The sequence below is a fragment of the Streptomyces sp. NPDC048436 genome (assembly GCF_043200355.1).
Classification (GTDB): Bacteria; Actinomycetota; Actinomycetes; order Streptomycetales; family Streptomycetaceae; genus Streptomyces.
Genome location: NZ_JBICXP010000003.1, coordinates 260,814 through 317,018 on the forward strand (window position 1 = coordinate 260,814; position 56,205 = coordinate 317,018).

Genomic DNA, 56,205 nt, shown 5'->3' on the forward strand with positions numbered 1-56,205 from the left:
CTTCGACTCCTTCACCTTCGCGTTCGTGGAGACCGCGCACGGCTGGATCTGGTGCTACGGCTACCGCTTCGGCGACGAACACAGCACCTGCGTCATCGAGTGCTCCCCGGAGACCTGGACGGGCCTCGGCCTGCACGAGGCGAGCGAGGCCGACGGACTCGCCCTCCTGGAGCGGCTCTTCGAGGGCCCGCTGGACGGTCACCGTCTGATCGGCCGCGCACCGGCCGACGGCAGCGCGCAGTGGCTCAACTTCCGCACCCTGACCAACCGGACCTGGCACCACGGCAACGTGGTCCTGCTCGGCGACGCCGCCCACACCACGCACTACTCGATCGGCGCGGGCACGACGCTCGCCCTGGAGGACGCGATCGCCCTGGCGGACGCGCTGCGGGGAAGCCCGGAGCTCGGCCCCGCCCTCACCGCGTACGAGCGCGAACGCAAGTCCGCGCTCCTCTCCGTCCAGAGCGCGGCCCGCTACAGCGCCCAGTGGTACGAGAACCTGCCGCGCTACATCCACCTCGACCCGCACCAGATGTTCGCGCTCCTGGGCCAGCGCCACTCACCGCTGCTTCCGCACATCCCGCCGCAGCTGTACTACCGGATCGACCGCGCGGCAGAGCAGCTGGAGCCGCTGCGCAGGATGAAACGGTGGCTGGGACCACGGGTCGCGCGGACACTGCACGGGCGGGCGCGGGCTTCGCGGGACTGAGACGCGACGTTACGAGAAGGGGCGGGGCGGCGGCCCCGAGAGCAGCCCGTCCACCGCACGCCCGAACATCCACCGTGCCGCGATCGTCAGGAGCCCGTCGAAGCGGCGCGGCAGCCACCGCACGCGCAGATCCTCCCGCCACGCGATCCTGGCACCCAGGCCTCCCGTCCCCGGAGCGACCTCGATCTCAGCCCACCCCGTCACGAACGACCCCCGCTTCTCCAGCCGGCACAGGCCCCCGCCCTCAGCGGCCTGCCGCCACGTCACGACCTCCATCACGTCGTCGAACCCGATGCGCCCCACTCCGCTACGCGCCACGAACACCGTCCCTTCCCCACTGGGCGGCGGCGTCCGGACGAAGACCCGTGTCAGCGGGACGACATCGGCATGCCGCTCCCACGCGGTGAGCCTGCGCCAGACCTCGTCGGCGGGCAGGGACGATTCCCGGTCGATACGGAAGAGAGCCACACGCGGATCCTGCCAGGCCGCGGTGGCCGGGCGGCCGAGCACGCGTGTCAGGGGCGGTAGATCTTCCCCGGCTCCGCCTTGCCCGGCGCGAGCAGCTGCGGCACCGTCACGAAGACGTATCCGCGCTTCTTCAGCTCGTCGATGATGCCCGGCACCGCGGGCACCGTCCCCTTGTAGATGTCGTGCAGCAGGATGATGCCGTCCCGCTGCGTCTGATCGACGACGCGCTTCTGGATCAGGGCGGAGTCGTCGGTCGTGTAGTCCTTGGCGGTGACGCTCCACAGGACCTCCGAGAGGCCCTCCTCGCGCGAGATCTTGTTGACGTCGGGGTTGGTGCGCCCCTGCGGCGGACGCATCAGCGTCGGCTTGTGGCCGATGAGCTTCTCTATCGCCTCGTTGGGCCTGCGCAGCTCCTCGCGCGCCTCGTCCGGCGTGATGTCGGTGAGGATCTTGTGCGACCAGGTGTGGCTCGCGACCTCGTGGCCCTCGTCGTTCATGCGCTTCACGAGCTCGGGGTGCTTGGCTATGTGGTTCTTGCCGAGCAGGAAGAAGGTGGCGGGCACCTTCTCCTCCTTGAGGATGTCGAGCAGGCGCGGTGAGTTCTCGCTGGGGCCCGCGTCGAAGGTCAGGGCCACGCACTTGGCCTTGCGGCAGTCGACCGTACCGAGCTTCGTCTGGTTCTCGGCGCTCACGGACGCCGCGGAGTTGCGCACGGAGCTGGGCGCCGTGGTGTCCACCTTGGTGCATCCCGTCAGGGCGACGGCCATGGCGGCGGTGGCCATGGCCGTCAAAGACGCGGCGCGACGGAACCCTTTGGCGGATCTCTTCATCTTGCTTTTCGCAGCGGGCATGCGAGCACTATACACAGCATGTATACACGCAGTGCATAGAGGAGCGGCCCGAGCGTCCCCCAGGGCTACCGGCCGCTCACCCAGGCCTCGATGGCGGCGGCGCGTCGCGGCAGGGCCGCCGAGAGGTTCTCGTTGCCGTCGGCCGTCACGAGGATGTCGTCCTCGATGCGGACCCCGATACCGCGGTACTCCCCGGGCACGGTGAGGTCGTCCGGCTGGAAGTACAGGCCGGGTTCGACGGTGAGCACCATGCCCGCTTCGAGTACGCCGTCGACGTACTCCTCGGTGCGCGCCTGGGCGCAGTCGTGGACGTCGAGGCCCAGCATGTGGCCGGTGCCCGCCATGGTGAAGCGGCGCTGCAGGGCGAGCTCGAAGGCCCGCTCCGGATCGCCGTCCAGCAGGCCCCACTCGACGAGCTTGTGCGCGAGGTGGCGCTGCGCCGCGTCATGGAAGTCGCGGTACGCGGCGCCCGGCTTCACCGCGGCGATGCCCGCCTCCTGCGCCTCGTACACCGCGTCGTAGATCTTTCGCTGGAGCGGGGTGAACGTGCCGTCGATGGGGAGGGTGCGGGTGACGTCGGCGGTGTAGAGGGTGTGGGTCTCCACGCCCGCATCCAGGAGCAGGAGTTCGCCGGGCCGCACGGGTCCGTCGTTCTGCTCCCAGTGCATGATCGTGGCGTGCTCGCCCGCCGCGCAGATCGAGCCGTATCCGATGTGGTTGCCCTCAAGGCGGGCACGGCGGAAGAAGGTCCCCTCGATCCAGCGCTCCGAGGTGGCGACAGCGGAGGCCAACTCCCGTACGACATCGGTGAATCCGCGGACGGTGGAGTCCACCGCCTTGCGCAGCTCGCCGATCTCCCAGTCGTCCTTGACCAGGCGCAGGCCCGAGAGCGCCTCCTCCAGTTCGGCGTCGCGCTCCTCGTCGCTCGTCACGGCCGCTTCGAGCGCCGGGTCGTGGCCGCGCACGATGCGGGTCGGTACGTCGATGGCGGCGAGCTCCGCCGGAGCGTCCCGGACGTCGCGGCAGGGCAGGCCGAGGAGCAGCTCGGACTCGGCGAGACTGCGGCGGCGGCCCATCCACAGCTCGGCCGTCATACCGGTCCAGAACTCGTTGCTGTCCCGGCTGTCGCGGGGGAGTTGGTAGAGGTGCGCGTCGTGGCCGACGCCGTCGGCGCGCGGTTCGAGCACGAGGGCGCAGTCCCTCGCCTGGTCGCCGGTCATGTGGACGTAGGCGGAGTACGGGCGGAAGGGGTAATGGCTGTCGTTCGAGCGGACCTTGAGCTTCCCGGAGGGGACGATCAGGCGCTCGCCCGGGAACAGCGCGGACAGGGCGGCGCGGCGGCGGGCGGCGTGCGGGGCCTGTTCGGCCGGGTGCAGGTCGCGCTGCTCGGTGTCGGCCCAGCCGGTTCTCATCAGGGCGGAGAGCTCATCGGATATCTCGGGGTACAGGCCGTTCTTGCGGACCTTGGACTTGGCCATGTGGTTCACCTTTTCTTCCCTGTTCGGCGGCGTCAGTCAGCGTAGAGACCCTTGGCCGGTAAGGGAACATGTGACATAGTACTGACGTGGCAAAGCGGCTGACCTGCGATGTTGTAGTGATTGGCGCCGGGATGGTGGGCGCCGCATGCGCCTTGTACGCCGCACGGGCCGGTCTGTCCGTCGCCTTGGTGGACCGCGGCCCGGTGTCCGGCGGCACGACGGGTTCCGGCGAGGGCAACCTGCTGGTGTCCGACAAGGAACCGGGCCCGGAGCTGGAACTGGCCCTTCTCTCCGGCCGGTTGTGGAGCGAGCTCGCCGCGGAGCCGGGGGTGGGCGCGAGCTTCGAGTTCGAGGCCAAGGGTGGCGTGGTCGTGGCGTCATCGGATGAGGGCCTCGCGACGCTGGGGGAGCTGGCCGCCGGTCAGCGGGCGGCCGGGGTCGACGCGCGGTCGGTCGCGCCCGGCGAACTGCGTGAACTGGAACCGGAGTTGGCGCGGGGCGCTGCGGGCGGTGTCTTCTATCCGCAGGACGCGCAGGTGATGCCGTCGCTGGCAGCGGCTCAACTGGTGTGCCTGGCAGGGGATTTGGGCGCGGACCTGCATACGGGCCGGACGGTGACATCCGTGCTGCGGACCGCGGCGGGCGCGGTGCGCGGGGTCCGCACCGACCAGGGGGAGATCCACGCCCCGTACGTCGTGAACGCGGCGGGCACCTGGGGCGGTGAGGTGGCCGCGCTCGCCGGAGTCGGCCTGCCCGTGCTGCCCCGGCGGGGCTTCGTCCTGGTCACCGAGCCACTGCCGCGCCTGGTCAGGCACAAGGTGTACGCCGCCGATTACGTGGCCGACGTGGCCAGCGGTTCCGCCGCGCTCCAGACATCACCGGTGGTCGAGGGCACGGCAGCGGGCCCGGTCCTGATCGGCGCGAGCCGCGAACGGGTCGGCTTCGACCGGAGCTTCTCGCTGCCGGTCATGCGGGCTCTCGCGGCGGGTGCGACGCGGCTCTTCCCGTTCCTGGAGGGCGTCCACGCCATGCGCGCGTACGTGGGCTTCCGCCCCTACATGCCGGATCACCTGCCCGCCATCGGGCCGGACGCGCGGGTGCCGGGGCTCTTCCACGCCTGCGGACACGAGGGCGCGGGCATCGGACTCGCCACGGGGACAGGGCACTTGATCGCCCAAGCCCTGAGCGGGGCGAGCCCCGAGCTGCCGATCGAACCGTTCCGCCCCGACCGCTTCGGCAACTGCCCCACTGAGGAGGCGACATGAGGAAACGCACCCCCCTCGACCTGACCCGGGCCCGGCCGGGCCCACCGCACACGGTCACCTTCGACGGCCGCGAGATCCCCGCCCTGCCGGGCCAGACGGTGGCCGCCGCGCTGTGGACGGCGGGCGTCACGTCCTGGCGCACGACGCGACGGGGCGGTGAGCCGAGGGGAGTGTTCTGCGGGATCGGGGTGTGCTTCGACTGCCTGGTACGGGTCAACGGGCGCCCCAATCAACGGGCTTGCCTGGTACCGGCAGGGCCGGGGGACGAGATTCGGACGCAGGAGGGCAGTGGGCATGAGAGTGCGTGAGGGCGGCGGGGAGGTCGCTGCGGCCCCCAGGTCCGCCCCCAGGCCCGCCCCCACTCTCGCCGTCATCGGCGCCGGCCCCGCCGGGCTTGCGGCAGCGCTTGCCGCGGCCTTGCGTGGCGCGCGGGTGATCGTGGTCGATGCGGGGGCGGAGGCGGGCGGGCAGTTCTACCGGCAGCCCCCCGCGGCGTTCCGCGCTCTCCGGCCGCAGGCGCTGCACCACCAGTGGCGGACCTGGGAGCGGCTGCGGGACGGGCTCGCCGAGCAGATCGCGGCGGGGCGCGTCACCCATCTGCGGGATCATCACGTCTGGTTCGTCGAGCGCCTGGCCCGCAGCCACTCGCCCACCGCTCCCGCCCCCCACCGCTTCACCGTGCACGCGCTGCGCGGGGCCCGGCAGGAGGAGCCTGCCGAGGTGTGCGTCGATGCTGTGCTGCTCGCTACCGGTGGCTATGAGAAGGTCCTGCCGTTCCCCGGCTGGACGCTGCCCGGAGTGGTTACCGCGGGGGGTGCGCAGGCCATGCTCAAGGGGGGCCTGGTGCTTTTGGGGCGTACCGCCGTGGTCGCCGGGACCGGGCCGCTGCTCATGCCCGTCGCCGCCGGGCTCGCCGCTGCCGGGGCCGAAGTGGCCGCCCTCGTCGAGTCCGCCCGTCCGAAGGCCTTCGCTCGGCACGCGGCCACCCTCGCCGGGCACCCGGGCAAGCTTGTGGAAGGGGCTCGATACGCCGGTCAACTGGTGCGACACCGGGTCCAGTTCGTGCCGCGGCACACCGTCGTCGCGGCTCACGGCGACGGCGCCCTTGAGGCCGTGACCGTCGCCGCACTCGACTCGGCCGGCCGCGTCAGGCCAGGCACCGCCCGCCGCATTCCCTGCGACACGCTCGCCGTCGGCCACGGCATGCTGCCGCACACCGATCTCGCCGAAGGGCTCGGCTGCCGCGTCGACGGCGTCGATGTCGCCGTCGACGCCGAGCAGCGCACCGACGTTCCCGGCGTCTGGGCCGCCGGTGAGGCAACCGGTATCGGCGGCGCCGCCCTCTCCCTCGCCGAAGGGCACATCGCGGGATGCTCCGCCGCCGCCCGGCTCCGGGGAGCGGAGCCCGACCCCGACGCATGGTCGGCCGCCGCCAAGTCACGTACAAAGGCACGAGAGTTCGCCGCTGTCCTCCGTGCCGTCTACGCACCGCCCGCGCACTGGGCCGAGCAACTCCACGACGACACCCTCATCTGCCGCTGCGAGGAGGTACCGGCCGCCGCGGTCCGCGAAGCCGTCCAGGAACTCGGGGCCACCGACGCGCGGACCGTGAAGCTGCTGACCCGGGCCGGCATGGGCTGGTGCCAGGGCCGGATGTGCTCGGCGGCCGTCGCCGGGCTCGCGGGATGCGAAGAGCGGTCCGCCCGGCGGCCGTTCGCCCGGCCCGTGCCGCTCGGAGTGCTCGCACGGGCCGCAGACGACGACGAGCAGGCCTGATCCTGACCAGCGCCTTGCCCCCATCGAAAGGAACACGCCCATGACCACACCCGACCGACCCCGCCCCTGGCACGGCGTCCTCGTCGCCACCGCCCTCCCCCTCAACGACGATCTCTCCGTCGACTACGGCAAGTTCGCCGACCACTGCGCCTGGCTCGTCGAGAACGGCTGCGACGGCGTCGCGCCCAACGGATCGCTCGGCGAGTACCAAGTACTCACCCCCGAAGAGCGCGCCAAGGTCGTCGAGACCGCCGTCGCGGCGGTCGGCGGGCAGCGCGTGATGCCCGGCGTGGCCGCCTACGGCTCCGCGGAGGCCCGCCGCTGGGCCGAGCAGGCCAAGGACGCGGGCTGCGCGTCCGTGATGCTGCTGCCGCCCAACGCCTACCGCGCCGACGAGCGTTCCGTCCTCGCCCACTACGAAGAGGTCGCCAAGGCGGGCCTGCCCGTCGTCGCGTACAACAACCCCATCGACACCAAGGTCGACCTGGTGCCGGAACTCCTCGCCGAACTGCACGGCGAGGGGTACGTCCAGGGCGTCAAGGAGTTCTCCGGAGACGTACGCCGTGCCTACCGCATAGCCGAACTCGCCCCGGAACTCGACCTGTTGATCGGCGCCGATGACGTCCTGCTCGAACTCGCCCTCGCCGGGGCCAAGGGCTGGGTCGCGGGCTACCCGAACATGCTGCCGGCCGCCTCAGTCGAGCTGTACCACGCCGCCGTGGCCGGAGACCTCGGCACGGCGGGCAAGCTCTACCGGCAGCTGCACCCCCTCCTCCGCTGGGACTCCAAGCCCGAATTCGTCCAGGCCATCAAGCTCTCCATGGACATCGCAGGACGGCACGGCGGCCCCTGCCGTCCGCCGCGCGTGCCGCTGCTTCCCGAGCAGGAGAAGGCGGTGCGCACCGCCACCGAGCGAGCCATCGCCGCAGGGCTGGCCTGAGCCCGTACACCCGCACATAGCGAAAGGCGCCGGACATGCGCAGCAAACTCGTCCTGCACGCCGTCGACTCGCACACCGAAGGCATGCCCACGCGGGTGATCACCGGTGGCGTCGGCACCGTACCGGGCGCGACGATGAACGAACGCAGGCTGCACTTCCGTGAGCACCGCGACGACATCAAGCAGCTCCTGATGAACGAGCCGCGCGGGCACGCGGCCATGAGCGGCGCGATCCTCCAGCCGCCCACCCGCCCCGACTGCGACTACGGCGTGATCTACATCGAGGTCTCGGGCTATCTGCCGATGTGCGGGCACGGCACCATCGGCGTCGCCACCGTCCTCGTCGAGACCGGCATGGTCGAGGTCGTCGAGCCGGTCACCACGATCCGCCTCGACACCCCGGCGGGCCTTGTCGTCGCCGAGGTCGCGGTCGAGAACGGCGCCGCGAAGGCCGTCACGCTGAAGAACGTGCCGTCCTTCTCCGTCGGCCTCGACCGAAAGATCACCCTGCCCGACGGTCGCACCGTCACATACGACCTGGCCTACGGCGGCAACTTCTACGCCATCCTCCCTCTCGACCAGTTCGGCCTCCCCTTCGAACGCGGACGCAAGGACGAGATCCTCGCGGCGGGCCTCTCGCTCATGGAGGCCATCAACGCCGAGGACGAACCCGTGCACCCCGAAGACCCGTCCATCCGCGGCTGCCACCACGTCCACCTGCATGCCCCCGGCGCCACCGCCCGCTACTCCCGGCACGCGATGGCGATCCACCCCGGCTGGTTCGACCGCTCGCCGTGCGGCACGGGGACGAGCGCGCGCATGGCCCAACTGCACGCGCGCGGCGAACTGCCCCTGGACACCGAGTTCGTCAACGAGTCCTTCATCGGTACGCGGTTCAGCGGGCGGCTGCTCGGAACGACCGAGGTGGCGGGCGTCCCCGCCGTACTGCCCAGCTTCACCGGGCGCGCGTGGGTGACCGGCACCGCGCAGTACCTACTGGACCCCGATGACCCCTTCCCGGCGGGGTTCGTCCTCTAGAGGCCTGGGATACTCGTGGCACTGGCACGTGACATTGCACCAAGGACCTTGCATCCCGGTGCACGGTTCCAAGGAGGACCCGCACCCCATGGCCGCCGCCCAGCGCAACCGCGCCCCGTCCGCCGCCCCCGCCGCCCTGCCGAGCCTCGGCGGGACGCGCAGCAGCTACCGCGAGCGGGTCGCGGACGCGCTCCGCGCCGCGCTCATCGCCGGTGAGCTGCGCGCGGGCGAGGTCTACTCGGCGCCCACCCTCGCCGTGCGCTTCGGCGTCTCCGCCACACCGGTGCGCGAGGCCATGCTCGACCTCGCCAAGGAGGGGCTCGTCGACACGGTGCCGAACAAGGGCTTCCGGGTCACCGCGGTCTCCGAGAAGCAGCTCGACGAGTACAAGCACATCCGCGCGCTGATCGAGATTCCGACCACGGCGGAGCTCGCCACATCGGCCGACCCCGTGGCGCTCGAAGCGCTGCGGCCCGTCGCGCGGGAGATCGTCACCGCGGCTTCGGCCGGCGACCTCATCGCGTACGTCGAGGCCGACATCCGCTTCCACCTCGGGCTGCTCGCGCTCAGCGGCAACGACCACCTGGTCGAGGTGGTCGGCGACCTGCGCAAGCGCTCGCGCCTGTACGGACTCCAGGCGCTCGTCGACGCCGGGCGCCTGGAGGCGTCGGCGGAGGAGCACCTGGAGCTTCTCGACGCGCTGCTCGCCCGCGACGAGTCCGCCGTACGCGCGGTGATGACCCGCCACCTCGGTCACGTGCGCGGCCTGTGGGCGGCAGATTAGCGCCCGAAGCCCCGCGGCGGGCGCCCGCCGCGGGGTCAGGGACAGTCGTTCCGTCACACGTGCCGTCAGACCCCGAGGATGCGGATCGAGGGGTGGATGGCCGTGTTCAGGTACAACTTCTCCTTCTTGCGGTCCTGCTCCAGCTCCATCACGAGCCGGTACCTGTGCACGCCCGGCTTGGCGTTGCTCAGGACCGTGCCGGCCCAGTAGTAGTAGACCGGCGTGTACGGGGACCGCATGCGGTCCGGCATCCCGTAGATCTTCAGCTCGGTGAAGATCTTCCGCTCCGCCACGTCCTCCTCGTCACCAAGTTCGGTGTCGAGGAAGGTGATGTTGTTGATCTTCGGCATGGGCGGCCAGGTGCCGTCCGGGCGCTTCTCCATGTCGAGCGGGCGCACGATCCAGTTCAGGACCTGCCCCTGCTTGCAGACCGTCTCCAGGGACGAAGTGCCTTGCCCCTTGCCGCCGATGCTGTTGTCCATCATGTAGATCGAGTCGCTCAGGGAGCCCGTCTCGGTCGCCCGCTCCATGTTGATGAGCGTCACGATGTTCAGCTGGACCGAGTTCAGCTGCCCGGGGTTCTGCTTCTGCTGCACGCTGCTGGTCAACACTCCTCCTTCGCGTACGCCGTCATGTCGGGCCCTAGCCGACGAGGGACGACGACAGGGTGGTGGCGATCGTTTCGTCCCTCGTGCCCAGCTTGAACTTGATCTGGTACGTGAGGTTGTCCGCGTCCTTCTTCAGCGTCCCGATCCAGTAGGCGACGTCGGTGCCCGGATAGACCTTGCGCACCGGTTCGCAGACGTCGTGGTCGATCACGATGTCGGCGATCGCGACGTACGCCTCGCACTCCAACGCCAGTGCATTCCAAAGGAGTTGGTCACCGCGCCTCGCGTGCGTCCGCAGTTCCTCGGTCCCGAACCCCGCGGATCCGGCGGCCTTGTTCGTGTCGTACATGTACAGGTGGCCCTGCATGTTGCCGGCCGCCAGCGCGCCGACACAGTCCACTACGGCGGTGATGGAGATGGGCCGCTTCGCGACGCCGCTCTCCCGCGGCCTCGGCTTGGTGGTCATCCGTTCCTCCTTCTTGCTGCGAGTCCTTGGCGGGTCAGGGGGTGCCGTGGTGCTTGCCCGCGTCCGGCGGGATGGGCAGCAGGCCCATGCCCGCCTTGGTGAAGGCGTTGCGCCGGGGCTCCGAGGTGATCTTCAGGGTCGAGGGGCAGCTCAAGTTGACCGCCTCCCAGCGCAGTTCACCGTTCAGGCCCACCAGCTTGTGGAGCTGGATGCGCATCACGTACGAGTACGTTCCGGGCCGTGAGGTGTCGACCGACGCGGACCAGTACCAGCCGTCGGTGACCAGGTCCGGGGAGCCGTACTCCGCCGGATACATGATCTTCGAGTCGACCGCCTCGCCGTAGATGTCGGTGATCACCGGCGCGGGGTAGGTGTACGCCGCCGTGCTGTCCTCGGTGACGACCTTGCCGGTGACGTCGAGGATCTTCTGCCCGGACATGCGGCCGCTCGTGCGCCGCGTGGTCTTGACGCGCGTGCCGGCCGTCCTGCGGATCTGGCTCAGCTGCTCGGCCTGGTCGGTGCCGGCGACCGAGGACTTCGTCGCGAGGTCCTGGAGCTCGGCCAGGGCCTGCTCGTCGCTCTGCCGCGCCCGGTCGAACTCGTAGCCGCGGGGCACGGTCGGCGGGATGGAACCCAGGCTGTACGGGAGCCAGTTGAGCACCTGCTCGCTGGCCTGCGATCCGTCCCTCCAGTAGGAGCCGTTGATCGCGGTCACGAGCTCGCCGGTGCCCTGGTTCGTGGAGCCCTGGAGCTTCATGTTGTCGAACAGGTAGGTGTTGCCCTCGAGAGACTCGGACACCAGCGCGTTGCCGACGTCCACGAGCACGATGATCGCCAATTGTTGGGGCATTATTCCGCCTTTGTCGCCGCTGCTTCGGTTCCCGGCCCTTGCCGTCGTGCTTCGGCCGCTACTGACACATCAGCGCGGGTGTGTCGATGTGCATGACGCTGTTGTCGCCCTCGTACATCTGGAGTTCCAGGCGGTAGCGGTAGGCGACCCCCGGCGTCAGCCAGCTGGGCACGATGCCCGTCCAGACGTCGAGGTCGAGCTTGTCGCCCTCGTCGCCCGCCTGCTGGTGGGTCTGTTGCTGCCCCACCTGCTGCTGCCCCGCCCGCTGATCCCCGGGCTCGTCGTCCTCGGGGACGAACGAGATGTTCTTGATCTCGACCGGCGTCTGCAGGTCCACGGCCAGCGCGGACCACGAGACGACCTGGCCGGGCTTGACGACCGTGCACAGGTCCGGCGTCCCTTGATGGGCGCTGCTGTGGCCGCCGTCGTCCATCATGCAGAGATTGCCTTCGAGCAGCGTGCTGCCCGAGAGTGCTCCCATGACGTCGACGACCGCGATGATGTTGACTTGCGGCTTCATCCTCACTCCTCCTGTAGGCGCTAGCCCCGGTCCCGCACCAGCGGGACCTTGCCGACGGCCGTCCGCTCGATCTCGGCCGTGAGGCGGGGCACGAACTTGAGCTGGAAGCTGTATCCGGTCTTCTCGATCGACGCGGGGTTCGCCTCCCCGTGGTTGAACAGCGAGAGGGACCGCGGCAGGGCGTTCACGAACACCTGCTGCGCGCCGTAGGGGCCGAGCACCGTGTCCGTCCGGTACGTCACGCCGAGCACGTCGTCGACCGAGGCGAACAGCGTGATGGTCTTGGCCTCCCGGTGGTTCACGAACTGGACCTCGTGCGCCACGGCGTCCAGGTCCACTGCCTCGGCCGCCCGCAGCTCGTCGCGCAGCGCTTCGTAGGCGCGGGCGGCGGAGTACTGGCTGTCGTTGATGTGCAGTACGTCGCCGGTGCGGCCCGCGAACTCGAACCGCTGGGTCTTCAGACCCGGGCCATCGGTCCTCGGCCTGCGGATCATCCGGTCGCCCAGCTTGAGCCTCAGCAGCGGCGCCTCATGGGCGTGCAGACGCGTGACGACGAGCTCGCCCTCCTGACCCTCGGGGACCCAGCGCCCGTCCTCGTCGACGATCTCGATGAAGTGCAGCCCGGGAACGGCCGAGAGGTGCGGCGACGCGGGATCGAGCTGCAGGCCGATGGTCTCCGCCTGGGTCGCGGCGAAGTAGCTGAGAATGGCCAGGTTCGGGTAGAGCGCCTGAAGCTCCACCCGCTTGCGCTGCGAGAGCACCCCGCTTCCGTACAGGGCGACACGGAAACTCTCCCTCGACTCCTGGCGCATGCCCGCGCCGAGATCGCTGAGGATCCCGATGCCCGCCGAGATGCCCATCAGGGCCTTGGGACCCTTGTAGGAGAACATGTGCTCGAGGACGGGCGCCGTGACGGGCCCTGCGCCGACGTAGTTGACGCCGGGCACATGCTGCAGGACTCCGCCCACCATCGTGCCGCTGCTCCACATCTGGTAGTCGGCCAGTGTGGTGAAGAGCCACTTGGGGTCGTTGCCCGCGAGGTACTTGGCGAGCTGGTACGCCCCCATGAAGCGGCCCGCGATGTCGTACGTGTCGCGCAACTCCCGCAGGGAGTAGACGACTTCGAGCGGACGTCCGCCACTGGTGCCGCCGCTGGCCACGATCTCGAACTCGCCGTGGGTGAGGGGCACCACAAGGCCCGGCCGTGACTCCATGAAGAAGTCGCGCTGGATGTCCTTGTCCGACAGCGGGATCCGCTGCCACTCCTCGTACGTCTCGGGGGCGCGCACGGTCCCCGCGTTGCGCAGGCGGTCGCGCCAGAGCGGGTTGAGCATCGTCGTGTTCACCATCTGCTGGAGACGGCGCAGGACGACCGCCTCCTGAACCTCGTGCGAAACCTCGCTGTACGGTGTCTGGCAGACCCGTTCGCATTCCAGTAGCTTGCTGGCGAACGAGGGGAGCGCGGTCACGGATTCAACCGACTTCGGGTGCAACTCCCATTCGGGAATGAGCCAGTTGGCCAGTTCACGGGCGCCACCGGGCGCCGGCGTGATCGGCGGAACGTGCATGGCCGGTGGAACATGCGATGTACTCAACATCCGTCCCCTCTAAGCTTTTTCCTTTTCGCTGCCGAGTAGGTCCTGCCCGGTCTTCCTGATTTCGGAGATCAGCATCCGGAAGTGCTCGCCGGTGATCTGGTGATTCATCATGACCACGCGCAGTGCTGCCACTCCATCGATGTTCACCTTGGAGATGAAGAAGTTTCCCCGGAGCTTCACGCTGTTGCGTATGGCGATCTGGAGGCGGTGCACGTCCTCTTTCCGGACCCCCGCCGGGTGATACCGGAAGCACAGGATGTTCGCTTCCGGGCGGTGCAACGCCTCGAAGTCGGGGTCGGTCCTTACGACGCTGTAGGCTTCCTCCGTCAATTGGCAGAGATACTCGATCTTCTCCGCGAACAAGGCCCGTCCGTACATGGCCCAGACCGACCACAGGGTCATGATCATCGGGCGTTTCGTGCACTCGAAGTTCTTGCCACCGCTGTCGTACGCGGTGTATATGTCCGGCTCCTCGTCGAACACGTAACTGGCCTTCTGCCGGAACGCGGTGAGGCCTGCCTCCTTGTCCCGGTAGAAAAGCATCGTGCACGGCGCCGGCACGAACATCAATTTGTGGGCGTCCCACGTCAGGGAATCCGCCCTGTCGATTCCGCGCAGTTTTCCGCGGAGCGTGTCCGAGACCAGAAGACTCGCTCCGTGGGCTCCGTCGACATGCAGCCAGAGGTCCTTCTCCCGGGCCAGGTCCGCGAGTTCGTCGATCGGGTCGAAGGCGCCAACCGATGTGCTGCCGGCCGAGGCGACGAGGCAGAACACCTTCAGGTTCTGCCGCTCCGCGGCCTCCAGGGCGGGCCGGGCGTCCGCCACCGAGATCTGCCCCCGGCTGTTCAGCGGCAGCCGCACGAGCTGAGCCTCGCCGATGCCCATCACGCCGGCGGCCCGCGCCACGCTGTAGTGCACGTCCGCGCCCACCGCGATGGCCGGCCGCGGCTGGCCCCGCAGGGAGGAACCCCCTTCCGACCAGTAGCCGGGCAGCTTCTGGTTGCGGGCCGCGAGGAGCGCGGTGAGGTTGGCCAGTGACCCTCCCGACGTGGTCACCATGGTGAAACGCGCCGGGTCCCAGCCGATGAACCTGTTCAGCTCATCGGCCATGATCCGCTCGACCGCGTTGGGCAGCTGGGCCGCCTCGTAGAAGGAGGCGGGCTGGTTGACCACCGAGCTGACGAAGTCGATGACACCGGCGAGCGGTACGACGCCCGAGAACTGGCGGCCCATGTACCCGGGGGAGTGCACCTGGATGCCGGTCCTGACGTACAGGTCGATGATGGCTGCCAGTCTCTCCTCGTCGTACGCCGCCACGCGTTCGCGTTCCGTCGTCATCAGCGACGTCGCCGCCTCCGACAGCGTTACGGGATCGATCAGTTCGAGGCCCCTGATAGAGAGATCGGATAGGTGTTTCTCCAGTTTCGCAAGGGCGGTTTCGGAACTTTCCCGGAAGAGCTGAGCATCAAACGCCTCAAGTAGTAGCCCACTTCCCGAGGAAGCAGGATTGTTCGGCCGAGATTCCGTCACGGGGGTCTCCTTCGGAAAGTCCCTGTGTTGCCCGACATGGATGCGGGGCGGACGCAACCAGCGCAGAGTCCAGCGTTTTTGAGCATGCCGATGAGCATAGGGACTTGGTCACGATGGAGCGGCCCGGCTGGTCAAGCCCGACAGCACCATCCACTCCGGCGGCGCGCGTTCAGCGAAGGCCGTACGGAACCCCTGTAAAGAACCCTCGTGTTTCCCCCCACATGAAGCAACCGTAGAGCCTTATGTTTCAAAGAGGTGACTCTCTCAATGGTCTGTCCAAAAACAGTGCGACTGCCCTGACGGGCCGTCATTCACTTCTGGTCGCACCTTTAGGCACAGGCGCCCCATGCGTCGGACGGCGGACTCTCTTTCCGGACAGGGGGCAAGATGGCCATGGCGGCCGGATTTCAAGGCGCGCAAGGGGTGGATGAGGGATGCGCGGACGGGAACGATTCGTGTGCGAATATTTCTTGCCATTGTCATGTGACCGACGAGTTAGTCACGTTGTGGTGAGGCGCGGACAGTTTCCGGCGAGGAGGAGGGACTCATTCTGGGTGGTTGAAATTCCGGCCACGGGAGCCCTCACGACTTTGTTCGGTATTTCAACTTGAAAAGCAAGGAGAGGGTGGTGCGTACGGGGCGGGAAGGCAGAAGAGGGCGGCGGCCCCAGGGGCCGCCGCCCTCGTTGTGTCAGTCGTGTCAGTCGTGTCAGGAGTGTCAGTCGTATCAGTCGGTTCAGTCGCCGACGGCGTGGAGCACGTCGCCCAGGTCCACGAACTTGAAGCCGGTGGAGGGCCGTTCGGCATCCTCGGGTGTGTCGTAGCCGTCCTGCACGACCAGCAGCCCGTGCGGGTACCTGGATCCGAGCGGTTCGTTCAGGGCCGCGGCGCCGTCGCACTCCTCGGAGCCGTCGAGCTCGGGGGAGGCGGGAGTGACGCGGAAGCCGCCCTCGTACTCGTTGTGGTCCGAAAGCTCGCGGTCGTAGGCGGCGAAGGTGTTGTCACCCTGGCTGGAAGCGAGCAGATAGCCGTCGCCCTCGTCCTTGTCCTCGTCCTTGTCCTCATCCTCGTTCAGCAGTGTCAGCCCTTCGACGTCGGCCGTCAGACGCTTTCCGCCGTAGCCGGGGTCGTCACCCGCGACGCACTCCTCGGTCGACTCGTCGTACGTACCGGGGACGCCGTACTCCTTGACCTTCTCGATCAGCTGGGGCTTGCCCGTCAGGTCGGCCCGCATCCGCCAGATGCCGACGTCCTCCTGGCCCGCGTACAACATGCCGTTGGCCGGGTCCACGACCATGCCCTCCACCTGCGGCCGTTCGCCCGGCTCGCCGCAGGGCGACCACGAAGTGCCGTTCGGGAGGCGGAAGTCGGAGGGCAGGTCGAGCGTGCGGACCTTGCGGTAGCCGACCGTGCCGTCACTCCTCGGGGTCAGCTCAAGGAGCGCGACGCGGGTCCGCTCCCGCCTGCTGACCAAGGCGTAGGACTTGCCGTTCGCCGCGTTGGTCCACGTCGCGAGGCCGTACGCGGTGCGCTGCTCGTTGATCTCCCCCTGCGAGGACGAGAAAACCGGCGGCGCTGACGGATCGGTGACGTCGGTGAGAGGGCCGCCGGTGCGGTCGCTGCCGCCGTCGACGCGGTAGAAGCGGAGCCGGTCGTTGCCGCGGTCGCTGGTCACGGCCAGATCCGTGCGGCCGGACGGCAGGCGCAGACCGTGCACCAGGTCGACGTTGTTGAAGCGGCCGGGCGCGTCGTCCGGCCCTGGCGCGGGGGGCGCGGGAACGGACTGCACCTCGTGCGCGTCGAGGTCGTACACGCGAAGCCCGCCCTGCTTGGCGGTGGCGACGACGAGGCTGCGGTCCGGGTCGGCGGGGTTGCGCCAGATCGCCGGGTCGTCGGCGTCGGCGTTGCCACCCTCGTCGTCGTCGTGCAGGGCGGGCGTCTCGGCGTGCGGTACGACGGCGGGCAGCGCCGTGGCCGCGACGGCACCGGAGTTCAGGGGCGCGGTGGCGGCGACCGCCGCGAGGGCCGCGACGAGGGCGACGCGGCTGAACGCGGGGCGGGTGAAGGGGAGATGAGTGAAGGGGAGGTGGGTGAGGGCGAGGCGGGGTCTGCGGGGCCTGGTCATGAAGGGGATCCCTTTCTGTCATGGGTACTGCATGACGAATCCACTCTGTGATCTTGCCGTGACGAGTTGCCGTCAGGTGGTGCGACGGGCGGAGGACCGCTGAGTGAACGGAGGATGTCACGCCGACGCGTAGCGGTGAGGGCGCCGGGTACCCGGCCGTCTCGCATTCTGAGAGGTCCTGAAATCCGAGAGGTCCTGAAATCTGAGAGGTCCTGAAAGGGGAAGCTGAGAGACGTGCGAAAGGCGCCTGTGTGGCCTTCGGGCCCATCCACCCACCTGCGGAACCGCTCACTGACGGGCGGCGCCCTGACCGGCGTCGGCATCGCGGCGTTCGTCGACGAGACCGTCTTCCACCAACTCCTGCACTGGCACCACTTCTACGACAAGGCGAGCAACGACGCCGGGCTGGTCTCCGACGGCCTGTTCCACGCGTTCGGCTGGTTCGCGATCGTCGCGGGACTCTTCGTATACGCGGACCTGCGGCGCGCCTCCGGTCCGGTGAGGCCCGCATGGTGGAGCGGCGTGTGTCTGGGACTCGGCGGATTCCAGCTCTATGACGGCACGGTCCAGCACAAGGTGCTCGGCCTGCACCAGATCCGCTACGACGTCGGCACGGCGCCGTACGACTGGACCTGGAACGTGATCGCCGTCCTGTTCCTCGCGGCAGGTGTCGCGCTGCTCCTCCGGAGCCGCCACAGGTGAACCCGTCACTGAGCCCGTCACTGAGCCCGTCACCGAACCCGACGCTGAGCGCGGCCGTGATCGTGACGGCCATCTGCCTCTGCGGTCTGTACGTCACCGCCGCCGTACGGCTGCGGGGGCGGGGCGACGCGTGGCCGTACCGCAGGGATGTCCTCTTCTGCCTGGGTGGCGTTGTGCTGTGCGCCGGTTCGGCCCAGCCGGTTCTGCCGAACGGGGGGCCGACTTGGGGCCCCTTCACCGAGCACGTCTTCCGGCATGTCGCAGGAGGCATGGCGGCGCCGCTGCTGCTCGCCTCGGCACGGCCTCTGACCCTGACGTGGCGCGCGCTGCCGGTGGCGCCGCGGCGCGTCCTGCACCGGGTGCTGCGCACCAGGGTCGCGCGCGCCGTGACCTGGCTGCCGACGGCCGCCGTTCTCGACATCGGCGGCCTGTGGCTCCTGTACCGCACTCCGCTCTTCGCGGCGGCCCACCACCGGCCCTGGCTCGATGCCCTCGTCCACGTCCATGTCGTCCTTGCCGGGCTGCTGTTCACCATGAGCGCCCTGTCGCTCGATCCCGTCCGGCGAGCGGGCCGGCTCGGCTTCCGGGTGGCCGTGCTCGTGGTCGCGGCGGCAGCGCACGCGGTGCTCGCGAAGTCCTTGTACGTCGATGGCCCGGCCGGTACGGCGTTCGCGCCGGAGGATCTACGGGCGGGGGCCATGCTCATGTACTACGGGGGAGACGCCGTCGAGGTCGTCATCGGCCTCGTCATCGGAGGCCGGTGGCTGCGGGCGAGGGGCCGCGACCGGAGCCTTGTGAGGGGCGATCCGCCACCGGCGCTGGGTGCGAGCGAGGCCCGCGCCCAGTGAGCCCAGGTCAAGTTGTAGTTCGCCCATGTGTGGCGAGGCTCATCTCGATGCGAGGTTGCCCGTCCCGGGGGCCCGAGTAGGGTCGGGGGCTGCGTGACGGCTGACGCCGCACTCCGGCCTCCCGGTCCTTGCGAGGACACTTGCGTACGTGGCTTTCCCGGCCCCACCCGGGAGGACGCGAGGCATACGCGCGTACGGGGAACTCCCCCCGCGCGGCGGGCAACGGGATGCGGCTGCTGACGTCACACAAGCGAGACGAGCAGTACAGCGGGCCCCCGGGCCCGTACCCCCCACATACAAAGAGTCGCGCGTGCGCGGCCGCAGATCAGGAGCACCAGTGCAGGGCATCCCCCACATAGCCAGCACACCGCACGACGGGCGATCGTCGCCCGCACCCCCTGCGCGCAGCGCGCCGCACACGGGGCGGGACATGACGCCTGAAACCTCCCAACTCCCGGTCTTCGTCGACCAGTCGGGCTGGCGCAGGCGGACGCTGCAAGCCATGGCGTTGGCCGTGGGCTGCGCCTGCCTCGGGTATCTGCTGTTCGTCGGCACGCTGATGAGCGGCCTGTGGCAGCCCGTCGGCACGCAGCCGCCGAGTACGAGCGGACCGGTGGCCGACCGGCCCGAGGCCGACCGGCCTCCGGCCAAGGCCCACGCGGGCCGGGAGAACCACCGCCGCCCGCCGTCCGGCAGATCCGCCCCGCCCCCGGCCGGAGGCCCGGAGCAGTGAGGCGGCGCGCCGCTGTCCGGCGCCCGCCGCGAGGGCACTGGCTCGTGCTCCTGCTCGTACTCCTGGTGGTCACCGTCGCCCTCCTCTTCGAGGGCTGGACGACCCACCAGGTCGACGCCGCGCGCACCAAGCCGCCGTGCACCCGGCCGATCCCGCGCGAGGCGGACGACGGCAAGCCGCTGCTGCGGTTCGGCCCGAAGGGGCTCACCACCGCGGCCATGCCGCGGGGGACCGTCGCGCTCACCTTCGACGGCGGCCCCGACCCGGTGTGGACGCCTCGCCTGCTCGACCTGCTGCGCAGGCACCACGCACAGGCGACCTTCTTCGTCTACGGGAAGGACGCCGCCCGGCACCCGAAGCTGATGCGGCGCATCCTGTACGAGGGCCATGAGATCGGCTCGTACACCTACAGCGGTGGCGACCTCGGCACCGCGTCGCCGCTGCGCGCGCGCCTTGAACTGTCGCTCACCCAGAGCGCTTTCGCGGGCGCGGCCGGCATCAACACCACCCTGCTGCGGCTGCCGCACACCACCGCCGCGGACACGCTCTGCGGCCCCCAGTGGCCGGCCGCGCGGCGCGCGGCGGAGCAGGGATACCTGGTGGTCGCGTCGGACCACAAGGACCGCAAGCCGTGGCGAGGGGCGGTGACGCAGCACAGCCAGACCGACCTGGGCTACCACGAGGCCCAGGACCTGCTGCGGGACCGCGGTGTGAAGCGGTTCACCACTGTCAGCGGCGGCCTCGGCCGTCCCTCCTTCGTCGAGGAGGCCCCGGTCGCACAGGAGATCAAGGGGGAGGGCCTGATCTGGTCGCAGCGGCTCGGGCACGCCTTCCTCACCGTGATGGTGTGGACACTGACACTCACGGGCGTGCTCGGCGTCCTGCGGATGCTCCTGTTCGCGGTGTTCGCCCGGCTCCACGTGCGCAGGCTGCGCCGGTTCCGGCCCGGCGCGCCACGCCTTCGCGAGGTGCGGGACCCGGTGACGGTTCTCGTGCCCGCGTACAACGAGGAGGCCGGTATCGCCTCCACCGTGTACTCCCTCCTCGCCTCCACCCATCCGCACTTCCAGATCATCGTGATCGACGACGGCTCGACCGACGCCACCGCCGACATCGCCGAGGAGATCGACGACCCGCGGGTGACGGTGATCCGGCAGCCCAACGGCGGCAAGCCGAGCGCCCTCAACACCGGTCTGGCGTACGCCCGTCACGACATCGTCGTGATGGTCGACGCGGACACCATCTTCGAACCCGAGGCGCTCGCCCGCCTCGTCCAGCCGCTCGCCCACCCCGCGGTCGGCGCGGTCAGCGGCAACACCAAGGTCGGCAACCGGCGGCGGCTCCTCGGCAAATGGCAGCACCTGGAGTACGTACTCGGATTCAACCTCGACCGGCGGATGTTCGAGGTCCTGGAGTGCATGCCGACGGTGCCGGGGGCGATCGGCGCCTTCCGCAGGGACGCGCTGATGGGCGTCGGCGGCGTCAGTGACGAGACCCTGGCCGAGGACACCGACCTCACGATGGCGCTCTGGCGGGCCGGCTGGCGTGTCGTCTACGAGGAGTCGGCGGTCGCCTGGACCGAAGTGCCGTGCAGTGTGCGGCAGTTGTGGCGCCAGCGCTACCGCTGGTGCTACGGCACCCTCCAGGCGATGTGGAAGCACCGTCACGCGGCGGTGGAGGTCGGGCCCGCCGGGCGCTTCGGACGCCGCGTGCTGCTCTACGTCACGCTGTTCCAGATCGTGCTGCCGCTGTGCGCCCCGGTCGTCGACATGTTCGCCCTGTTCGGGGCGGTCTTCCGCGACCCCGTGGAGGCCGCCCTCGTCTGGTTCGGGTTCCTCTCCGTCCAGTTGGTCACCGCCGCGTACGCGCTGCGGCTCGACCGTGAGCGGCTGCGCGTGCTGTGGGTGCTGCCTCTCCAGCAGTTCGTCTACCGGCAGTTGATGTACCTGGTGGTCATCCACTCCGTGACCACGGCGCTGCTGGGCTCCCGCCTGAAGTGGCACAGCATGAAGCGCACCGGAACCGCCGACCCGTATCTGCTCGAAGGGCCGCCTACGCCGCCCCCGCCGCCCGAGGAAGCACGGCGGAGCCTGGAAGGGAGTCGACCATGACATACCCGCTTGACCAGGACGCGCGTGAGCGCTTCGCCGAACGCCCCAGCTCCCGCTACGGGCCCCGGCGCGCCCATGCCCGGCGGCCGAAGAAGCGCAGGAGGCTGCGGCGGGCGTTGCTCGTCCTGCTGGGCGTCCCGCTCGTCGCGGCGGGCGGCACGTACGGCTGGGCCGAGACCCGGCTCCAACGTGACGTCGACCTCGCCGCGTACGGGGAACGCCCGGCGCCCGGCAAGGGCACCAACTACCTCGTCGTGGGCTCGGACAGCCGCGAGGGACTCTCCGAGGACGACGTGAAGGACCTGCACGCGGGCGGAGGCGGCGGCAGGCGCACCGACTCGATGATGCTGCTGCACACCGGGGCCAACGGCACCAGCATGGTCAGCCTGCCGCGCGACTCATGGGTGACCGTGCCCGGCCGCCTCGACACGTCGACGGGCAAGACCAAGCGCCCCGAGGGCGACAAACTCAACGCCGCCTTCGCCTACGGCGGCCCAGAACTCCTCGTACACACCGTCGAGAAGAACACCGGGCTGCGCATCGACCACTACGCGGAGATCGGCTTCGCCGGGTTCGTGAACATCGTCGACGCCATCGGCGGCGTACGGATGTGCCTGGACCGGGACATCAAGGACGAGAAGTCGGGCGCCGACCTGCGCAAGGGCTGCCACACCCTGAACGGCAAGCAGGCGCTCGCCTACGTCCGCCAGCGGCACCAGGAGAGGGAGGGCGACCTGGGCAGGTCGAGGAACCAGCAGAAGTTCCTGTCGGCCCTGGCCCAGCAGGCCGCCAGGCCCGGCACGCTCTTCGACCCGCTGGAGATCGGCCCGGCCGTGCGGGCGGGCCTTGACACACTCGTCGTCGACGAGGACATGAGCCTGCGTGATCTCAGCAGGATGTTCCGCGCCGCGCAGAGCGTCGCGGGCGGGAAAGGCAGGCAGATCAACGTGCCCGTGTCCGGTATCGGCGTCCCCACGCCTAAGGGCAACGTACTGAAGTGGGACCCCAAGAGGTCGGCCCGCCTCTTCGAGGACCTGCGGCTCGACCGGCCGGTGACATGACTGACTCAGACCAACGCGGGCTGTGGTTCCGGCGGGAGCACAGGCGCTGTCTTCGGCTCCCACGGCTTGGTGGTCCGTACGTAGCCGAAGATCACCGACACCATCGACAGAACAGCCAAGGGCCCGAACACCCACGGATGTGCGGCCATCTCCATGGGCAGACAGCGGTACGCCACCAGGAGCGCGGCGAAGACGGCCGTGCCGTAGGCGACCAGCAGGACCCCGGACCGTTCCCAGCCGCGGTCGAACGTACGCAGAGCCGCCTCGACGGTGAGCGCGAACACCACGCCGGCGATGAGATCCACGCCGTAGTGGTAGCCGAAGCCCAGCGTCGCGCCGAGCGTGGCGGTCAACCAGAACGCACCCGCGAACCGCAGGACCTTATGGCCCCTGCGGGAGTGGATGAAGATCGCGGTGGCCCACGCGGTGTGCAGGCTTGGCATGCAGTTGCGAGGGGTGATCCCGTCGTACGGCACCGGGTGCGGGGCGGTGACAGGCGGCGGCGTATGCGGCCACAGATCGGTCACCGCCCACTGCACGCCGCCGGTGCCTGAGGTGCCCGGCCCATAGGCGAAGATCGGCCCGACCACAGGGAAGATCATGTAGATGGCAGGCCCGAGGAGGCCGATCACGAGAAACGTGCGCACCAGATGGTGGCGCGGGAAACGGCGCTCGGCCGCCACGTTGCGCAGCTGGTACAGGGCGACGGCGACGGCGCCCACCGCGAGCTGGGCGTAGACCAGGTCGAGAACGTGAGTGCCGACAGGGCCGATGGCCTTGAGCATCCGGCCCGCCACCCACGACGGGTTGCCGAGCGCGTGATCGGCGACGGCCACGTAGGGGTCGAGCACGGTCGGCCGGGTCTTCGCCGTGATCAGCAGCCAACTGTCACCGATCTTGCGCCCGGTGACGAGCAGCAGCCCCAGGCCGACGCCCTTCAACAGCAGAACACGCTCCGGTCCGGTGCGGCGCGTGACCGCGAAGACCCCACAGCCCAACATCGCCCACAAGGCACCATTGCCGAAGAACTGCCCCTCCGGCACCTCGACGTCGGCCGCCCACCGCACCAGTACGAACACGACATCGACGCCGACGGCGACACCGGCGGCGATGAACCGCTGCCGCCAGGTGAGGACGACCATCATCAACGCAAGACCGCCGTACAGCGGACCCGGCTTGGGCGCGAAGATCACCTCGCGCGCCTGGACGGTCATCGGCCCCGGCACACCGGCGTAGCGACGCGAGGCGATCTCCAGGGCGATGAGAAACCCGAGGGCCACCACACCGGCCGTGGCCCAGAGGATCACGCGTGGCTTACGCCACGTGGCGAACGTGAATGTGCGGCTTATTCGCGAAGGCGTCCGCGAATCCATAGGTATCAATTGTCCGGCCGATTTGTTAGACGCTGTTTGAGTAGTTCAACGAGTTGCACCCGAGAGGCCGATCATCCCATCGGATCCGTGCGGATGGCCTCGCGGGTGTCATCGGGCCTGTGCCGGTCCGCCGCTGGTGGGGGTGGCCTCACTGTGAGTGGGGGGACAGCGGTAGTGAGTGGGGACGGCTGCTCCGCTTAGCGTCTGACGGTGTGAGACGGCGTCGGCCGCCGCGTCATCCGTGACGGGGGGCCGCCGTATCGACGGCGTACGCGAAAGACGCTCGCGACCGCGACATCCCGCACCGCAAGGAGACCCAGTGAACACCTGCAGCCCGTCCGCGCGCCGCACCTCGGTCATCGGCCTCGCCCTCGCGGCCTGCCTCGGCACGGCTGCGGCGACTCCCACGGGCACGGCCGCGGCGGTGGGTGCCGGGCCGAAACCCGGGTCCGAGGCCGGGCCCGGGCTCGACCGCTACTACGACCAGCACTTGCTCTGGGGCAGCTGCGCCGAGAAGCCGGATGACACCATGGGCCGCGACCTGGACAAGGCAGGCGTGCAGTGCGCGGACGTCGTCGTGCCGCTCGACTACACGGCCCCCGGGGGCCGTACGATCACCGTCGCGATATCCCGGCTCAAGGCCACCGACACCCGCCACCGCATCGGCTCGATCCTCCTCAACAACGGCGGCCCCGGCGGCACCGCCCTTCAGTCGCCGCCCGAATTCCATACGTGGGTGAAGAAGGCGGGACCGCGTTACGACATCGTCGGCTTCGACCCGCGCTTCGTCGGCCGCAGCACCCCGCTGGACTGCGGCTGGCCCGTCGGCACCAACCTCTTCTCGGCCGGTCTCGGCCGGTCGGGTTTCGAGCGCCAAGTCGCCCTCCAGAAAGACCTGGCCGCCAAGTGCCGGGCCACCAACGCCGCCGTGCTGCCGCATGTCAGCACGCGCAACACGGCCCGCGACATGGACGTCATCCGCGGGGCGCTGGGCGAGAAGCGGATCTCGTACTTCGGCTACTCGTACGGCACTTACCTGGGCACGGTCTACACCCAGATGTTCCCCGGCAGCACCGACCGCATGGTCCTGGACGGCGCCATCGACCCGCGCAAGTTCGGCCCCCGGCTGCTCCAGGAAGCCGTCGGCGAGAACGAGCGGGCGCTCGCCGACTGGGCCACCTGGGCCGCCGCCCGCGACGAGACCTACGGCCTCGGCCGCACCCGCGCCCAGGTGCTCGCCACCGTCGACCGGATCATCAGGGCGTCCGCGCGCGCCCCGCTCACGGTCGGCACCGCGCCAGAGACGTTCCAACTGGACGACACCCAGGTCCCGTTCATTCTGCTCTCCGGGGTCGACAGCGACACCGACGTCTCCCGGGCGACGCTCGGCGAGCAGGTGTCGGTCCTGAACAAGGCCGCGGCCGGGCAGCCGGCCAAGCTGTCACCGTCCTTCGCCGGGCTGCTGCGGTTCGCGATGACCGGCGAGCAGTCGCGCACGGGCAGCGTGCAGTCCGCGATCATCTGCGGGGACCGGGCGGCCCCGCGCAACCCCGAGACCTACTGGCGGGACATCGAGCGCAGCCGTGCCGCGTACCCGCGCTTCGGCGCGCTGACCAAGAACATCGGCCCGTGCGCGTTCTGGGACCGCCCCCGAGAGGAACCCACCCAGGTGAAGCACGACGCCAATCCACTGATCGTCTCGGCCACCGGCGACCCCCGCACACCCCACAAGGGAGCCGTAGCCCTGCACGACCTGCTGCCGAGCTCCAAACTGCTCACCCTCAAGGGCGCCAACCGGCACGCGATCTATGGCCTCTACGAGAACGACTGCGTCGACAGCGAGGTCAACCACTACCTGTCCACGGGCAAGCTGCCTGCCGATGACCGGGTGTGCTCCAAGTAGGCCGGCGTGACGTAGCGCTCTGAAAGGCAGGCGGCTACAGCCAGTCCCGCCGCTTGAAAATAACGTACAAACTGGCGCAAACAATACCCATCAGGCCGATCGCGAACGGATAGCCGAACGCCCAGTGCAGCTCCGGCATTTCGTCGAAGTTCATTCCGTAGATCGTGCCTACGAGTGTGGGGGCGAACAGGATCGCCGCCCATGACGAGATTTTCTTGATCTCCTCGTTCTGCTCGAACCCCGCCTCCGCCAACGCCCGCATCTCCGCGTTCTGCTGCTGTGTGACCAGCGTCGAGTTGACCGTGAGGATGTCCGCGAGGGCCTGGCGGAAGCCGTCGACTCGTTCGCTGGTGTGCGTGACGTGGTCGGCCACGTCACGCAGGTAGCGCTGGAGTTCCTCGTCCGTGCGGTACTTCGCGAAGCCCGCCATCAGGGCGTGCAGCATCGCCACCAGGGGGCGCGTCGCTCGCTGGAACTCCACCATTTCCCGGGAGAGTTCGTAGATGCGGCGGGAGACCGCCGGGTCGCCGCTGAAGACCTCGGTCTCGATCTCGTCGATGTCGTTCTGGACGCCCGCCACGACCGGGGCGTACCCGTCGACCACCGCGTCCAGGATCGCGTACAGCACCGCCTCCGGGCCGAGCTTGAGAAGCTCCGGGCTCTCCTCCATGCGGCGGCGTACGGCGGTCAGGTCCGGGGCGGCTCCGTGGCGCACCGTGATGACGAAGTCGGGTCCCACGAACACGTGCAGTTCGCCGAAGTCGACTTCCTCCTGGGCGTCCAGATAGCGGGCCGCGCGCAGGACGACGAAGAGGGTTTCTCCGTAGCGTTCGAGCTTCGGGCGCTGATGCGCCTCCATCGCGTCCTCGACCGCGAGCTCGTGCAGGTCGAACTCGGCGGCCAGCGTGAGCAGTTCTGCCTCCGTGGGCCTTGCGAGGCCGATCCACGCCATCCCGTCCCGCTGCTTGCGCAGCTCGCGGAAGGTGTCGGCGAGGGAGGCGGGCGCCGCCACGCGGACACCGTCACGGTAGAGCGCCGCCTGGACCACGCTGGCCGCTTCCGCCGGTGCGGGGGAGGGGGATGCGGGCGTCTCCCCGGCCCCGGACTTCCCGGGGCTCCCTGATTTCCCGTTCCCCACGGACGGAGCCGCGTCGGTCTGGGGAGTGCGCCACCAGCCCTGCCTCTTCGTGCTCGGTACGGGCCGGGTCCGGCGCTCCGCCATGCTGGCTGCCTCCGAGTGATGAGTGTTCAGTGGTACGTGTTCAGTGGTACGTGTTCAGTGGTACGTGTTTAGTGGTGCGTCGAACTCTTGTCTTTGAGGTCTTCGAGGTATCCGAGGTCCTCGAACTCTTTCGGCAGGATATACGTCCCAAAAGTCGCGACCGTGGCGACATCTCTGCCCCCTTGCGGACAGTACGTGTCCGCAAGCCCCGCTAGCGTGCTGAGCATGACGAAATCGACGGGTACGGCCACCCGAAGCGCCCCCATCCCCACCCTCAGCCGACGCGCCCTCAACCGCGCCACCCTCGATCGTCAACTCCTCCTGCGTCGCTCGGCCGGCCTCTCCGCCGAAGGTGCCGTCGCCCACCTCCTCGGGCTGCAGGCGCAGAACGTGAAGCCGCCCTATTTCGCCCTCGCCGCACGGCTCGAAGGGTTCGACCCGCAAGACCTGTCCGGGCCCCTTGCCTCGCGTGACCTCGTACGCATGGTCACCATGCGCTCCACCATCCATCTGCACACCGCCGACGACGCCCTCTCCCTGCGCCCGCTGGTGCAGGGTGCCCGCGACCGTGAGCTGCATGCCTTCCGCAAGGGTCTGGTCGGCGTCGATCTGGGGGAGCTCTCCTCGCTCGCCCGTGCCGCCGTCGAGGAAGAACCCCGCACGATGAAGCAGCTCCGGGAGATCCTCCTGCCCCGCTGGCCCGACGCCGACCCGCAGTCGCTCGCCGTCGCCGCCCGTTGCTCGTTGCCGCTGGTCCAGGTCACCCCGCGTGGCCTGTGGCGGCGCAGCGGTCAGGTCGCGCTCACCACCGTCGATCACTGGCTCGGCCGCCCGAGCGAGCCGGTGCCCGCGCCCGACGCCACCGTTCTGCGCTACCTCGCCGCCTTCGGGCCCGCATCCGTCAAGGACATGCAGATCTGGGCGGGCCTGACACGGCTGAGGGAGGCCTTCGAGCGGCTGCGGCCCCAACTGCGTACGTTCCGTGACGAGAACGGCGTCGAGCTCTTCGACCTCCCCGACGCGCCCCGCCCCGACGCGGACACCCCGGCCCCGGCGCGCCTCCTGCCCGAGTTCGACAACCTCCTCCTCTCGCACGCCGACCGCAGCCGTGTCGTGCCGCCGGAGTACAAGGGCCGGACCTGGAAGGGGAACTTCGCCTACAGCGTCTTTCTGGTCGATGGCTTTCTGGCAGGCGTCTGGCGGCTCGAAGAGCCGACGGGAACACGGGCTGCCGGGGCCGGTGCGGGCAAGGACTCCGCCGTCCTCACCATCGAGCCTTTCTCCACCCTGACCAGCGCCCAGCGCCAGGAGCTGACAGAGGAGGCCGAGCGGCTGCTGAAGGGGCCGCTGAGCGAGGCCGCCACGTATGACATCCGCTTCGGCACCGTCATCGAGCGCTGAACGGCTAAAACGGCCTCAGTCCGCTCGCCCCGTCGCCGCCACCGTCACGCCGAGCCCGATCATCGCCACGCCCCCGGCCCCGCCGATCAGCGAAAGCCGGCGGTCCGAGCGTGCGAACCAGGAGCGGGCCGCGGATGCCGTCAGCCCCCAGAGAGTGTCCGTGACCAGGCCGATGCTGATCGGGACGAGCCCGAGCAGCAGCATCTGCGCGGGCAGATGGCCCGCCGAGTGGTCGACGAACTGGGGGAGTACCGCCGCGAAGAAGACGATGCCCTTCGGATTCGTCACGCCGACGAGCGCGCCGTCCAGGACGGTGCGCAGATCGGTGCGTGCCTCGCCCCCTTTGGGTGCCTTGGATGCCTTGGATGCCTTGGATACCTGCGACCCCTGGGAACCCTGCGACTCTTGGGATGTCTGGGAGGCCTGGGACGTCGCCCCCAGGGAATCCGCCCGCATCTCCTTGCGGTGCCGGAAGGCCTGGATGCCCAGGAAGACCAGATACGCGGCTCCCGCCAGCTTCACCGCCATGAACACCGCGGCCGAGCGTTCGACCAGCGAGCCGACGCCGACCGCGACCGCGAGGACCAGTACATACGACCCGAAGACGTTGCCCAGCGCCGTCGCCACGGCCGTGCGTCTGCCGTGTGCCAGGGCCCGGCCTATGACGAACAGGACGCTCGGCCCCGGGATCACGATCACCAGCAGCGACATCGCCGCGAAGGCGAGCAAACGGTCCGTGGACACCATGTCCGGCACTTCCTCACACAGAGACGACGTACGCGATTCTCGCAGGGGCAAGGAACACCGTCATCAGGCAGCAGCCCCGCCCGCCGCGCCGCCACCACCGCCTCCATCGCCGCCAGTCTCGTATGCGCCCCCAACTTCCGTATGACGGCCCGCACCCGGTCGGCCCGTGATAGGTGATCATGCACAGGCAGGCGAGGCCTCGGTCGTGAGGCCAGGGTGCGAGAAGGGTGGCTGGTGACAGATGACGGACAAGAGCGTGACGGAGGAGTTCCGGGCCGTGAGGGACTTCCTGCTGCGGCATCGCGAGGACTACGAGACCGCGTACGAGGGGTTCAGCTGGCCTCGGTTCGAGAGGTTCAACTGGGCGTTGGACTGGTTCGACGCGATCGCCGAAGACAATGACCGTACGGCCCTGCACATCACCGAAGAGGGCGGCGGAGAACAGCGTTTCAGCTACGCCGAGTTGTCGGCACGCTCGGACCAGGTGGCCAACTGGCTCCGGGAGCAGGGCGTCGCGGCCGGCGACCGGATCCTGGTGATGCTCGGCAACCAAGTCGAACTGTGGGAGACCGCGCTCGCCGCGATGAAGCTGTGCGCGGTGATGATCCCGGCGACTCCGCTGCTCGGAACGGTTGACCTGCGGGACCGGATCGAGCGGGGCAGGGCGCGGCATGTGATCATCCGTGGCGAGGACGTCGAGAAGTTCGAGGGTGTGCCCGGCACGTACACAAAGATCGTGGTCGGGGGCTTCCCGAGCGAGGGCTGGCTGTCGTACGCGGACACGGCCTCAGCCCCGTACGACTTCGAGCCGGACGGTCCCACGGCGGCCGACGACCCGCTGATGCTCTACTTCACCTCGGGGACGACCTCCCAGCCCAAGCTGGTGGAGCACACCCATGTGTCGTACCCGGTCGGCCACTTGGCGACGATGTACTGGATCGGCCTCAAGCCCGGCGACGTACACCTCAATATTTCCTCGCCGGGCTGGGCCAAGCACGCCTGGTCGAACCTCTTCGCCCCGTGGAACGCCGAGGCGACGGTCTTCATCTACAACTACACGCGCTTCGACGCGGGCAGCCTGATGGCTCAGATGGACCGGGTGGGCGTCACCAGCTTCTGCGCACCTCCCACGGTGTGGCGAATGCTGATCCAGGCCGACCTGACCCAACTGCGTACGCCGCCGAGGGAGGTCGTGGCGGCCGGTGAGCCGCTGAACCCCGAGGTGATCGAGGCGGTGAACCGCGCCTGGGGCGTCACCATCCGGGACGGCTTCGGCCAGACAGAGACCGCGGTCCAGGTGTCCAACTCCCCGGGCCAGCGCCTGATCCCCGGCTCGATGGGCCGCCCGAGCCCCGGCTACCGGGTCACGCTCCTGGACCCGGTCACCGGTGAGCCGGGAGCAGCGGAGGGCGAGATCTGCCTGGACCTGGCGGCGAGGCCCGTCGGCCTGATGACCGGCTACCACGGCGACGCGGAGCGCACCGCCGAGGCGATGGCGGACGGCTACTACCGCACGGGTGACATCGGCTCGCTCGACGCGGATGGGTACCTCACCTATGTCGGCCGCAGTGATGACGTCTTCAAGTCCTCCGACTACAAGGTCTCGCCCTTCGAGCTGGAGAGTGCGCTGCTCGAACATGAGGCGGTGGTGGAGGCCGCGGTCGTGCCCGCGCCGGACGAGCTGCGGCTCGCCGTCCCCAAGGCGTACGTGGTGCTGGCGAAGGGCTGGGCGCCGGGCGAGGAAACGGCGGAGGCGATCTTCCAGTACACCCGATCAGTGCTGGCCCCCTACAAGCGCATCCGGCGCATCGAGTTCACGCAGGAGCTGCCGAAGACGATCTCGGGCAAGATCCGGCGGGTCGATCTGCGGGAGCGGACGGCGGAGGGGTCGGCGGATGAGTGGCTGGAGCGGCGGGGTTGAGGAATCGCGTTCGGGGCTTGCGCAGAAGGTCATCGCATACCGCTGATGTGGGGCAGGTCATGCGCCGTGCCCTGGAAGAGCTAGTACGCATGAGGCGCCAGGAAATTTTTTGACTTAACGTTGACCAACTGTCGACCTTTGACCGATGGTCACGGATAATGAAGCCATGCGAACCACTCAAAGGAAGGCCCAGGAAGTAGCTGACCGTGACCAGATGCTGGTCCACGTCGCCCTGGGCATGATTTGCACCGACGGCTTCCACAACCTGACGCTGGGGAAGCTGGCGCAGCAGGCGGGCTACTCCAAAGGCACCGTGTACAACCACTTCACCTGCCGCGAGGACCTCCTCATCGAGCTCTCGGCGGAGAGCGCCCGGCGTCAGCTGCGCTACTTCCAGGCGATCGCCGACCTCCCCTGGGACGGTGTGCGGTCGGTCTATGGCATGGCCCTCGCGTACATGGAGCACGCGGTGGTGGCCCCCGAGCTCTTCGAATGCAGCATCACGGCCCGCACGGACGCGGTCTGCCGCATCGCGTCCGAGCAGCGTCTCGCCCGCCGTGACCTGGTCGAATCGCAGATGTCGCAGGTGGTCGGCTACGCGGTGGAGCGCAGCCTCGCCGAGGGTGCCTTCCACAACGACGAGGTCGAGGCGAGCGTGGCCGTGGACGCCCTGCGCGCCTACATCCTGGGCTACGCGGCGATGCACCTCCTGTCGCGCCGCTTCCTCTGGGCCGGCGAGGAAGGTCTTGAGGGCCGCCTCAAGGTCATGACTTCCATGGTGGGCGGGCTCGGCTGGACCCGGCTCGGTATCCCGGAGCTGAAGAAGCTGCACCGGACGGTGACCGACATCGTGCACTCCGTCGCCGCCGAGTACGCACCGGATGACGGTCACTCTTCGTAAGGGAGGAGCCGGGGGGCGGCCTTGAGTGACTCTCCGGCAACGCATCGTTCACACTCCGTTCAGCCACAACGATCATGAACTAGTTGTCGAAAGTCGACCAGTGGTCATAAAGTGGTGTCCGCGCCCGGCCGGTCGGTCGGGCCGATGCGAATGGAGGGGCAATGCGCATCAACATCGCTCGCCGTGGCAGCGCGCTGTGGCAGGCCTGTACCGAACTCGCGCAGGATCGGTACGCACGGGACTACGGGGCACACATCGAACCGTCGCCGGACAGCTACATCGCGCTGTGCTCGGACGAAGGCATCGACGCCAACCCCCTGGCCTGCGCGGGTCTCACGTACGGCACGCACGGAACGGGCCGTGGGCTGCTCATCGAGAGCTACTTCGGCGACTCGGCTGCGGACGTCATATCCCGGCACACCGGCCTGGAGTGCGAGCCGTCCGGGCTGGTGGAGGTGGGGCCGCTGGCCTCCAGTGAGCCTGGGGCGGGGCTCGAACTGATCCGGATGGTGCCCGCGCTGTGCTGGTGCGGCGGCGCCGCGTTCCTGCTGTGCACCGTCACCAAGCCGCTGGCCCGCACGCTCGCCCGTATCGGCATCCAGTTCACGGGGGTGGACGAGGCCCGCGAATCGGCCCTGCCGACCGAGCAGCAGGGCCGGTGGGGGAGCTACTACGACACCGCGCCCGTCGCCGGGTACATCGACCTGCGCGCCTTCGACGCGGGCATCAACCGTGAGGCCGACACCGGCTACCACCTCGCCGTCCGGTGGGACCAGGTAGCCTCGCCCGCCATGCAGGGAGCGGGTTCCGCACAGTGAAGAGCGTTCACGAGGGCCTGTACGCGCCTGGGCATGAGAACAACGTTTTGATCGAGCGGCTCGCCACCGACGGGGAGGTGGCCGAGACCTACAGCTACGCGACCATGGCCGCTTGGAGTGCCCGCATCCGGCGCGGGCTCGCGGAGTTCGGCGCCACCGCCGGTACCCCGGTCGGTGTCGTGGCAGGCAACGGCCCGGAATGGGTCGCGGCCGACCTGGCGCTGCTGCTCGGCGGCCACGTCGAGGTGCCCGTACCGCTGGCGTTCTCCGGCGAGCAGGCCGGCTCGCTGCTGCGTGAGGTCAAGCTCTGCCTGGCCGACGAGGCCGGTGCCCGCAAGCTCGCCTCATGGGGCCTGTCGGAGACGGTCACCGTCATCCCCGTCTCCACGGCCGACGCGGTTGTGGCGTCCGAGGCGGACGCCGCGAACCTGCCCGAGCTGCCGGACGAGCGCCTCATCAAGGTCATCCACACTTCGGGTACCACCGGAGCGCCCAAGGGCGTGAAGATCCGCTCCCGAGCGCTCGACGCACTGCTCACGTCACTCGACTCCGTGTCACCCGACGGGGTTTACGCGCGCTACCTGTCGCTGGTGCCCTTCAGCCTCCTGATCGAGCAGGTCACCGCCGTGTACCTGCCGATCATCAACGGCGGCCGGGTGATCCTGCTGCCGGAGACCACCGCGCTGCTCGGCACCGCCGGGTCCCGCGCCGACGACGTCGTGACGTGGATGCGTGCCGCGCGGCCCACGGCAGCCGTGCTTCCGCCGGCCGCCGTGAGCGCACTCGACAAGTCGGTCAGGAACCAGGACCCACGGGTCGCCGAGCTGCTCGGCGACGGGCCGCGGCCGTTCTTGATGGCAGGCGGCGCGCCCGTCGACGTCGAGGCACAACTCCGCCTGGACGCCGCCGGGTTGCGCATCCACGAGGGCTACGGCCTGTCCGAGAACAGCTCGGTCGTCTCGTGGAACACCCCCGAGAACTGGCGCCCCGGCACCGTGGGCAAGCCGCTGCCGCACTGCCGGGTCCGGCTCTCGGCCGAGGGCGAGCTGCTGGTGAAGTCGACGTCCCTGTTCGCCGGTTACACCGTCGAGGACCCGACCAGCCGGCCCGTCGACGAGGACGGCTGGCTGCACACCGGGGACCGGGCGGAGATCGACGACGACGGCTACATCCGCATCCTGGGCCGTCTGAAGAACGTCATCATCACCAGCCACGGCCGCAACGTCTCACCCGAGTGGGTCGAAGGCAGCCTGCGCAGCTGCCCGTCGGTGGTGGACGCGGTCGTCTTCGGCGAGGGGCGAGAGCACCTCACCGCCGTGCTCGTCACCTTGGACGGCGACGACCCGGACGCGGTGCGCCGACAGGCCCGCGACCACGCCGAGCGGCACCTCGCCGAGACCGACCGGCCCGAGGATTTCGTCGTCGTACCGGACAGCCGCGACTTCCGCGACACGTACTTCACCGTCACCGGACGCCCGCGCCGCCCACTGATCTTCGACGATCTTGTGGCCGCTCCCGCTCCCGCGCCCAACGCCTGACACGTTCCGGCCGTGGGATCCCGCACTTCCCTCTTCACCTCATTCTTCTTTCGCACGGGGACAAAGACATGACTGTCATTCAGAACGCGAACACCATCCGGCTCACCTCCATCGGCGCCGGCGACGGCATGATGGTCACGCCGACCGGCCCGGACGCCGACTTCGCCGAGCTCTACCAGGCAGGCCTTGACAGCCTGCTCGCCGACGCCGGGCACCTGCTCATCCGCGGATTCGCCCCGAGCGTCGAGCAGTTCAACGAGCTGGTCAGCCGCTACAGCTCCCGCACCACCCTCGACCCGGCCCGCACCTTCCACGGCGACGCCGCCCAGAAGGTCGACTCGGGCCACGCGCCCATCGGGCTCCACCTGGAGAACGGCGCCACGCCCTTCGCCCCCGACCTCCTCTGGTTCCACTGCGTCAAGGCCGCCAAGTCCGGCTCCGAGACCACCGTGTGCGACGGGTTCCGGGTCTGGGACGCGCTGTCGGAGCGGGCCCGGAAGACCTTCGCCGAGCAGCCGGTGATGTACTCGCGCACCGTCCCGCAGGCCATGTGGCAGCGGCTCGCCGCACACCTCGCCGGTGGCGCGAAGGAGCCCGCCGAGATGACCGTGAGCGACCTCTACGACCTGGCGAACACCGACGTCGACGCGACCTTCACGCAGGAGGGCGACGGCAGCCTGACCTACACGTACACCGCCCACGCCGCCCACCGCACCCGCTGGTCCTCGCGTACCGCCTGGGCCAACAGCCTCCTTGGGCCCTCCTTCAACTACGAGGCCCCCGAGATCCGCTTCACCGACGGCTCCGCGATACCCGCCGACGTGGTCGCCGAGTACACGGAGATCGCCGAGAAGGTCACGGAGGAGATCGCGTGGGAGGACGGCGACATCGTCCTCATCGACAACACCCGCGTCATGCACGGACGCCGTGCGATCACCGACCCCGACCGCACCATCCTCAACGCCCAGTCCTACGCCAGGAGCTGACCCCCCATGAAGTACGGAATCGTCGTCCGCTACGAGTTCGACATCCGCTGGCTGCAGCTGAGCCGGGAGCAGCGGGGCGAGCAGGAGGCGGTGTTCCAGAAGGACATCGTCGGCCCCTTCACCGACCGGCTCTCGGTACGCCACTTCGACGCCGAGGCGTTCTCCACGGACTACTCGGACTTCCTGTTCATCGAGACCGACGACATCAAGGCCTACTACTACTTCATCGAGAAGCTGCGGGACAGCGAGTTCATCGCCCAGGGCTGGGTGCGGATCCGCGACATCTCGATCGGTCTTCAAGACGGCTACAAGGAGTACGAGAATGACGCGTCCTGACCAGTTCGACTCCATCGCGGATTCCGTGCGCGACGAGCTCGCCTCCGTCACCCGGCTCGCGCACATCAACACCTTCCACCCCAACGCCTTCGACTGGAACGAGGCGAACACCGCGGCGGAACGGGAGTTCGTCTCGGTCGTCGCCTACGGGGAGGCGGGGCACGAGGCCGAGTCGGTGGCCTACCTCACCAAGGAGCTGGCCCAGCTCGCCGAGATCGAACGGCACGTGAGCACGGTCATGGCCCTGGTCATGGGCGAGCTGCACGACCTGCGCGACCCCATCAACGTCGGGCACGAGCTGCACAACGCGCTGTCCTGCTTCGCGGCCGAGGAGATCCAGCACGCGAACACCTTCTACCGCTACGTGCGCGCCCTGTCCGGAGTCGAACCCCGCGTGAGCAAGGCCTTGTTCGACGAGCGGCTCGACGTGTTCCGCACGGACGATCACCCGTACGTGAAGCTGGTGGCACTGTGCTGCTCCGCGTACGTGGGGGAGTCGGTCATCACCGTCTTCGAGCACCGCACCGACGCACTGGACCCGGAGCGGGCCCGCTTCTTCACACGCCTCCTGCACACACATGGTCTGGACGAGGCCCGCCACGTGAAGATCGACCACGTGGCGATGAAGCTGATCTACCCGGCGCTCAGCGCGGAGCAGCAGCAGCGCGTACGCGAACTCCTGGAGCAGATCGAGGAGTTGAACCGCATGCTGGCGGCGACGTTCGAGGCGTCGACCCGGGAGCTGCTCGACATCGACTTCGTCACGGACAACCCCGCCGCCGCCGTGCAGCTGGAGATGACGAAGGCGTTCGGCGGCAAGGTCTTCGCCGCCGACGGCACGCTGCACACGGTCGATGAGATCCTCGACGCCGAACTCACCGAGCTCATCGTCGAGTTCTCCGGGGCGGAGCGGGTGCACGCGGCCCCCGCCGAACTGCCGGCGAAGCCGCTGACGGCCCTGGGGGTGCCGTCTTGACCTCGTCGACCGTCGGGGCCGACACCGCCGTATCCCGCGGCTCGGCCCCCGCCCGCCCGGCCATTGCCGGCGGGAACATCGCGGTCGCGGCGGCGGTGCTCGCCCTGCTGCTCGCCGCGATGGACGCCACCGTGATGGGAACCGTCCTGCCCAACGTCCTCGGTGACGTGGGCGGCGGCTCCGGCGGCGGCTACGCCTGGCTGGTATCCGGGTTCATGCTGGCGCAGGTCGCCGGCACCCCGCTGGCAGGCTGGGCCGCCGACCGGCTCGACGACCGGGTGCTCGCCATCGGCGCCACACTCGTCTTCCTGGCCGCGTCGGTGCTCGCCGGACTCGCCGGGAGCTTCGGCGTCCTGGTCGCCGCGCGAGTGCTGCACGGCCTGGCCGCGGGCGCGATCATCGTCTCCAGCTATGTGATCGTCGGCCGGGTCTTCGGGCCGGAGCGGCGCGCCAAGGCCCAGTCGATGCTGAGCATGGTCTGGGGCGTGGCCGCGGTCCTCGGACCCGTTGTGGGCGCGGCCGTCACCGAGGCGTGGGGGTGGCGTTGGGTGTTCTTCGTCAACGTGCCGCTGTGCGCGCTGGTCGTCGTCGCCATCGCCGTGGCACTGCCCGGACGTGGCGACGCCAAGGCGGGCCAGGGGCAGCGCTCCGGATTCCCGGCTGCTGAGTTCCTGCTGGTCACCGGCGGTTCGGCGCTGCTGCTCGTCGGACTGCAGGGCGGATCGCTGGGCCTCGGCGCGATCGGTGGCGCCGTCGCCGCGGTGGTCGGTCTGGTGGCGCTCGCCCTGCTGCGGCGCTTCGGTGGCGGCCTCGTACCGCGCCAGGTCCTCGCCCGCACGCCGTCCGCCGGCGCGGCTCTCGCCACGGTCGGCGCGTGCGTCGTGATGTACGCGACGGTCACGGTGCTGCCGGTCCGGCTCGCCGCGTCCGGCACGTCGACCACGGGGATCGCCGTGGTGGTCGGTCTGGCCGCGCTCGGCTGGGTGGCCGGCAGCGCCATCGCGGGCGGCGTCGTGGCCAAGCGCGGCTACCGGCCGCCGCTGGTCGTGGGATCGCTCGCCCTGACCGCCAGCGCCGTGCTCAGCGCGACCGGCGAAATCGCCTGGCTCGCGGGCATGCTGGCCGGGATCGGTACGGGCGCCGTCACCGCGACGACGCTCGCGCTCATCCAGGACCAGTCGCCGCCGGCGCAGCTGGGCGTCGCCACCTCGGCAGCCACGATGCTCCGCAACATCGGCTCCGCCGCGGGCGTGAACGGCATCGCGGCCCTGTCCGCTGCGCTCGCCACCGGCCCCGGGCACGGCCAGGACAACCGGGCCTTCTGGGTGCTCGCCGCGGTGGCCGTGCTGACGGTCCTCGTCCCGGCGGCTTCGGCGCCCCGCCGGCGTACGACCACCGGCTGAGGTACGAGGCCACGCACCCCCGGGGTGGTGGGCGGGGTCCCGCCCATCACCCCGTTTTCATCTGCCCTTCGGAAGGAACACGATGGCTCAGACGTCGACGCCACTGGCCGGCCCGGCCGAGCGTGACGTATGCGAGGCGACCGGCCCTCCACGTCCCTGGCTACGCAAGGGACTTGCGGTCCTCCGTGTCAGCGCGGCGCTGCTCGTGATCGACACGCTCGTCCAGGCCGCGCTCGCCGGTCTCTTCATCACCGGCGACGTCCGTCTCCTCGACTGGCACGCGGCCAACGCACAGGTGCTCAGCCTCCTCGCGTTCGTCGCGACGGCCGCGGCAGGCCTCGTGTGGCGTCCCGGGCGCGGTCCGGTCGGCCCGTTCCTGCTGGGAGCCGGACTGCTCGTCCTCATAGGCGTCCAGCAGGCGCTGGGCGAGTCCCGCCTGCTCGGCGGCCACGTGCCGCTCGGCATGGCAATCTTCGGCCTCGTGGCAGCGCTGACGTACTGGGCCTTCACCTGCGTGTACGGGTCCGATTCCACGCCCTCGGGGGCGGATCGGTGACCTCACGACGACGCGCACTGGGCCTGTTCGCGGGCGCCTCCGCCAGTATCGCGGTCCCCGTGGGCGCGACCGCGTACGAGAGCCTCACCCCCGAGCGCACCGGCACCGTCCTCAGGAGCCGGCTCCCGCTGCCGAAGCCCTTCGGCGTCCCGCTGCCGGTGCCCGCCCAGGCCCGGCCCACGCGCCGCACCGCCACGACCGACCGCTACGAAATCACGCAGCGCGCGGCCCGGGTGGAGATCATGCCCGGCACGAAGACGACCGTCTGGGGCTACGACGGCGTCTTCCCCGGCCCGACGATCGCCGGCCGCTCCGGCCGCACGGCATCCGTACACATCACCAACTCACTGCCGGTGCCCACCTCCACGCACCTGCACGGCGGTGTCACCCCGCCGACGTCCGACGGCTACCCCACCGACCTGGTGGTGCCCGCCCTGTGCGGCAGCACGTTCAAGCCGCACCGGATGCGGCGGATGAACCACGGCATGCACACGTCCGCCTCCGCGTGGACGTTCACCGAGGGCGGCAAGACGTACGACTATCCCCTTGAGCAGCGGGCCGCGACGCTCTGGTACCACGACCACCGGATGGACTTCAGCGCCCCGCAGGTCTGGCGCGGACTCGCCGGGTTCTTCCTGGTGCACGACGCCGAGGAGGACGCGCTGCCGCTGCCCGGCGGGGACAAGGACATCCCGCTGCTGCTCTGCGACCGCGCCTTCGAGGCGGACGGCTCCTTCCGCTACCCCGCCAACTCCCCTTCCTGCACCGGCACCCCGGGCGTCGAGGCGGCCTACATGGACGGTGTCCTCGGCGACGTCCAGCTCGTGAACGGCGCCCCCTGGCCGCAGGCCGAGGTCTCCGCGACCCGGCACCGCCTGCGCGTCCTCAACGCCTCGAACGCACGCCGCTACAACCTCCGCCTCGACCTGGAACACGGCGGCACGCTGCCCTTCACCCAGATCGGCAGCGACGGCGGCCTGCTCGGCGCCCCTCAGCGCCTGGCGTCGATCCCCATGGCACCGGCGGAGCGCTGCGATGTCGTCGTGGACTTCTCCCGGTGCCCCGTCGGCAGCCACGTCACGCTGGTCAACACCCTGGCGGACGGCCGGATGCGGCAGGTCATGCGGTTCCGTGTGGTCCGCGCGGAGAAGGACCACAGCCACGTCCCGGCGAAGCTCTCCGAGTACGCGCGGCTCGACCCGGCTGCCGCGGTCGCCACCCGGCACTTCGACTTCCGTCGCACCGAGGACATGTGGACCATCAACGGGCGCGGCTTCAACGCCTCCGAGTACCTGGCCCGCCCCCGCCTCGGCACCGTCGAACGCTGGCGCTTCAGCAGCGACTTCCACCACCCCGTCCACCTGCACCTCGCCCACTTCCAGGTGCTCTCGCGCGGCGGCGGGCCGCCGGCGGCGACCGACGCGGGCTGGAAGGACACGGTCGACGTACGGCCCTACGAAGTCGTCGACGTGCTCGCACGGTTCAGCGGCTACAAGGGCCGGTACATGCTGCACTGCCACAACCTCGAGCACGAGGACATGGCGATGATGGCGAACTTCGAGGTGGTCTGAGCACAGGCGGCCTCCTCAGTGGCCATCCGCCGGCAGTGCGGGCAAGCGGCTTACACCCGTTCCGCCGAGGGCGTTCTGCAACTGCGTCAGCACCGGCATCAGTTGCTCGCGGTTCATCTTGCGGACACGTCCCTCATGGGTCCAGGCGCTGACCGCCGTGGGGTCGAGGAGCACGATCTGCGGGGTCCAGTCGGGGCCGAAGTGGACGATGGCGCGCAGCAGCGGGGCCCACTTCAGGCTGAGCGGGAACCTGAAGGCGGGGAGGGGAGGGAAGCTGGGCGGCTGCCAGTCGGGGCCATGGACCGCGCGCAACTCCGCGGCCCGCTCCTCCAGTTCACACGCCGCCGCGGCCCGGAAAGCGTCGTACTCCTCCTCGACGTCCTGTGCCGCCCGGTCGCCGTAGAGCAGGACGAGTACGGACTCGGGACGGCGCAGCCGCATCACCTCGGCCAGTTCCCACAGCGTGCCCTTGCCGGTGCCGGCCACGAGGAGGACGAGCCGGGCGTCGGTGATGAGGGAGGTGACGGTGGGCTGCCAGTCGGTGAGGGGGAGGTAGAGGCGGCGGGAGCCGGCCAGGGGGAGCGCCTCGTCGGGTTCGCCCACGGCCAGCGGCCGGCCGAAGCCCTTGAAGGCCCGGCACACGCCCTCCTCCAAGGTCTGCGAACTCCCGTTCACGAGCGAGCCGCCCACCCCCATCCACCGGCTGAACGCGTGCGGCATCGCCTTGCCGGTGACGTCTTCCGCGAAGGGGCGTAGATAGAGGACGTACGATTCCTGCCGCGCCTCCTCCAGGGTCCTGATCACCCGGACGTGATGGCGCCGCCCTTGCCGCCGCATCCGCAGGCCCACCGTCAGCGAGACCGCACCCCAGAGTCCGAACACCACGACGATCAACACGTTCTGCGCCATGGAGTCGCCGGGCATGGGAATGAAGACCGTGTGGAGCCGTGTCGCCGTCAGGATCACGAGCAGGCATCCCCACAGCGTCCCGCCAAGACCCACGAGCCGTAGCGCGCAGCCGAGCAACGGGCGTTGGCGTCGGCGGGGCGTGCCGAAGGGGGGAAGGCCGGGAGAGAGGGTGGCGGGCTCTGGTTGATCGGTCATGGTGGCCACCTGATCGGAGGCGGCGGCCCACCCGCAATCGAACAATGGGGATTGCGGGTCCGGATTCGCTCGTTCGTGGCTGGTACGGGCGCTCACCGGCAGCTCGACCGCCCGGCGAGCCATGATGAGCGAGTGGCAGACCCCCACCGCTCCCTGTGGAACTCCGACGTGGCCCCGGAGAGTTACACGCCCGCCAGCACCTCATACGTGGGCGTGCTCTTCGAGCAGTACAAGCTCTGTGTGGAGATGGCCGACCGGGTCAGCGCGCGGCGAGGCGCTGCCAACACCTTCTTCCTCGCCCTCAACAGCGCGATCGCCACGGCCATGGCCGGTGGACTGGGGCCGCGTCCGGGCACGGTGCCGGTCTGGCTGCTCCTCGCCGGTCTGCTGATCCTCACCGGGCAGTGCGCGGCGTGGTATCTCATGGTCCGTTCCTACCGCCAGCTGAACGCGGCGAAGTGGGCGGTGATCGGGGCCTTCGAGAGCCGGCTCCCCGCGTACGCCTACTCCCGCGCCGAATGGACCGAGCTGGGGGAGGGCGAGGACTGGCGCCGGTACGTGCCCCTCACCCGCCTGGAACAGTGGGTGCCGCCCCTGTTCGTGGCCGCCTACGCGGTGGGGTTCCTCGCGCTGGCGTTGTAGAGAACCGCGCTCGGGTCACGTACTTCCGGTCGGACGGGCCGCGGTATAGGGTCCGCGAACCCCTTCTCCGCCGGACAAGTGAGGTCGGCTTGATCGCCATCGCCGTGACCGGGCACATGGACCTGACGGAGGCGAGCGTTCCCCTCGTACGGCGGGCCCTGCGGGAGGCCCTCACGCCGTACCGGAGGGAGGGGATCACCGGACTCTCCTGCGTCGCCGGGGGCGCGGACTCGCTCTTCGCCGAGGCGGTGCTCGCGCTCGGCGGCCGACTGGTCGCGGTGATCCCGTCGCGGGACTATCGGGAGCGCCGGGTGGGCGCCGGGCATGCCGAAACGTTCGACCGGCTCGTCGAGGCGGCGGACGAGGTCATCGTCCTCGATCACGCGGGCGCGGGCGCGGACGGTCAGGCGTACGAGGACGCGAACCGCGTGCTGCTGCGACGCGCGGACCGTCTGTTCGCGGTGTGGGACGGCCGGTCCTCCACCGCACCGCCGGGCGGCACCGCCGCGGCCGTGGCCGACGCCCGCCGGGCGGGGCTCCCGGTGGACGTCGTGTGGCCGGACGGTGCGAAACGGGAGAACGCGGGCGGCGCCGCGGGCCGGTGAGTCGGCGCATGGTCGCAGGTCGCGCCACTCCTTCAGGCGCGCAAGGGTCGACGCGGCGCTGACCCCCGGGTCACACTTGGCGCCGTGCGCGGCGGGCTCCGACGCCGAGTACCGCGAGGAGGAGTTCCGATGAGCGAGCCGGTGGGTGAGCCCATGACCGGGCCTATGAATGAGTCGATGAGCGAGCTGTCGTATGCCCACGGCGTCAGTTCGACACCGCTGCTCGGCGACACCGTCGGGCGCAACCTCGACCGGGCCGTCGCGTCCTGGCCCGAGCGGGACGCGCTGGTGGATGTCGCCACCGGTGCGCGCTGGACGTACGCCGAATTCGGCTCCGCCGTCGCGCAGTTGGCGCGGGGCTTCATGGGGGCCGGGGTCGCCAAGGGGGACCGGGTCGGCATCTGGGCGGTGAACTGTGCCGAGTGGGTGCTCGTGCAGTACGCCACCGCGCGGATCGGCGCGATCATGGTGAACATCAACCCGGCTTATCGCGCACATGAGTTGGAGTACGTACTCAAGCAGGCCGGGGTCACTGTCCTGGTCGCAACGCAGTCCCACAAGAGCAGCGACTACCGGGCGCTCGTGGACCAGGTGCGGCCGAGCTGTCCCGGGCTGCGGTCGGTCCACTACATCGCGGACGGGTCGTGGGACGTGCTGCTGGGTGCGGCCGAGGCGGTGACCGATGCGGAACTCGCGGCCCGCGAGGCCGAGTTGAGCTGCGATGACCCCGTCAATATCCAGTACACCTCAGGCACCACCGGCTTCCCCAAGGGGGCCACGCTCTCTCACCACAACATCCTCAACAACGGCTACTGGGTGGGCCGGACCGTCGGCTACACCGAGCAGGACCGGGTCTGTCTGCCCGTGCCCTTCTACCACTGTTTCGGCATGGTGATGGGAAATCTGGGGGCCACCTCCCACGGCGCCTGCATCGTCATCCCGGCGCCGTCCTTCGACCCGGTCGCCACGCTGCACGCGGTGGAGCGCGAGCGGTGCACCTCGCTGTACGGGGTGCCGACGATGTTCATCGCGGAACTCGGCCTCGCCGACTTCGCGATGTACGACCTGAGTTCGCTGCGTACGGGCATCATGGCGGGCTCACCCTGCCCGGTCGAGGTGATGAAGCGAGTGGTCGCCGAGATGCACATGGAGGAGGTCTCCATCTGCTACGGCATGACGGAGACCTCCCCGGTCTCGACGCAGACGCGCCGCACGGACGACCTGGAGCGGCGCACCGGCACGGTGGGCCGGGTGCTGCCGCACATCGAGGTCAAGGTGGTCGACCCGGTCAGCGGCGTGACGCTGCCGCGTGGCGCATCCGGCGAGCTGTGCACGCGTGGCTACAGCGTGATGCTCGGCTACTGGAACGAGGCGTCGCGCACGGCGGAGGTGATCGACGCGGGGCGGTGGATGCACACGGGTGACCTGGCGGTGATGCGCGAGGACGGCTACGTCCAGATCGTCGGGCGCATCAAGGACATGATCATCCGGGGTGGCGAGAACATCTACCCGCGGGAGATCGAGGAGTTCCTCTACGGCCACCCGAAGATCGCCGACGTACAGGTGGTCGGAGTTCCCGACGAGCGCTACGGCGAGGTCCCGCTGGCCTGCGTCATCCCGCGCGACGCGACGAACCCGCCGACCCTGGAGGAGCTGCGGGCCTTCTGCGAGGGGCAGTTGGCGCACTACAAGATCCCGGCGGGGCTGCGAGTCCTGGAGAGCTTCCCGATGACGGTTTCCGGGAAGGTGCGGAAGATCGAACTCAGGGAGACGTACGGGGCGTAGTCCTCACGCCTCTTGGGTGGGCCTGCCGAGCGGGCCCACCCATGGCGCGTACGAGGCTCACTCAGACAGCAGCCGGAAAACGCTCCCACACCCGGTGCGCACCGAGCAGTTCGACGATCTGCTCCAGTACGTCGGTACCGCGCTCGCCGGTCACCACGCCCGGCGCGGTCGCGGGCACGCCTGCCTGCTCCAGCGCCGCCGTGGCGTCCTGCCAGCCGCCGATCGCCTTGCCGTGCCGGAAGGCCTCCGCCAGCATCAGTGTCACCCGCGGGTCGCTGACATCGGCCGTGTCACCGTTTCCGGCCTTCGCGTCGCGCGCCCCGTACGCGTCGGCGCCCTGAGCGGGCGTTCCCGCGAGGAGGAGCGCGTCGAATTCCACGGACCTGGCGGTGGCAAAGGTGCGCTGGACGGTGATCGGGTCCTTGTCCGCGCCGAGCTTGCCCCCGGTCGGGGCGATCACCAGCGGCACCATCCCCGCGTCGAGGACGGCCTCGCGCACGGCGCGTACGCCGTCGAGGTCGCCGTCCGGGCCCGCGACGATCCCGATGATCCTGCCGTCCGCCGGCCACACCTTGCCCACCTGGGACAGCGCCGGGCTCGGTGCCGGTGAGGCGAGCGGCTCCGTCGCCTCGGGGGCCGGGAGGCCGAGTCCGGTGGCGACCTGCTCGCACAGCTCGCTGTCGACGTTGGCGAGCACCTTCAGGGCCCGCTCCTTGACGGACTGCTCGTAGCACTTGCCCAGCTCGAAGGTGTAGGCGGCGATGACGTGCTCGCGTTCGACCGCGCTCAGGCTGAGCCAGAACAGCCGGGGCTGGCCGAAATGGTCGGCGAACGACGCGGGCGCCTCCCGGACCTTGGTCGCCTCGGGAACCCTGACCGGCGTCTCGACGAAGGCGCCGGTGTCCACGCCTGCCTGGAACGGACAGCCGCCGTCCAGCGAGTTGGGCCGGTAGGGCGCGGCACCCCGGTGCACCGCCGTCTGGTGCATGCCGTCCCGCAGCATGTCGTTGACCGGGGCATGGGTCCGGTTGATGGGCAGCTGGCCGAAGTTCGGCCCGCCGAGCCGGGTGATCTGGGTGTCCAGGTACGAGAAGAGCCGCCCGGCCAGCAGCGGATCGTCGGTCACGTCGATGCCCGGTACGAGATGGCCGACATGGAAGGCGACCTGCTCGGTCTCCGCGAAGTAGTTCGACGGGTTGGCGTTGAGCGTCAGGAGCCCGATGGGCTGCACCGGCGCCAGCTCCTCCGGGACGATCTTCGTCGGGTCGAGCAGATCGATTCCCTCGAACATCTGGTCGTCCGTGTCCGGGAACGTCTGGATGCCGAGCTCCCACTGGGGATAGGCGCCCGCCTCGATCGCGTCGGCGAGATCCCTGCGGTGGAAGTCGGGGTCCATCCCGTTGATGATCTGGGCTTCCTCCCAGACGAGGGAGTGCACGCCGAGCTTGGGCTTCCAGTGGAACTTGACCAGGGTCGTCGCGCCCTCGGCGTTCACCAGCCGGAAGGTGTGGACCCCGAAGCCCTCCATCGTCCGGAACGAGCGGGGGATGCCACGGTCGGACATGTTCCACAGGACGTGATGAGTGGCTTCCGTGTGCAGGGTGACGAAGTCCCAGAACGTGTCGTGCGCGCTCTGCGCCTGCGGAATCTCCCGGTCGGGGTGGGGCTTTCCGGCGTGGATGATGTCGGGGAACTTGACCGCGTCCTGGATGAAGAACACCGGCATGTTGTTGCCGACGAGGTCGAAGACGCCTTCCTCGGTGTAGAACTTCGTCGCGAAGCCACGAGTGTCGCGCACGGTGTCCGAGGAGCCGCGCGAGCCGAGCACGGTGGAGAAGCGGACGAACACCGGTGTCTCCACGACCTTGCCCAGGAAGGCAGCCTTGGTGACGCCCGCCGCCGAGCCGTACCCCTGGAAGATGCCGTGAGCCGCTGCTCCCCGGGCGTGGACCACCCGCTCCGGAATGCGCTCGTGGTCGAAGTGCGTGATCTTCTCGCGCAGGTGGTGGTCCTGGATGAGGACAGGGCCGCGCGCGCCCGCCTTCAGGGAATGGTCGGTGTCGTACAGCCGCGCCCCCTGAGCCGTCGTGAGATACGGCCCGCCCTGCGCCACGTCCGCCTGGGCCGCGCCGGTCTCCTGCCCGGTGGGGCTCATGGTCCGGGGGCCGCTCTGGTCGGGCTTGGGCGGCAGCGGGTCCCTCGGCTCGGTCGGCTCGTCGACCGGAGGGGAGACGGGCCCCGGCTTGCCCGGGATTCCGCCCTCGGGGCCGGCGTCGGCCGCCTTCTCCGCGGCGGCCTTTGGCGGATTCTTCTCGCTCATGACAGCTCCAAGCAGGTCAGCGGTGGCATGGCACGGCTTGATGGAAACATCCCGGTACCCGTGCACCAGAGGTCGAATCGTTCTCATCCGACTACCTGCTCGACAATCACCCGGACGCCGCAGCGCGTGGTCGCGTCAGGCCTCGCGGCGCATGGCCACCCGTGGCCAGCGGTCGAGTCCGATGGCGGCCTCATGTGCGCGGATCCGCCGCAGACCAGGGCCGAGTTCGGCGGCGCCGAGCGCGCGGAAGCCGATGCGCGCGTAGTACGGGGCGTTCCAGGGGACGTCCGCGAACGTGGTCAGGGTGAGGGCGATCCGGCCCTCGGCGCGGGCCCGACGGGCGAGGTCCTCGATCAGCGCCTGGCCGATACGTCGATGGGCCGCGCGGGGGTGCACGGAGACCTGCTCGATGTGCTCGGCGCCGTCAACGGGCTCGCTGATGAGGTACGCGACGGGGGCGCCGTCGCTTTCCGCCGCCTGCCCTGCGCCGGCCTCGACGGCGACCCAGGCGCGGCCCGTGCGCCGGAAGCCTTCCAGGAGGTCGAGGGTGGGCGGCTCGTCGTCGGCGATCTCGGCCATGCCGAGGGCGCGGAAGGGGTGGCCTGCGGCACGTTCGATGTCCTGGAGCGCGGGGAGTTCGGCGAGGGTGGCCGGGCGGATGAGCATGCGCCGAGTATGCCGGGACGGCGGGCGGCGGCAGAGAGGATTTTCGGGGCGGTGGAAGAGCGGCTCGCCCCCGTCTCACGCTCCCGTGGCCATCAGTTCGTCCGCCGGGGTGTTCACCGGCTGGGGTGTCCCCGTGAGGTCGATGATGAACAAGGGGACGGACAGGGCGTCGGCCCGTGTGCGGGCCGCGTCCTCGTACCCCGCGAGGGAGAAGCAGACGCAGCCGACGGCGTCCGCGAGGGCGCTCAGCCACACGCACTCGATGTCACGGAGGTCGACCGGGCGCACCGACGGCTCTATCAGGGCGACCACGCCCTTCGCGGAGACCCGCACCCCTGACGGCGCCCGCCGCACCGCCCCGCGGATCTCGCGGTAGCCGAGCCACCGCAGGTACAGCGCCGCCGCCGTCACCGCGTCCCGCGCCGTGCGGATCGTCACCGGCTGGAAGGCGGGCCGGGGGACCGGAGCCGTCCGGGGGAGCGGGATGTGTGCCGGGGCCGCCATCGTCGTACGCACCGGAATCCTGAGCGTCACCCCGCAGCCGCACCCCAGCTCCGGCTGCGGCCACTGGTCCTGGCGCCCGCACATCCGGCACGCGACGGTCACCCACTCCTCCGTCCACGTGCGGTCCGTGATCACCCGCGCCTTCGCGCCGCGCGCCATCGGCGGCACCACGGGGGCGCCGCAAGGGCAGGGGTAGGCGGGCGGCGCGTACACGTGCTCGCGCCGGCAGGCCGGGCACCGCACCGGCACGCTGCTGTCCGACATCACCCTCACCGCCCGACGGTCCGTGGGCCCCATCGTCCACCAAGGGGGCCCACGGCGGCAGCCAGTTGCGCCAAGAGCAGTGTTCCCGCCAGGGTCAGGGCCCGGCGGCGGCTGCCGGGCAGGGGGAGGCCCGCCATGCGGGCGACGGTGCGCGGGGTGGGCCTTGCCGCGGGGTGCTCGGCCAGGCAGGCGGCGATCAGCGGCACCAGCTCCGCGGGCACGTCGGCGAGATCGGGCCCCCGGTCCTCGCCGCCGAAGGGAGCACGCCCAGTGGCGGCGAAGACGAGGACCGCGCCGAGCGAGAAGACGTCGGCCGGGGGAGCGGACGCCGCCGGAACAACGGACGCATCCCGCACGAGGCCCACGAGAAGCTCGGGCGCCACGTATCCCGCCCCCTCCCCGTACGCCGCGACGCCGACCCCCGTGACACGCGGGCCGGCCGTGGTGAGCAGGACGTTCCACGGCCGGAGGCCGCCATGTACGAGTCCCGCGCGGTGGATGTCGCTCAGTGCCTCGGCGAGTGCGCTCGCCAGGGTGCGCAGCTCGGGGGCGCCCAGTGGCCCGCCGTCGCTCGCCCCGAGCCTCGCGGCGAGCGTCGGGCCATCGACGTACTCCGTGGCGAGCCAGGGCACAGGGCCCTCCGGATCGGCGTCGACGAGCTCGGCGGTGCGGCGCCCCCGCACCGCGCCCAGTGCCTCCGCCCCGCGGGCGAAGCGCGCCCGGAACTCCGGGTCACGGGCCAGGGAGGGACGCACCACCGTCAGCGCGGCCTCGCGCCCCGCTTCGTCGTACGCGACGAAGACGCGCCCCACTGCCCCCTGCCCCAGCAGCCGGCCGGCCGTCCAGCGGCCGTACCTCTGTCCGGAGCCGTGCCCTGCGGGTGACGCCTTCGGTGAACTGGCCACGCTCGACCCCCCGGTCCCCCGATGGTGTGGCCCGAATTCAACGCTGAATTCAACGACTGGGACGCACCCCTCGGGCGGCCCGGTTCCCGGCTCGGTTCGCGGCCCGGTTCCCGGACATCTCTTGACGGTCTCCACCGCTCCCCCCTACATTGCTTCCATATAGCAGAACAAAATTTCCACAATGCGGAAACAGAAGCTCACCGCGGGGCGCGACGGGAGCCGGATCCGCCAGCCGTATACGCCGGCCGAAAGGTCGGCGCAGCTGTCGAAGCTGTTGTCGAAGCAGGAGAACCCCATGGCTCGTATGACCGCTGTCCGCGCGGCAGTTGAGATCCTCAAGCGCGAGGGCATCACCAACGCGTTCGGTGTGCCCGGCGCGGCGATCAACCCGTTCTACAAGGCGCTCCAGGAGGGCGGTGGCATCGACCACACGCTCGCCCGGCACGTCGAGGGCGCCTCGCACATGGCCGAGGGGTACACCCGCGCCAACCCCGGCAACATCGGCGTCTGCATCGGTACGTCGGGCCCGGCGGGCACCGACATGATCACCGGTCTGTACTCCGCGATCGGCGACTCGATCCCGATCCTCTGCATCACGGGCCAGGCGCCGACGCACCTGCTCCACAAGGAGGACTTCCAGGCCGTCGACATCGCGTCGATCGCCAAGCCGGTCACGAAGATGGCCGTCACGGTCCTGGAGGCCGCGCAGGTCCCCGGCGTCTTCCAGCAGGCGTTCCACCTGATGCGCTCGGGCCGCCCGGGTCCGGTCCTCATCGACCTGCCCATCGACGTCCAGCAGACCGAGATCGAGTTCGACCCGGACACGTACGAGCCGCTGGCGGTCTACAAGCCGTCCGCGACCCGCGCCCAGATCGAGAAGGCGATCACCTTCCTGGTCGAGTCCGAGCGTCCGCTGATCGTCGCCGGTGGCGGCATCATCAACGCCGACGCCTCCGACCTCCTGGTCGAGTTCGCCGAGATCACCAACACCCCGGTCGTGCCGACCCTGATGGGCTGGGGCACCATCCCCGACGACCACGACCTGAACGCGGGCATGGTCGGCCAGCAGACCGGCCACCGCTACGGCAACGCCACGTTCCTGGAGTCGGACTTCGTCCTCGGCATCGGCAACCGCTGGGCCAACCGTCACACCGGCTACAAGCTGGACGTGTACACCCAGGGCCGCAAGTTCGTGCACGTCGACATCGAGCCGACCCAGATCGGCAAGATCTTCGCGCCGGACTACGGGATCGCCTCCGACGCCAAGGTCGCCCTCGAACTCTTCGTCGAGGTGGCCAAGGAGCTCAAGGCCGCCGGCAAGCTCCCCGACCGCTCGGCGTGGGTCGCCTCCCACCTGGAGCGCAAGGAGACGCTGCAGCGTCGTACGCACTTCGACAACATCCCCATGAAGCCGCAGCGCGTCTACGAGGAGATGAACAAGGCCTTCGGCCCGGAGACGCGTTACGTCACCACCATCGGCCTCTCGCAGATCGCGGGCGCGCAGATGCTGCACGTCTACAAGCCGCGCCACTGGCTCAACTGCGGCCAGGCGGGCCCGCTCGGCTGGACCATCCCGGCCGCGCTCGGTGCCGCCACCGCGGACCCGGACACCCCGGTCGTCGCCCTGTCCGGCGACTACGACTTCCAGTTCATGATCGAGGAGCTGGCGGTCGGCGCGCAGCACCGCATCCCGTACGTCCATGTCCTGGTGAACAACGCCTACTTGGGCCTGATCCGCCAGGCCCAGATCGGCCTGGAGATCAACTTCCAGGTCAACCTGGAGTTCGAGAACCAGAACAGTCCCGAGCTGGGCGTCTACGGCGTCGACCACGTCAAGGTCGCCGAGGGCCTGGGCTGCAAGGCCATCCGCGTCACCGACCCGAACGAGCTGGGCGCGGCCTTCGAGCAGGCCAAGAAGCTGGCCCAGGAGCACCAGGTGCCGGTCGTCGTCGAGGCGATCCTGGAGCGCATCACCAACATCTCCATGAGCCCCACGGCCGACATCAGCGCGGTCAAGGAGTTCGAGGAGATCGCCACGGAGCCGGGCCACGCGCCGACGGCCATCCGGCCGCTGAAGGTCTGAGTCAAGTCACGCTGAGCTGAAGGGGCGGTCCACCCGTGGGGGGTGGGCCGCCCCTCTAGTGTGTGCGCATGGAACTGCTGGAGGGGCTGCAGGTCATGACCTGCACGGACAGTGCGGAGCTGGACGCCTGGCTGGCCGAACACCACGCCACCGCACCGGGCGTATGGCTGAAGGTCGCCAAGAAGGCTTCGGGCGTGGCGTCGGTGACGTGGGGCGAGATCGTGGACGTGGTGCTCTGCCACGGCTGGATCGACGGCCAGCGCAGGTCGTACGACGATGTGTACTACCTGCAGAAGATCACCCGCCGCCGCCCGCGCGGTTTGTGGTCCGCGGTGAACGTCCAGAAGGTGGAGGCCCTGATCGCCTCGGGCCGCATGCGCGAGGCGGGCCTGGCGGAAGTGACGGCGGCCAAGGCGGACGGCCGCTGGGAAGCGGCCTACGCCTCCCAGCGGAACGCCACGGTGCCGGAGGACCTGGCGGCGGCCCTGGCGGCGAGCACGGTGGCCCGCGAGACCTTCGAGGGCCTCGGCAAGTCGGACCAGTACGTGGTGCTGCACCGCCTGATGACAGCGAAGACACCGGCTACGCGTGCCGCGAGGCTCGAACGGATGCTGGCGAGGCTGGAGTCTGGCGAGAAGGTCCGTTGAGGCGGGGGTTTGTCTCGCCCCTGCGGGCGCGTCGTGGTTGCGCGCGCAGTTCCCCGCGCCCCTCCGGGCGCTCCCCCGCCGGTCGGGCCCCGAAGGGGCGCGGGGAACTGCGCGACCAGCCACAGCGCGTCCCGCAGAGGTAAACGACCCCACAGACCGCCAAAGCAGCGCACGCGAAAGAGCGGCGAGTACGGGACCGTCCGTACTCGCCGCTCTGGCAGAGGAGTTGTAGCCGCCCGACCGCGCGCGACTGGCGGAACATGCATACGCGCTGCCGGACGGAGTCATATGGGTCCAAGGCCCAAGGCCCAGGGGCCCGAAAGCGGCTGGGACCGCGGCGGTTGCGAATGGCTCCGCGGGGTTCCCCTCCCTCAGGTCGAGAGGGGAGCCGCAAAGCCTTAACCACCGCACTGGCTCACAAAGCCGCCGCGGTCCTCGTCCGGCCCGGTTCACCACGGTCCACCCCTCATCCGGGTCCGTGATGGTGCGGGCACAGCGCCAGGGAACTGACCTCCCGTCAATTCCCCGGCGCAGCTCGGGAGTTCTAGTCCTCGCGCAGGGCGCGGACAGCCTCCTCCACGCGCTTGCCGTACTCCGTGTCGGCGGCGTGGAAGTGGGCGAGGTTCTTCTCGATGACGTCGTCACGCGAGACCTGCGAGAGGCCACCGGCGATGTTCGCCACCAGACGGGCCTGCTCCTCGGCGGACATCAGGCGGTACAGCTCGCCCGCCTGGAAGAAGTCGTCGTCCTTGGTGTGGAGCGGGGCCTCGTGCGTGCCCGTGTGGCCGACCACGGAGAGCGGCGCGGAGAGGGGCTGGCCGGTCTCGGCGGGGCCGTCGTACGAGTTGGGCTCGTAGTTCTTGCGGTCACGGCCGTACGCGTTGGCCGCCATCAGACCGTCACGGCCGTAGTTGTCGGCCTTGGTCGCCTTCGGCGCGTTCACCGGAAGCAGCGTGTGGTTGACGCCGAGACGGTAGCGCTGCGCGTCCGCGTAGGCGAACAGGCGGCCCTGGAGCATCTTGTCGGGGGAGGGGCCGATACCCGGAACGAAGTTGTTCGGGGAGAAGGCGGCCTGCTCGACCTCGGCGAAGACGTTGTCGGGGTTGCGGTCGAGGACCAGACGGCCCACGCGCTGCAACGGGTAGTCGCTGTGCGGCCACACCTTGGTCAGGTCGAACGGGTTGAAGCGGTAGTTCGCCGCGTCCGCCGCCGGCATGATCTGCACGTGCAGCGTCCAGGACGGGTTCACGCCACGCTCGATGGCCTGGACGAGGTCCGTCTGGTGCGAGTTCGCGTCCTTGCCCGCGAGCTCGGCGCCCTGCTCCGACGACAGGCTGCGTACGCCCTGGTTCGTCTTGAAGTGGTACTTCACGAAGAAGGCCTCGCCCGCCTCGTTCGTCCACTGGTAGGTGTGCGAGCCGTAGCCGTTCATGTGCCGGTAGGACGCGGGGATGCCGCGGTCACCCATCAGCCACGTCACCTGATGCGTCGCCTCGGGGGCGTGCGCCCAGAAGTCCCAGACGTTGTCCGGCTCCTGCTTGCCCGTGAAGGGGTCGCGCTTCTGGGAGTGGATGAAGTCGGGGAACTTCAGCGGGTCCTTGATGAAGAAGACCGGGGTGTTGTTGCCGACGAGGTCGTAGTTGCCGTCCTCGGTGTAGAACTTCAGCGCGAAGCCGCGCGGGTCACGGACCGCGTCCGCGCCGCCGAGGCTGTCGGCCACCGTGGAGAAGCGCAGGAACGTCTCGGTGCGCTTGCCGACGGTGTTCAGGAAGTCGGCCGAGGTGTACGCGGTGACGTCGTCGGTCACCTCGAAGTAGCCGTAGGCACCGGAACCACGGGCGTGCACGACACGCTCCGGGATGCGCTCGCGGTTGAAGCGGGCGAGCTTCTCCAGGAGGTGCTGGTCCTGGAGGAGAAGCGGGCCACCGACGCCGGCGGTGGCTGAGTTCTGATTGTCGGCGACGGGGGCGCCGGACTCGGTCGTGAGCACACGCTTCGACATGGTGGCGGGGTTGACCTTCCGTACGGACTACTGAAACTGCTGAGGTGACGTGAGCGTAAGTACGCCTGAACAGCTACGTCAACAGTTTGTTGAAGTTTTGGGTGTGGCTTGCCGGTGTGGCTTTGAGTTCCGGGCCGCGGCGACGCCTGGGCGCGACAGGACAGGTGTCAGCGCCGCCGCGACCCGGAAGTTGAGGGAGCTCTTGGAGCCTTTGGGGCTGCTTAGAGCTCGGCGCCGGAGAGGCGCTCGACACCGCGAAGCAGCGCGGAGTGGTCAAGGCCGCCGTCACCCTGCGCACGCAGCGAGGCGACGAGCTGGGCGACCACGGCGCCGACCGGAAGCGAGGCACCGACATTGCGGGCGGCGTCGGTGACGATGCCCATGTCCTTGTGGTGCAGGTCGATCCGGAAACCGGGCTTGAAGTCGCGCTTGAGGAAGTTGTCCTTCTTGCGGGTCAGGACGGTGGAGCCCGCGAGCCCGCCGTTCAGGACGTCGAGGGCGGCGGTCAGGTCCACACCCGACTTCTCCAGGAAGACGACTGCCTCGGCGCACGCCTGGATGTTCACGGCGACGATGAGCTGGTTGGCGGCCTTCACGGTCTGCCCCGAGCCGTGCGGACCGCACAGCACGATGGTCTTGCCGAGGGCGTCGAGGATCGGCTTGGCCTCGTCGAAGTCGGCCTGCTCGCCGCCGACCATGATCGAGAGCACGGCCTCGATGGCACCGGCCTCGCCACCCGATACGGGGGCGTCCAGGACACGGATGCCCTTGTCCTTGGCGGCCTTGGCCAGGTCCACGGAGGTCTGCGGGGTGATCGAAGACATGTCGACGATCAGCGCACCGGACCTCGCGTTCTCCAGGATGCCGTTCTCGCCGTACGCGATGGCCTCGACCTGCGGAGAGGCGGGCACCATCGTGATCACGACGTCGGCGTCCTTGACGGCCTCGGCGATCGACTTGGCGGCGGCGCCGCCGGCCGCGGCGAGGCGGTCAAGCTTGTCCTGCTCAAGGGTGAAGCCGGTGACGGAGTAACCAGCCTTGATCAGGTTCTCGGCCATGGGGGAGCCCATGATGCCGAGTCCGATCCACGCGATCTTGGGAAGGTTGCTCATGGTGGAGCCTTTCTGAAACTACGGGGCAATCAGGTGGGTGGGTGGGCGAGATCCGCCGCGGAGCGGCGGTCTAGTCCGAGGCCGGCAGCCAGCCGAAAGCCTCAGCGCTGGGCAGGTCGCCCGCCTTGTACTCCAGGCCGACCCAGCCCTCGTATCCGGCCTTCCGGAGCTGATCAAGCAGCTCCTCCAGCGGAAGCGCCCCCGTGCCCGGGGCCCCACGGCCAGGATTGTCGGCGATCTGCACATGCCCGGTCTGGGCGACGTACTGATCGATGACGGCCGGCAGGTCCTCACCGTTCATGGACAGGTGGTACAGGTCCATGAGGAACTTCGCGTTACCGAGTCCCGTAAGGGTGTTCACCTTGTCCACCACGGCGATGGCCGCGGGCGCGCTGACGATCGGGCAGCGGGGCGATTCCGGCTTGTTCAGTGCCTCGATCAAGAGGACCGCACCCACGCGGTCGGCCTCGCGGGCCGCCAACACAAGGTTCTCCAGGGCAAGTTCGTCCTGGACGGCGGGGTCCACGCCCTCCACCCGGTTGCCGTACAGCGCGTTGAGCGCCTTGCAGCCGAGGGACTCGGCGAAGTCCGCCGCCACCGAGAGGTTCGCGCGGAACTTCTCGCTCTCCTCGCCCGGAATCGACAGGGCGCCGCGGTCAGGACCGGGCAGCTGCCCGGCGTAGAAGTTCAGGCCCACCAGTTGTACGCCGGCGTCCGTGATCGCCGCGCGAAGGGCGTCGAGCTCGGACTGCTCGGGGGTGGGGGCGTCGACCCAGGGCCACCACAGCTCGACCGCCGTGAAGCCCGCCGCGGCGGCAGCCGCGGGGCGCTCCAGGAGCGGGAGTTCCGTGAAGAGGATCGACAGGTTCACATTGAAGCGCTGGTCGGAGTATCCCATGGGGCTTCCGCGCTCCTTCCGTATTGCGGAAGTTAATTTCTGTCTGATGGAAGATTGCCGTCGAGCATCCGCCCTTGTCAAGAGGGGGCTCCCGGAAAATCGCCACGCGGCAGTAGGTTGTGCCCGTGCGATTGAGAGTGGAGTTCACGACCGAACCCTTCGACCTGGACGAGGCGCCGCCCCATGCGCTGGTGGCCCGGGACGTCATCCAGGGGGCCGATCTCGACGCCGTGGACGTCGGACCCTTCGGCAATACGGCGGAGGGCGGCGCCGACGAGGTCCTGACCGCCGTGGACGCGCTGCTGCGCAAGGCCCTGGCCTCGGGCGCCACACGCGTCTCGCTCCAGGTGAACGTGCTCGGAGAGTCGGGGGAGGCCATCGAATGACCGGTGCCAGAGACGACCACGGCCCCTTCCTGGCCGCCGTCAAGCCGCTCGTGGACGCCATGGGCGGCGAAATGGTGGCCCCCGACGAGGCGGGCACCGACGACGTCGTGCTCGCCTGGAGGGGCGAGGACGTGGTCGCCGTACGCCTTCCGCAGCTCGCGGACTCCCTGG

The 56,205-nt window shown here is 69.7% G+C and carries 52 protein-coding genes and 1 pseudogene (2 of these 53 running past the window's edge); 31 read left to right on the plus strand and 22 right to left on the minus strand.

Annotated features, from left to right (window positions below; all coding sequences use genetic code 11):
* Positions 1–709 carry the 3' portion of an FAD-dependent monooxygenase gene (locus tag ACGFX9_RS12135; protein WP_393470418.1) on the plus strand. 506 nt of this gene lie to the left of the window's left edge, so the window shows 709 of its 1,215 coding nt (coding positions 507–1,215); its start codon lies off the left edge, out of view; its stop codon occupies positions 707–709.
* 9 nt (positions 710–718) lie between these two features.
* On the opposite strand, the gene ACGFX9_RS12140 is transcribed toward ACGFX9_RS12135, so the two are convergent.
* The 3 genes from ACGFX9_RS12140 to ACGFX9_RS12150 all read right to left on the minus strand — a co-directional run bounded on the left by ACGFX9_RS12140 (position 719) and on the right by ACGFX9_RS12150 (position 3,506).
* A complete protein-coding gene (locus ACGFX9_RS12140; protein WP_393468951.1) occupies positions 719–1,177 on the minus strand; it encodes an SRPBCC family protein in 459 nt (152 codons plus the stop codon).
* 47 nt (positions 1,178–1,224) lie between these two features.
* Positions 1,225–2,028: a polysaccharide deacetylase family protein gene (locus tag ACGFX9_RS12145; RefSeq protein ID WP_393468954.1), complete on the minus strand. Its 804-nt coding sequence runs from the start codon at positions 2,026–2,028 to the stop codon at positions 1,225–1,227.
* A gap of 65 nt (positions 2,029–2,093) precedes the next feature.
* On the minus strand, positions 2,094–3,506 hold the full coding sequence (locus ACGFX9_RS12150) for an aminopeptidase P family protein (protein WP_393468957.1): 1,413 nt from the start codon (positions 3,504–3,506) through the stop codon (positions 2,094–2,096).
* An 86-nt stretch (positions 3,507–3,592) separates the two neighbouring features.
* Between ACGFX9_RS12150 and ACGFX9_RS12155 the strand changes: the two genes are divergently transcribed.
* The 6 genes from ACGFX9_RS12155 to ACGFX9_RS12180 all read left to right on the plus strand — a co-directional run bounded on the left by ACGFX9_RS12155 (position 3,593) and on the right by ACGFX9_RS12180 (position 9,308).
* Positions 3,593–4,771: an NAD(P)/FAD-dependent oxidoreductase gene (locus ACGFX9_RS12155; RefSeq protein WP_393468959.1), complete on the plus strand. Its 1,179-nt coding sequence runs from the start codon at positions 3,593–3,595 to the stop codon at positions 4,769–4,771.
* Positions 4,768–5,079 (plus strand): (2Fe-2S)-binding protein, encoded by a 312-nt coding sequence (locus tag ACGFX9_RS12160; RefSeq protein ID WP_393468963.1) that lies wholly within the window; start codon positions 4,768–4,770, stop codon positions 5,077–5,079. Before ACGFX9_RS12155 ends, ACGFX9_RS12160 begins: the two co-directional genes overlap by 4 nt.
* Positions 5,066–6,547: an FAD-dependent oxidoreductase gene (locus ACGFX9_RS12165; RefSeq protein ID WP_393468966.1), complete on the plus strand. Its 1,482-nt coding sequence runs from the start codon at positions 5,066–5,068 to the stop codon at positions 6,545–6,547. Before ACGFX9_RS12160 ends, ACGFX9_RS12165 begins: the two co-directional genes overlap by 14 nt.
* A 40-nt stretch (positions 6,548–6,587) precedes the next feature.
* On the plus strand, positions 6,588–7,487 hold the full coding sequence (locus tag ACGFX9_RS12170; protein ID WP_393468969.1) for a dihydrodipicolinate synthase family protein: 900 nt from the start codon (positions 6,588–6,590) through the stop codon (positions 7,485–7,487).
* A 35-nt stretch (positions 7,488–7,522) separates the two neighbouring features.
* The gene (locus ACGFX9_RS12175) at positions 7,523–8,524 is read left to right on the plus strand and encodes a proline racemase family protein (RefSeq protein WP_393468972.1); all 1,002 of its coding nucleotides are present in this window, start codon (positions 7,523–7,525) and stop codon (positions 8,522–8,524) included.
* 88 nt (positions 8,525–8,612) lie between these two features.
* Complete coding sequence (locus ACGFX9_RS12180) at positions 8,613–9,308, plus strand: GntR family transcriptional regulator (RefSeq protein WP_393470421.1); 696 nt, start codon at positions 8,613–8,615, stop codon at positions 9,306–9,308.
* Positions 9,309–9,373: 65 nt separating this feature from the next.
* Here ACGFX9_RS12180 and ACGFX9_RS12185 read toward each other — a convergent pair whose 3' ends face one another.
* The 7 genes from ACGFX9_RS12185 to ACGFX9_RS12215 form a co-directional block, all read right to left on the minus strand.
* A complete protein-coding gene (locus ACGFX9_RS12185) occupies positions 9,374–9,916 on the minus strand; it encodes a hypothetical protein (RefSeq protein ID WP_393468974.1) in 543 nt (180 codons plus the stop codon).
* 34 nt (positions 9,917–9,950) lie between these two features.
* On the minus strand, positions 9,951–10,382 hold the full coding sequence (locus ACGFX9_RS12190) for a hypothetical protein (protein WP_393468977.1): 432 nt from the start codon (positions 10,380–10,382) through the stop codon (positions 9,951–9,953).
* Between the two features lie 34 nt (positions 10,383–10,416).
* Positions 10,417–11,232, minus strand: a complete 816-nt coding sequence (locus tag ACGFX9_RS12195; protein ID WP_393468980.1) for a hypothetical protein — start codon at positions 11,230–11,232, stop codon at positions 10,417–10,419.
* Positions 11,233–11,290: 58 nt separating this feature from the next.
* Entirely contained in the window at positions 11,291–11,752 is a 462-nt protein-coding gene (locus ACGFX9_RS12200) for a hypothetical protein (RefSeq protein WP_393468982.1), read from the minus strand.
* Positions 11,753–11,772: 20 nt separating this feature from the next.
* The gene (locus ACGFX9_RS12205; RefSeq protein WP_393468984.1) at positions 11,773–13,320 is read right to left on the minus strand and encodes a hypothetical protein; all 1,548 of its coding nucleotides are present in this window, start codon (positions 13,318–13,320) and stop codon (positions 11,773–11,775) included.
* Between the two features lie 39 nt (positions 13,321–13,359).
* Complete coding sequence (locus tag ACGFX9_RS12210) at positions 13,360–14,688, minus strand: pyridoxal phosphate-dependent decarboxylase family protein (protein WP_393468987.1); 1,329 nt, start codon at positions 14,686–14,688, stop codon at positions 13,360–13,362.
* A gap of 927 nt (positions 14,689–15,615) precedes the next feature.
* Positions 15,616–17,004, minus strand: a complete 1,389-nt coding sequence (locus ACGFX9_RS12215; protein WP_393468990.1) for a phytase — start codon at positions 17,002–17,004, stop codon at positions 15,616–15,618.
* 234 nt (positions 17,005–17,238) lie between these two features.
* Here ACGFX9_RS12215 and ACGFX9_RS12220 point away from each other — a divergent pair, with 234 nt between their 5' ends.
* The 5 genes from ACGFX9_RS12220 to ACGFX9_RS12240 all read left to right on the plus strand — a co-directional run bounded on the left by ACGFX9_RS12220 (position 17,239) and on the right by ACGFX9_RS12240 (position 22,459).
* Positions 17,239–17,706, plus strand: coding sequence for a DUF2243 domain-containing protein (locus tag ACGFX9_RS12220; protein ID WP_393468992.1), 468 nt, complete (start codon positions 17,239–17,241; stop codon positions 17,704–17,706).
* Positions 17,703–18,554 carry a cytochrome c oxidase assembly protein gene (locus tag ACGFX9_RS12225; protein WP_393468995.1) on the plus strand — a complete coding sequence of 284 codons (852 nt, stop codon included), beginning with the start codon at positions 17,703–17,705 and terminating at the stop codon, positions 18,552–18,554. Before ACGFX9_RS12220 ends, ACGFX9_RS12225 begins: the two co-directional genes overlap by 4 nt.
* A gap of 430 nt (positions 18,555–18,984) precedes the next feature.
* Positions 18,985–19,287, plus strand: coding sequence for a hypothetical protein (locus ACGFX9_RS12230; protein WP_393468998.1), 303 nt, complete (start codon positions 18,985–18,987; stop codon positions 19,285–19,287).
* Positions 19,288–19,331: 44 nt separating this feature from the next.
* The gene (locus tag ACGFX9_RS12235) at positions 19,332–21,398 is read left to right on the plus strand and encodes a bifunctional polysaccharide deacetylase/glycosyltransferase family 2 protein (RefSeq protein ID WP_393469001.1); all 2,067 of its coding nucleotides are present in this window, start codon (positions 19,332–19,334) and stop codon (positions 21,396–21,398) included.
* Entirely contained in the window at positions 21,395–22,459 is a 1,065-nt protein-coding gene (locus ACGFX9_RS12240; RefSeq protein ID WP_393469004.1) for an LCP family protein, read from the plus strand. The genes ACGFX9_RS12235 and ACGFX9_RS12240 overlap by 4 nt, the downstream gene beginning before the upstream one ends.
* 5 nt (positions 22,460–22,464) lie before the next feature.
* Here ACGFX9_RS12240 and ACGFX9_RS12245 read toward each other — a convergent pair whose 3' ends face one another.
* A complete protein-coding gene (locus ACGFX9_RS12245; RefSeq protein WP_393469007.1) occupies positions 22,465–23,832 on the minus strand; it encodes a phosphatase PAP2 family protein in 1,368 nt (455 codons plus the stop codon).
* 319 nt (positions 23,833–24,151) lie between these two features.
* Here ACGFX9_RS12245 and ACGFX9_RS12250 point away from each other — a divergent pair, with 319 nt between their 5' ends.
* Positions 24,152–25,735: an alpha/beta hydrolase gene (locus tag ACGFX9_RS12250; RefSeq protein ID WP_393469010.1), complete on the plus strand. Its 1,584-nt coding sequence runs from the start codon at positions 24,152–24,154 to the stop codon at positions 25,733–25,735.
* A 34-nt stretch (positions 25,736–25,769) separates the two neighbouring features.
* Here the strand turns inward: ACGFX9_RS12250 and ACGFX9_RS12255 are convergent, their stop codons facing one another.
* Positions 25,770–26,957, minus strand: a complete 1,188-nt coding sequence (locus ACGFX9_RS12255) for a magnesium and cobalt transport protein CorA (RefSeq protein ID WP_393469013.1) — start codon at positions 26,955–26,957, stop codon at positions 25,770–25,772.
* 225 nt (positions 26,958–27,182) lie between these two features.
* Here ACGFX9_RS12255 and ACGFX9_RS12260 point away from each other — a divergent pair, with 225 nt between their 5' ends.
* Entirely contained in the window at positions 27,183–28,358 is a 1,176-nt protein-coding gene (locus ACGFX9_RS12260; RefSeq protein ID WP_393469016.1) for a winged helix DNA-binding domain-containing protein, read from the plus strand.
* 15 nt (positions 28,359–28,373) lie between these two features.
* Here ACGFX9_RS12260 and ACGFX9_RS12265 read toward each other — a convergent pair whose 3' ends face one another.
* Both ACGFX9_RS12265 and ACGFX9_RS12270 read right to left on the minus strand, forming a co-directional pair.
* The gene (locus ACGFX9_RS12265) at positions 28,374–29,105 is read right to left on the minus strand and encodes a LysE family translocator (protein ID WP_393469019.1); all 732 of its coding nucleotides are present in this window, start codon (positions 29,103–29,105) and stop codon (positions 28,374–28,376) included.
* Positions 29,106–29,170: 65 nt separating this feature from the next.
* Positions 29,171–29,260: pseudogene (locus ACGFX9_RS12270) on the minus strand (helix-turn-helix transcriptional regulator); the annotation flags it as partial.
* Positions 29,261–29,346: 86 nt separating this feature from the next.
* Here ACGFX9_RS12270 and ACGFX9_RS12275 point away from each other — a divergent pair.
* From ACGFX9_RS12275 to ACGFX9_RS12320, 10 genes are all read left to right on the plus strand, one after another.
* The gene (locus ACGFX9_RS12275; RefSeq protein WP_393469021.1) at positions 29,347–31,026 is read left to right on the plus strand and encodes an AMP-binding protein; all 1,680 of its coding nucleotides are present in this window, start codon (positions 29,347–29,349) and stop codon (positions 31,024–31,026) included.
* A gap of 166 nt (positions 31,027–31,192) precedes the next feature.
* Positions 31,193–31,927, plus strand: a complete 735-nt coding sequence (locus tag ACGFX9_RS12280; protein WP_393469024.1) for a TetR/AcrR family transcriptional regulator — start codon at positions 31,193–31,195, stop codon at positions 31,925–31,927.
* A gap of 161 nt (positions 31,928–32,088) precedes the next feature.
* On the plus strand, positions 32,089–32,745 hold the full coding sequence (locus ACGFX9_RS12285; RefSeq protein ID WP_393469027.1) for a thermostable hemolysin: 657 nt from the start codon (positions 32,089–32,091) through the stop codon (positions 32,743–32,745).
* Entirely contained in the window at positions 32,742–34,283 is a 1,542-nt protein-coding gene (locus tag ACGFX9_RS12290; RefSeq protein ID WP_393469030.1) for an AMP-binding protein, read from the plus strand. The genes ACGFX9_RS12285 and ACGFX9_RS12290 overlap by 4 nt, the downstream gene beginning before the upstream one ends.
* A 68-nt stretch (positions 34,284–34,351) precedes the next feature.
* Complete coding sequence (locus ACGFX9_RS12295; protein WP_393469032.1) at positions 34,352–35,269, plus strand: TauD/TfdA family dioxygenase; 918 nt, start codon at positions 34,352–34,354, stop codon at positions 35,267–35,269.
* Between the two features lie 6 nt (positions 35,270–35,275).
* Positions 35,276–35,605, plus strand: coding sequence for a darcynin family protein (locus tag ACGFX9_RS12300; protein WP_393469035.1), 330 nt, complete (start codon positions 35,276–35,278; stop codon positions 35,603–35,605).
* The gene (locus tag ACGFX9_RS12305; RefSeq protein ID WP_393469038.1) at positions 35,592–36,581 is read left to right on the plus strand and encodes a hypothetical protein; all 990 of its coding nucleotides are present in this window, start codon (positions 35,592–35,594) and stop codon (positions 36,579–36,581) included. The genes ACGFX9_RS12300 and ACGFX9_RS12305 overlap by 14 nt, the downstream gene beginning before the upstream one ends.
* A complete protein-coding gene (locus ACGFX9_RS12310; RefSeq protein WP_393469040.1) occupies positions 36,578–37,984 on the plus strand; it encodes an MFS transporter in 1,407 nt (468 codons plus the stop codon). Before ACGFX9_RS12305 ends, ACGFX9_RS12310 begins: the two co-directional genes overlap by 4 nt.
* An 82-nt stretch (positions 37,985–38,066) precedes the next feature.
* On the plus strand, positions 38,067–38,540 hold the full coding sequence (locus ACGFX9_RS12315) for a hypothetical protein (RefSeq protein WP_393469042.1): 474 nt from the start codon (positions 38,067–38,069) through the stop codon (positions 38,538–38,540).
* Positions 38,537–40,111, plus strand: a complete 1,575-nt coding sequence (locus ACGFX9_RS12320) for a multicopper oxidase family protein (protein ID WP_393469046.1) — start codon at positions 38,537–38,539, stop codon at positions 40,109–40,111. Before ACGFX9_RS12315 ends, ACGFX9_RS12320 begins: the two co-directional genes overlap by 4 nt.
* A gap of 15 nt (positions 40,112–40,126) precedes the next feature.
* On the opposite strand, the gene ACGFX9_RS12325 is transcribed toward ACGFX9_RS12320, so the two are convergent.
* Complete coding sequence (locus tag ACGFX9_RS12325) at positions 40,127–41,215, minus strand: hypothetical protein (protein ID WP_393469049.1); 1,089 nt, start codon at positions 41,213–41,215, stop codon at positions 40,127–40,129.
* A gap of 132 nt (positions 41,216–41,347) precedes the next feature.
* Here ACGFX9_RS12325 and ACGFX9_RS12330 point away from each other — a divergent pair, with 132 nt between their 5' ends.
* From ACGFX9_RS12330 to ACGFX9_RS12340, 3 genes are all read left to right on the plus strand, one after another.
* Positions 41,348–41,857, plus strand: coding sequence for a hypothetical protein (locus ACGFX9_RS12330; protein ID WP_393469052.1), 510 nt, complete (start codon positions 41,348–41,350; stop codon positions 41,855–41,857).
* Between the two features lie 89 nt (positions 41,858–41,946).
* Positions 41,947–42,462: a hypothetical protein gene (locus tag ACGFX9_RS12335; protein WP_393469055.1), complete on the plus strand. Its 516-nt coding sequence runs from the start codon at positions 41,947–41,949 to the stop codon at positions 42,460–42,462.
* A 177-nt stretch (positions 42,463–42,639) separates the two neighbouring features.
* Positions 42,640–44,247 (plus strand): AMP-binding protein, encoded by a 1,608-nt coding sequence (locus tag ACGFX9_RS12340; protein WP_393470424.1) that lies wholly within the window; start codon positions 42,640–42,642, stop codon positions 44,245–44,247.
* A gap of 61 nt (positions 44,248–44,308) precedes the next feature.
* Here ACGFX9_RS12340 and ACGFX9_RS12345 read toward each other — a convergent pair whose 3' ends face one another.
* The 4 genes from ACGFX9_RS12345 to ACGFX9_RS12360 form a co-directional block, all read right to left on the minus strand.
* On the minus strand, positions 44,309–46,567 hold the full coding sequence (locus tag ACGFX9_RS12345) for a catalase (RefSeq protein ID WP_393469058.1): 2,259 nt from the start codon (positions 46,565–46,567) through the stop codon (positions 44,309–44,311).
* A 135-nt stretch (positions 46,568–46,702) separates the two neighbouring features.
* Complete coding sequence (locus ACGFX9_RS12350) at positions 46,703–47,233, minus strand: GNAT family N-acetyltransferase (protein ID WP_393469061.1); 531 nt, start codon at positions 47,231–47,233, stop codon at positions 46,703–46,705.
* 75 nt (positions 47,234–47,308) lie between these two features.
* The gene (locus ACGFX9_RS12355; RefSeq protein WP_393469064.1) at positions 47,309–48,001 is read right to left on the minus strand and encodes a hypothetical protein; all 693 of its coding nucleotides are present in this window, start codon (positions 47,999–48,001) and stop codon (positions 47,309–47,311) included.
* 5 nt (positions 48,002–48,006) lie between these two features.
* Positions 48,007–48,906 (minus strand): serine/threonine-protein kinase, encoded by a 900-nt coding sequence (locus ACGFX9_RS12360; protein ID WP_393469066.1) that lies wholly within the window; start codon positions 48,904–48,906, stop codon positions 48,007–48,009.
* A gap of 295 nt (positions 48,907–49,201) precedes the next feature.
* Between ACGFX9_RS12360 and gcl the strand changes: the two genes are divergently transcribed.
* Together gcl and ACGFX9_RS12370 are read left to right on the plus strand one after the other, a co-directional pair.
* Complete coding sequence (gene gcl, locus ACGFX9_RS12365) at positions 49,202–50,989, plus strand: glyoxylate carboligase (protein WP_393470427.1); 1,788 nt, start codon at positions 49,202–49,204, stop codon at positions 50,987–50,989.
* A 68-nt stretch (positions 50,990–51,057) separates the two neighbouring features.
* Positions 51,058–51,636, plus strand: coding sequence for a YdeI family protein (locus ACGFX9_RS12370; protein WP_393469069.1), 579 nt, complete (start codon positions 51,058–51,060; stop codon positions 51,634–51,636).
* Positions 51,637–52,180: 544 nt separating this feature from the next.
* On the opposite strand, the gene ACGFX9_RS12375 is transcribed toward ACGFX9_RS12370, so the two are convergent.
* The 3 genes from ACGFX9_RS12375 to ACGFX9_RS12385 form a co-directional block, all read right to left on the minus strand.
* Positions 52,181–53,638 (minus strand): catalase, encoded by a 1,458-nt coding sequence (locus tag ACGFX9_RS12375; protein WP_393469072.1) that lies wholly within the window; start codon positions 53,636–53,638, stop codon positions 52,181–52,183.
* A gap of 221 nt (positions 53,639–53,859) precedes the next feature.
* Positions 53,860–54,750, minus strand: a complete 891-nt coding sequence (locus tag ACGFX9_RS12380) for a 2-hydroxy-3-oxopropionate reductase (protein ID WP_393469074.1) — start codon at positions 54,748–54,750, stop codon at positions 53,860–53,862.
* Positions 54,751–54,820: 70 nt separating this feature from the next.
* Positions 54,821–55,648, minus strand: a complete 828-nt coding sequence (locus ACGFX9_RS12385) for a TIM barrel protein (RefSeq protein ID WP_393469077.1) — start codon at positions 55,646–55,648, stop codon at positions 54,821–54,823.
* 125 nt (positions 55,649–55,773) lie between these two features.
* Between ACGFX9_RS12385 and ACGFX9_RS12390 the strand changes: the two genes are divergently transcribed.
* Positions 55,774–56,034, plus strand: a complete 261-nt coding sequence (locus tag ACGFX9_RS12390; RefSeq protein WP_393469080.1) for a hypothetical protein — start codon at positions 55,774–55,776, stop codon at positions 56,032–56,034.
* Positions 56,031–56,205 carry the 5' portion of a helix-turn-helix domain-containing protein gene (locus ACGFX9_RS12395; protein WP_393469083.1) on the plus strand. Its footprint extends 194 nt past the window's final position, so the window shows 175 of its 369 coding nt (coding positions 1–175); its start codon is at positions 56,031–56,033; its stop codon lies off the right edge, out of view. The genes ACGFX9_RS12390 and ACGFX9_RS12395 overlap by 4 nt, the downstream gene beginning before the upstream one ends.

What these genes read in the sequence shown, in the direction of transcription:
- ACGFX9_RS12175 (WP_393468972.1), top strand. Translation starts at nt 7,523, where the DNA reads ATGCGCAGCAAACTCGTCCTGCACGCCGTCGACTCGCACACCGAAGGC.
- ACGFX9_RS12230 (WP_393468998.1), top strand. Translation starts at nt 18,985, where the DNA reads ATGACGCCTGAAACCTCCCAACTCCCGGTCTTCGTCGACCAGTCGGGC.
- ACGFX9_RS12180 (WP_393470421.1), top strand. Translation starts at nt 8,613, where the DNA reads ATGGCCGCCGCCCAGCGCAACCGCGCCCCGTCCGCCGCCCCCGCCGCC.
- ACGFX9_RS12205 (WP_393468984.1), bottom strand. Translation starts at nt 13,320, where the DNA reads ATGCACGTTCCGCCGATCACGCCGGCGCCCGGTGGCGCCCGTGAACTG.
- ACGFX9_RS12260 (WP_393469016.1), top strand. Translation starts at nt 27,183, where the DNA reads ATGACGAAATCGACGGGTACGGCCACCCGAAGCGCCCCCATCCCCACC.
- ACGFX9_RS12345 (WP_393469058.1), bottom strand. Translation starts at nt 46,567, where the DNA reads ATGAGCGAGAAGAATCCGCCAAAGGCCGCCGCGGAGAAGGCGGCCGAC.
- ACGFX9_RS12370 (WP_393469069.1), top strand. Translation starts at nt 51,058, where the DNA reads ATGGAACTGCTGGAGGGGCTGCAGGTCATGACCTGCACGGACAGTGCG.
- ACGFX9_RS12265 (WP_393469019.1), bottom strand. Translation starts at nt 29,105, where the DNA reads ATGGTGTCCACGGACCGTTTGCTCGCCTTCGCGGCGATGTCGCTGCTG.
- ACGFX9_RS12240 (WP_393469004.1), top strand. Translation starts at nt 21,395, where the DNA reads ATGACATACCCGCTTGACCAGGACGCGCGTGAGCGCTTCGCCGAACGC.
- ACGFX9_RS12340 (WP_393470424.1), top strand. Translation starts at nt 42,640, where the DNA reads ATGAGCGAGCTGTCGTATGCCCACGGCGTCAGTTCGACACCGCTGCTC.
- ACGFX9_RS12295 (WP_393469032.1), top strand. Translation starts at nt 34,352, where the DNA reads ATGACTGTCATTCAGAACGCGAACACCATCCGGCTCACCTCCATCGGC.
- ACGFX9_RS12190 (WP_393468977.1), bottom strand. Translation starts at nt 10,382, where the DNA reads ATGACCACCAAGCCGAGGCCGCGGGAGAGCGGCGTCGCGAAGCGGCCC.
- ACGFX9_RS12375 (WP_393469072.1), bottom strand. Translation starts at nt 53,638, where the DNA reads ATGTCGAAGCGTGTGCTCACGACCGAGTCCGGCGCCCCCGTCGCCGAC.
- ACGFX9_RS12380 (WP_393469074.1), bottom strand. Translation starts at nt 54,750, where the DNA reads ATGAGCAACCTTCCCAAGATCGCGTGGATCGGACTCGGCATCATGGGC.
- ACGFX9_RS12245 (WP_393469007.1), bottom strand. Translation starts at nt 23,832, where the DNA reads ATGGATTCGCGGACGCCTTCGCGAATAAGCCGCACATTCACGTTCGCC.
- ACGFX9_RS12215 (WP_393468990.1), bottom strand. Translation starts at nt 17,004, where the DNA reads ATGACCAGGCCCCGCAGACCCCGCCTCGCCCTCACCCACCTCCCCTTC.
- ACGFX9_RS12285 (WP_393469027.1), top strand. Translation starts at nt 32,089, where the DNA reads ATGCGCATCAACATCGCTCGCCGTGGCAGCGCGCTGTGGCAGGCCTGT.
- gcl (WP_393470427.1), top strand. Translation starts at nt 49,202, where the DNA reads ATGGCTCGTATGACCGCTGTCCGCGCGGCAGTTGAGATCCTCAAGCGC.
- ACGFX9_RS12350 (WP_393469061.1), bottom strand. Translation starts at nt 47,233, where the DNA reads ATGCTCATCCGCCCGGCCACCCTCGCCGAACTCCCCGCGCTCCAGGAC.
- ACGFX9_RS12300 (WP_393469035.1), top strand. Translation starts at nt 35,276, where the DNA reads ATGAAGTACGGAATCGTCGTCCGCTACGAGTTCGACATCCGCTGGCTG.
- ACGFX9_RS12305 (WP_393469038.1), top strand. Translation starts at nt 35,592, where the DNA reads ATGACGCGTCCTGACCAGTTCGACTCCATCGCGGATTCCGTGCGCGAC.
- ACGFX9_RS12145 (WP_393468954.1), bottom strand. Translation starts at nt 2,028, where the DNA reads ATGCCCGCTGCGAAAAGCAAGATGAAGAGATCCGCCAAAGGGTTCCGT.
- ACGFX9_RS12385 (WP_393469077.1), bottom strand. Translation starts at nt 55,648, where the DNA reads ATGGGATACTCCGACCAGCGCTTCAATGTGAACCTGTCGATCCTCTTC.
- ACGFX9_RS12280 (WP_393469024.1), top strand. Translation starts at nt 31,193, where the DNA reads ATGCGAACCACTCAAAGGAAGGCCCAGGAAGTAGCTGACCGTGACCAG.
- ACGFX9_RS12170 (WP_393468969.1), top strand. Translation starts at nt 6,588, where the DNA reads ATGACCACACCCGACCGACCCCGCCCCTGGCACGGCGTCCTCGTCGCC.
- ACGFX9_RS12255 (WP_393469013.1), bottom strand. Translation starts at nt 26,957, where the DNA reads ATGGCGGAGCGCCGGACCCGGCCCGTACCGAGCACGAAGAGGCAGGGC.
- ACGFX9_RS12325 (WP_393469049.1), bottom strand. Translation starts at nt 41,215, where the DNA reads ATGACCGATCAACCAGAGCCCGCCACCCTCTCTCCCGGCCTTCCCCCC.
- ACGFX9_RS12355 (WP_393469064.1), bottom strand. Translation starts at nt 48,001, where the DNA reads ATGTCGGACAGCAGCGTGCCGGTGCGGTGCCCGGCCTGCCGGCGCGAG.
- ACGFX9_RS12160 (WP_393468963.1), top strand. Translation starts at nt 4,768, where the DNA reads ATGAGGAAACGCACCCCCCTCGACCTGACCCGGGCCCGGCCGGGCCCA.
- ACGFX9_RS12210 (WP_393468987.1), bottom strand. Translation starts at nt 14,688, where the DNA reads ATGACGACGGAACGCGAACGCGTGGCGGCGTACGACGAGGAGAGACTG.
- ACGFX9_RS12165 (WP_393468966.1), top strand. Translation starts at nt 5,066, where the DNA reads ATGAGAGTGCGTGAGGGCGGCGGGGAGGTCGCTGCGGCCCCCAGGTCC.
- ACGFX9_RS12275 (WP_393469021.1), top strand. Translation starts at nt 29,347, where the DNA reads ATGACGGACAAGAGCGTGACGGAGGAGTTCCGGGCCGTGAGGGACTTC.
- ACGFX9_RS12200 (WP_393468982.1), bottom strand. Translation starts at nt 11,752, where the DNA reads ATGAAGCCGCAAGTCAACATCATCGCGGTCGTCGACGTCATGGGAGCA.
- ACGFX9_RS12315 (WP_393469042.1), top strand. Translation starts at nt 38,067, where the DNA reads ATGGCTCAGACGTCGACGCCACTGGCCGGCCCGGCCGAGCGTGACGTA.
- ACGFX9_RS12195 (WP_393468980.1), bottom strand. Translation starts at nt 11,232, where the DNA reads ATGCCCCAACAATTGGCGATCATCGTGCTCGTGGACGTCGGCAACGCG.
- ACGFX9_RS12150 (WP_393468957.1), bottom strand. Translation starts at nt 3,506, where the DNA reads ATGGCCAAGTCCAAGGTCCGCAAGAACGGCCTGTACCCCGAGATATCC.